The sequence below is a fragment of the Pseudomonas sp. B22(2017) genome (genome assembly GCF_002113105.1).
Taxonomy (GTDB): Bacteria; Pseudomonadota; Gammaproteobacteria; order Pseudomonadales; family Pseudomonadaceae; genus Aquipseudomonas; species Aquipseudomonas asiatica.
On the sequence record NZ_NEJN01000017.1, the window covers coordinates 57,672 to 113,510 of the forward strand.

At 60.5% G+C, this 55,839-nt stretch carries 49 protein-coding genes, 9 tRNA genes and 3 pseudogenes (1 of these 61 cut by a window edge); 15 read left to right on the forward strand and 46 right to left on the reverse strand.

Going from position 1 to position 55,839, the window contains the following annotated elements; all coding sequences use genetic code 11:
- On the forward strand, positions 1-748 hold the 3' portion of the coding sequence (locus CAG18_RS24205) for a PAS domain S-box protein (protein WP_015269429.1). Its footprint begins 2,549 nt before the window's first position; 748 of the gene's 3,297 nt are visible here — the last part of the coding sequence; its start codon lies beyond the left edge, outside the window; its stop codon occupies positions 746-748.
- Positions 749-848: 100 nt separating this feature from the next.
- On the opposite strand, the gene CAG18_RS24210 is transcribed toward CAG18_RS24205, so the two are convergent.
- The 14 genes from CAG18_RS24210 to gltX all read right to left on the reverse strand — a co-directional run bounded on the left by CAG18_RS24210 (position 849) and on the right by gltX (position 7,377).
- Positions 849-1,292, reverse strand: coding sequence for an Hsp20 family protein (locus CAG18_RS24210; RefSeq protein ID WP_061552349.1), 444 nt, complete (start codon positions 1,290-1,292; stop codon positions 849-851).
- A gap of 172 nt (positions 1,293-1,464) precedes the next feature.
- On the reverse strand, positions 1,465-2,436 hold the full coding sequence (locus CAG18_RS24215; RefSeq protein ID WP_085721713.1) for a tRNA-dihydrouridine synthase: 972 nt from the start codon (positions 2,434-2,436) through the stop codon (positions 1,465-1,467).
- A gap of 51 nt (positions 2,437-2,487) precedes the next feature.
- Complete coding sequence (locus CAG18_RS24220; protein ID WP_015269427.1) at positions 2,488-2,922, reverse strand: thioesterase family protein; 435 nt, start codon at positions 2,920-2,922, stop codon at positions 2,488-2,490.
- A 140-nt stretch (positions 2,923-3,062) separates the two neighbouring features.
- Entirely contained in the window at positions 3,063-3,944 is an 882-nt protein-coding gene (locus CAG18_RS24225; protein WP_015269426.1) for an alpha/beta fold hydrolase, read from the reverse strand.
- A 15-nt stretch (positions 3,945-3,959) separates the two neighbouring features.
- The gene (locus CAG18_RS24230; protein WP_013971594.1) at positions 3,960-4,499 is read right to left on the reverse strand and encodes a TetR/AcrR family transcriptional regulator; all 540 of its coding nucleotides are present in this window, start codon (positions 4,497-4,499) and stop codon (positions 3,960-3,962) included.
- 173 nt (positions 4,500-4,672) lie between these two features.
- Positions 4,673-4,748: transfer RNA gene (locus tag CAG18_RS24235), tRNA-Glu, on the reverse strand.
- 42 nt (positions 4,749-4,790) lie between these two features.
- A tRNA-Ala gene (locus CAG18_RS24240) sits at positions 4,791-4,866 on the reverse strand.
- A 60-nt stretch (positions 4,867-4,926) separates the two neighbouring features.
- Positions 4,927-5,002 (reverse strand) — tRNA-Glu (locus CAG18_RS24245).
- A gap of 42 nt (positions 5,003-5,044) precedes the next feature.
- Positions 5,045-5,120: transfer RNA gene (locus CAG18_RS24250), tRNA-Ala, on the reverse strand.
- A 60-nt stretch (positions 5,121-5,180) separates the two neighbouring features.
- Positions 5,181-5,256 (reverse strand) — tRNA-Glu (locus CAG18_RS24255).
- Between the two features lie 41 nt (positions 5,257-5,297).
- A tRNA-Ala gene (locus tag CAG18_RS24260) sits at positions 5,298-5,373 on the reverse strand.
- Positions 5,374-5,426: 53 nt separating this feature from the next.
- Positions 5,427-5,502, reverse strand: a tRNA-Glu gene (locus CAG18_RS24265).
- Positions 5,503-5,574: 72 nt separating this feature from the next.
- Positions 5,575-5,650 (reverse strand) — tRNA-Ala (locus CAG18_RS24270).
- Positions 5,651-5,895: 245 nt separating this feature from the next.
- Positions 5,896-7,377 (reverse strand): glutamate--tRNA ligase, encoded by a 1,482-nt coding sequence (gene gltX / locus CAG18_RS24275; protein ID WP_015269425.1) that lies wholly within the window; start codon positions 7,375-7,377, stop codon positions 5,896-5,898.
- 143 nt (positions 7,378-7,520) lie between these two features.
- Between gltX and CAG18_RS24280 the strand changes: the two genes are divergently transcribed.
- Positions 7,521-8,576, forward strand: coding sequence for an HlyD family secretion protein (locus CAG18_RS24280; RefSeq protein ID WP_085721714.1), 1,056 nt, complete (start codon positions 7,521-7,523; stop codon positions 8,574-8,576).
- A gap of 49 nt (positions 8,577-8,625) precedes the next feature.
- Positions 8,626-10,116, forward strand: coding sequence for an MDR family MFS transporter (locus CAG18_RS24285; protein WP_170976291.1), 1,491 nt, complete (start codon positions 8,626-8,628; stop codon positions 10,114-10,116).
- Positions 10,117-10,161: 45 nt separating this feature from the next.
- Here the strand turns inward: CAG18_RS24285 and uvrB are convergent, their stop codons facing one another.
- Positions 10,162-12,177, reverse strand: a complete 2,016-nt coding sequence (gene uvrB, locus CAG18_RS24290; RefSeq protein ID WP_039615454.1) for an excinuclease ABC subunit UvrB — start codon at positions 12,175-12,177, stop codon at positions 10,162-10,164.
- A gap of 288 nt (positions 12,178-12,465) precedes the next feature.
- On the opposite strand from uvrB, the gene CAG18_RS24295 reads away from it, so the two are divergent.
- The 3 genes from CAG18_RS24295 (at position 12,466) to CAG18_RS24305 (ending at position 15,201) form a co-directional block, all read left to right on the forward strand.
- Entirely contained in the window at positions 12,466-13,662 is a 1,197-nt protein-coding gene (locus CAG18_RS24295; protein ID WP_085721715.1) for an amino acid aminotransferase, read from the forward strand.
- 62 nt (positions 13,663-13,724) lie between these two features.
- Positions 13,725-13,800: transfer RNA gene (locus CAG18_RS24300), tRNA-Asn, on the forward strand.
- A gap of 114 nt (positions 13,801-13,914) precedes the next feature.
- The gene (locus CAG18_RS24305) at positions 13,915-15,201 is read left to right on the forward strand and encodes a cytosine deaminase (protein ID WP_085721716.1); all 1,287 of its coding nucleotides are present in this window, start codon (positions 13,915-13,917) and stop codon (positions 15,199-15,201) included.
- Here CAG18_RS24305 and CAG18_RS24310 read toward each other — a convergent pair.
- From CAG18_RS24310 to CAG18_RS24345, 8 genes and pseudogenes are all read right to left on the reverse strand, one after another.
- A complete protein-coding gene (locus CAG18_RS24310) occupies positions 15,174-15,590 on the reverse strand; it encodes a cupin domain-containing protein (RefSeq protein ID WP_075044140.1) in 417 nt (138 codons plus the stop codon). The two genes, CAG18_RS24305 and CAG18_RS24310, sit on opposite strands and share 28 nt — an antisense overlap.
- A gap of 207 nt (positions 15,591-15,797) precedes the next feature.
- Positions 15,798-16,358 (reverse strand): DUF1285 domain-containing protein, encoded by a 561-nt coding sequence (locus CAG18_RS24315; RefSeq protein ID WP_023661447.1) that lies wholly within the window; start codon positions 16,356-16,358, stop codon positions 15,798-15,800.
- 10 nt (positions 16,359-16,368) lie between these two features.
- Complete coding sequence (locus CAG18_RS24320) at positions 16,369-16,974, reverse strand: DUF4823 domain-containing protein (RefSeq protein WP_013971585.1); 606 nt, start codon at positions 16,972-16,974, stop codon at positions 16,369-16,371.
- Positions 16,975-17,040: 66 nt separating this feature from the next.
- Entirely contained in the window at positions 17,041-18,009 is a 969-nt protein-coding gene (locus CAG18_RS24325; protein WP_085721717.1) for a GTP 3',8-cyclase MoaA, read from the reverse strand.
- A 209-nt stretch (positions 18,010-18,218) separates the two neighbouring features.
- A complete protein-coding gene (locus CAG18_RS24330) occupies positions 18,219-18,854 on the reverse strand; it encodes a TetR/AcrR family transcriptional regulator (protein ID WP_003260720.1) in 636 nt (211 codons plus the stop codon).
- Positions 18,855-19,265: 411 nt separating this feature from the next.
- Positions 19,266-20,048, reverse strand: a complete 783-nt coding sequence (locus CAG18_RS24335; RefSeq protein WP_013971582.1) for a TatD family hydrolase — start codon at positions 20,046-20,048, stop codon at positions 19,266-19,268.
- 30 nt (positions 20,049-20,078) lie between these two features.
- Positions 20,079-21,065, reverse strand: a complete 987-nt coding sequence (locus CAG18_RS24340; RefSeq protein ID WP_085721718.1) for a DNA polymerase III subunit delta' — start codon at positions 21,063-21,065, stop codon at positions 20,079-20,081.
- Positions 21,058-21,396: pseudogene (locus CAG18_RS24345) on the reverse strand (dTMP kinase); the annotation flags it as partial. The pseudogene CAG18_RS24345 and the gene CAG18_RS24340, both read right to left, overlap by 8 nt.
- A gap of 120 nt (positions 21,397-21,516) precedes the next feature.
- Here CAG18_RS24345 and CAG18_RS24350 point away from each other — a divergent pair.
- From CAG18_RS24350 to CAG18_RS24360, 3 genes are all read left to right on the forward strand, one after another.
- Positions 21,517-22,350, forward strand: coding sequence for a deoxynucleotide monophosphate kinase (locus CAG18_RS24350; protein ID WP_085721720.1), 834 nt, complete (start codon positions 21,517-21,519; stop codon positions 22,348-22,350).
- Positions 22,351-22,716: 366 nt separating this feature from the next.
- The gene (locus CAG18_RS24355; protein WP_158090336.1) at positions 22,717-23,061 is read left to right on the forward strand and encodes a hypothetical protein; all 345 of its coding nucleotides are present in this window, start codon (positions 22,717-22,719) and stop codon (positions 23,059-23,061) included.
- A 350-nt stretch (positions 23,062-23,411) separates the two neighbouring features.
- Positions 23,412-24,305 (forward strand): hypothetical protein, encoded by an 894-nt coding sequence (locus CAG18_RS24360; RefSeq protein ID WP_085721721.1) that lies wholly within the window; start codon positions 23,412-23,414, stop codon positions 24,303-24,305.
- A gap of 445 nt (positions 24,306-24,750) precedes the next feature.
- Here the strand turns inward: CAG18_RS24360 and CAG18_RS24365 are convergent, their stop codons facing one another.
- Entirely contained in the window at positions 24,751-25,740 is a 990-nt protein-coding gene (locus tag CAG18_RS24365; RefSeq protein ID WP_085721722.1) for a protein NO VEIN domain-containing protein, read from the reverse strand.
- A 1,301-nt stretch (positions 25,741-27,041) separates the two neighbouring features.
- Here CAG18_RS24365 and CAG18_RS24370 point away from each other — a divergent pair.
- The 3 genes and pseudogenes from CAG18_RS24370 (at position 27,042) to CAG18_RS24380 (ending at position 31,310) form a co-directional block, all read left to right on the forward strand.
- The gene (locus CAG18_RS24370) at positions 27,042-29,150 is read left to right on the forward strand and encodes a hypothetical protein (protein WP_085721723.1); all 2,109 of its coding nucleotides are present in this window, start codon (positions 27,042-27,044) and stop codon (positions 29,148-29,150) included.
- Positions 29,151-29,337: 187 nt separating this feature from the next.
- A pseudogene (locus CAG18_RS24375) lies at positions 29,338-30,028 on the forward strand (Ldh family oxidoreductase); the annotation flags it as partial.
- 205 nt (positions 30,029-30,233) lie between these two features.
- The gene (locus CAG18_RS24380; protein WP_085721724.1) at positions 30,234-31,310 is read left to right on the forward strand and encodes a hypothetical protein; all 1,077 of its coding nucleotides are present in this window, start codon (positions 30,234-30,236) and stop codon (positions 31,308-31,310) included.
- 574 nt (positions 31,311-31,884) lie between these two features.
- On the opposite strand, the gene CAG18_RS24385 is transcribed toward CAG18_RS24380, so the two are convergent.
- Together CAG18_RS24385 and CAG18_RS24390 are read right to left on the reverse strand one after the other, a co-directional pair.
- Complete coding sequence (locus CAG18_RS24385) at positions 31,885-33,306, reverse strand: protein kinase (protein ID WP_158090337.1); 1,422 nt, start codon at positions 33,304-33,306, stop codon at positions 31,885-31,887.
- Between the two features lie 189 nt (positions 33,307-33,495).
- Positions 33,496-33,972: a hypothetical protein gene (locus CAG18_RS24390; protein WP_085721726.1), complete on the reverse strand. Its 477-nt coding sequence runs from the start codon at positions 33,970-33,972 to the stop codon at positions 33,496-33,498.
- Positions 33,973-34,611: 639 nt separating this feature from the next.
- Here CAG18_RS24390 and CAG18_RS24395 point away from each other — a divergent pair.
- Complete coding sequence (locus tag CAG18_RS24395) at positions 34,612-35,400, forward strand: hypothetical protein (protein ID WP_085721727.1); 789 nt, start codon at positions 34,612-34,614, stop codon at positions 35,398-35,400.
- Between the two features lie 349 nt (positions 35,401-35,749).
- Here the strand turns inward: CAG18_RS24395 and tmk are convergent.
- The 10 genes and pseudogenes from tmk to CAG18_RS24445 all read right to left on the reverse strand — a co-directional run.
- A pseudogene (gene tmk, locus CAG18_RS24400) lies at positions 35,750-36,043 on the reverse strand (dTMP kinase); the annotation flags it as partial.
- Between the two features lie 9 nt (positions 36,044-36,052).
- Positions 36,053-37,255, reverse strand: coding sequence for an endolytic transglycosylase MltG (gene mltG, locus CAG18_RS24405; protein WP_085721728.1), 1,203 nt, complete (start codon positions 37,253-37,255; stop codon positions 36,053-36,055).
- Positions 37,256-37,259: 4 nt separating this feature from the next.
- Positions 37,260-38,075: an aminodeoxychorismate lyase gene (gene pabC, locus CAG18_RS24410; protein ID WP_085721729.1), complete on the reverse strand. Its 816-nt coding sequence runs from the start codon at positions 38,073-38,075 to the stop codon at positions 37,260-37,262.
- A complete protein-coding gene (gene fabF / locus CAG18_RS24415; protein WP_015269411.1) occupies positions 38,075-39,319 on the reverse strand; it encodes a beta-ketoacyl-ACP synthase II in 1,245 nt (414 codons plus the stop codon). Before fabF ends, pabC begins: the two co-directional genes overlap by 1 nt.
- Before the next feature lie 188 nt (positions 39,320-39,507).
- Entirely contained in the window at positions 39,508-39,744 is a 237-nt protein-coding gene (acpP, locus tag CAG18_RS24420; protein WP_013971576.1) for an acyl carrier protein, read from the reverse strand.
- Between the two features lie 203 nt (positions 39,745-39,947).
- Positions 39,948-40,688 (reverse strand): 3-oxoacyl-ACP reductase FabG, encoded by a 741-nt coding sequence (gene fabG, locus CAG18_RS24425; RefSeq protein ID WP_085721730.1) that lies wholly within the window; start codon positions 40,686-40,688, stop codon positions 39,948-39,950.
- Positions 40,689-40,703: 15 nt separating this feature from the next.
- Positions 40,704-41,642, reverse strand: coding sequence for an ACP S-malonyltransferase (gene fabD, locus CAG18_RS24430; RefSeq protein ID WP_082044744.1), 939 nt, complete (start codon positions 41,640-41,642; stop codon positions 40,704-40,706).
- A gap of 252 nt (positions 41,643-41,894) precedes the next feature.
- Positions 41,895-42,905 (reverse strand): phosphate acyltransferase PlsX, encoded by a 1,011-nt coding sequence (gene plsX / locus CAG18_RS24435; protein WP_085721731.1) that lies wholly within the window; start codon positions 42,903-42,905, stop codon positions 41,895-41,897.
- 3 nt (positions 42,906-42,908) lie between these two features.
- Positions 42,909-43,091: a 50S ribosomal protein L32 gene (gene rpmF / locus CAG18_RS24440; protein ID WP_003247154.1), complete on the reverse strand. Its 183-nt coding sequence runs from the start codon at positions 43,089-43,091 to the stop codon at positions 42,909-42,911.
- A 13-nt stretch (positions 43,092-43,104) separates the two neighbouring features.
- Positions 43,105-43,632 carry a YceD family protein gene (locus CAG18_RS24445; protein ID WP_012313431.1) on the reverse strand — a complete coding sequence of 176 codons (528 nt, stop codon included), beginning with the start codon at positions 43,630-43,632 and terminating at the stop codon, positions 43,105-43,107.
- A 96-nt stretch (positions 43,633-43,728) separates the two neighbouring features.
- On the opposite strand from CAG18_RS24445, the gene CAG18_RS24450 reads away from it, so the two are divergent.
- The gene (locus tag CAG18_RS24450; protein WP_085721732.1) at positions 43,729-44,307 is read left to right on the forward strand and encodes a nucleoside triphosphate pyrophosphatase; all 579 of its coding nucleotides are present in this window, start codon (positions 43,729-43,731) and stop codon (positions 44,305-44,307) included.
- Between the two features lie 38 nt (positions 44,308-44,345).
- Here the strand turns inward: CAG18_RS24450 and sppA are convergent, their stop codons facing one another.
- The 3 genes from sppA to rluC are packed head-to-tail and all read right to left on the reverse strand — an operon-like array spanning position 44,346 to position 46,979.
- Positions 44,346-45,338 carry a signal peptide peptidase SppA gene (sppA, locus tag CAG18_RS24455; protein WP_015269407.1) on the reverse strand — a complete coding sequence of 331 codons (993 nt, stop codon included), beginning with the start codon at positions 45,336-45,338 and terminating at the stop codon, positions 44,346-44,348.
- A gap of 6 nt (positions 45,339-45,344) precedes the next feature.
- Positions 45,345-46,019: an HAD family hydrolase gene (locus tag CAG18_RS24460; RefSeq protein WP_015269406.1), complete on the reverse strand. Its 675-nt coding sequence runs from the start codon at positions 46,017-46,019 to the stop codon at positions 45,345-45,347.
- Between the two features lie 3 nt (positions 46,020-46,022).
- Positions 46,023-46,979: a 23S rRNA pseudouridine(955/2504/2580) synthase RluC gene (gene rluC, locus CAG18_RS24465; protein ID WP_013971570.1), complete on the reverse strand. Its 957-nt coding sequence runs from the start codon at positions 46,977-46,979 to the stop codon at positions 46,023-46,025.
- Between the two features lie 798 nt (positions 46,980-47,777).
- Between rluC and rne the strand changes: the two genes are divergently transcribed.
- Positions 47,778-51,011, forward strand: a complete 3,234-nt coding sequence (gene rne, locus CAG18_RS24475) for a ribonuclease E (protein WP_178075744.1) — start codon at positions 47,778-47,780, stop codon at positions 51,009-51,011.
- Between the two features lie 185 nt (positions 51,012-51,196).
- Here the strand turns inward: rne and murB are convergent, their stop codons facing one another.
- The 7 genes from murB to CAG18_RS24510 are packed head-to-tail and all read right to left on the reverse strand — an operon-like array spanning position 51,197 to position 55,735.
- The gene (gene murB, locus CAG18_RS24480) at positions 51,197-52,216 is read right to left on the reverse strand and encodes a UDP-N-acetylmuramate dehydrogenase (protein WP_085721734.1); all 1,020 of its coding nucleotides are present in this window, start codon (positions 52,214-52,216) and stop codon (positions 51,197-51,199) included.
- Positions 52,213-52,677, reverse strand: a complete 465-nt coding sequence (locus CAG18_RS24485) for a low molecular weight protein-tyrosine-phosphatase (RefSeq protein WP_015269403.1) — start codon at positions 52,675-52,677, stop codon at positions 52,213-52,215. Before CAG18_RS24485 ends, murB begins: the two co-directional genes overlap by 4 nt.
- Positions 52,677-53,441 (reverse strand): 3-deoxy-manno-octulosonate cytidylyltransferase, encoded by a 765-nt coding sequence (gene kdsB, locus CAG18_RS24490; protein WP_015269402.1) that lies wholly within the window; start codon positions 53,439-53,441, stop codon positions 52,677-52,679. The genes CAG18_RS24485 and kdsB overlap by 1 nt, the downstream gene beginning before the upstream one ends.
- The gene (locus CAG18_RS24495; protein WP_011532874.1) at positions 53,438-53,623 is read right to left on the reverse strand and encodes a Trm112 family protein; all 186 of its coding nucleotides are present in this window, start codon (positions 53,621-53,623) and stop codon (positions 53,438-53,440) included. The genes kdsB and CAG18_RS24495 overlap by 4 nt, the downstream gene beginning before the upstream one ends.
- Before the next feature lie 44 nt (positions 53,624-53,667).
- Complete coding sequence (lpxK, locus tag CAG18_RS24500) at positions 53,668-54,669, reverse strand: tetraacyldisaccharide 4'-kinase (RefSeq protein WP_015269401.1); 1,002 nt, start codon at positions 54,667-54,669, stop codon at positions 53,668-53,670.
- A complete protein-coding gene (locus CAG18_RS24505; RefSeq protein WP_013971564.1) occupies positions 54,669-55,103 on the reverse strand; it encodes a biopolymer transporter ExbD in 435 nt (144 codons plus the stop codon). Before CAG18_RS24505 ends, lpxK begins: the two co-directional genes overlap by 1 nt.
- Positions 55,100-55,735 carry a MotA/TolQ/ExbB proton channel family protein gene (locus tag CAG18_RS24510; protein WP_051099753.1) on the reverse strand — a complete coding sequence of 212 codons (636 nt, stop codon included), beginning with the start codon at positions 55,733-55,735 and terminating at the stop codon, positions 55,100-55,102. Before CAG18_RS24510 ends, CAG18_RS24505 begins: the two co-directional genes overlap by 4 nt.
- Positions 55,736-55,839: the final 104 nt, after the last annotated feature.

Sequence of the window (55,839 nt, forward strand, 5' to 3'; positions counted from 1 at the left end):
CCGCGGCGAGTTGGCGCTGCACTTCCAGCCACAGGTGGATGCGCGCGACAACCGCATCGTCGGTGCCGAGGTGCTGCTGCGCTGGCATCATCCGCAACTGGGTCAGCAGCCACCGGCGCAATTCATTCAGGTGCTGGAAGAAAGCGGCCTGATCCTGGAGGTTGGCAGCTGGATACTCGACGAAGCGTGCGATGCCTGCGCACGCATGCTCGGCGACGGGCTGATCGACGCCGATGATTTCAGCTTGTGCGTGAACATCAGCCCACGGCAGTTCCGCCAGAACGACTTTGTCGGGCGGGTGCTGCGCAGCCTGGACGATTACCGCCTGCCACGGCAAATGCTGACGCTGGAAATTACCGAAGGCATCGTCATCCAGAACCTGGAGGACACCATCAGTAAGATGCGCGAGCTGAAGCGCTACGGGGTGAGCTTTGCCATGGATGACTTCGGCACCGGTTATTCCTCGCTGACCTACCTGAAACGCCTGCCAGTGGACGCGCTGAAGATCGACCAGACCTTCGTGCGCGATGCGCCGGAAGACCCCAACGACGCCGAAATCGTCCGCGCTATCGTCGCCATGGCTCGCAGCCTGGAGTTGACGGTGATTGCCGAAGGGGTGGAACTGACCGAACAACTGGAGTTTCTGGAACGGCTGGGGTGCCACCTGTACCAGGGGTACTTGCACAGCCGGCCGCTGCCGTTGCCGGAGTTCCGGCAGATGTTGCTGGAGGCGCCGGCGGATTACTGAAACCGCTCCCACAGTGATCGCGCCAGCTTCTGGATGTTGTGCAAGACAGCCGCCACAAAAAAGGGCACCCCTAGGGGTGCCCTTTTTCACATCTACACGATCAGTTCAGCGCTGGCTTGTCGCCGTTGATCGGAATGCGCTTGGCCTTGGCCTCTTCAGGCACGATGCGCAGCAGGTCGATGCTGAGCAGGCCATTGGCCAGGCCGGCGGCCTTGACTTCAATATGGTCGGCCAGGCGGAACGACAGTTTGAAGGCGCGCTGCGCGATACCCTGATGCAGGTAGGTCACTTCAGCAGGGCCATTGTCGCGCTTGCTACCGGTCACGGTCAGGACACCTTTTTCAACCTGCAGGTCGAGGTCCTCTTCCTGGAAACCGGCTGCAGCAACCACGATACGGTAGTGGTCATCGCCATGCTTTTCCACATTGTAGGGCGGGTAGCTGCTACCGGCCTCGTTACGTGCCGCGGATTCGAACAGGTCGTTGAAACGGTCGAAACCAACGGAATGGCGGAACAGTGGAGCGAGAGAGAAAGCGGTAGTCATGGTCATGAACTCCTGAGATTCAGCAAGTAAGTCATTACGCGACCCGACTTCGGCATCGCGTACTCAAGAGATATGGCCGGGGGAAATGCTTTCAAGGGGGGAGCAGAAAAAATCTGGATTCCTGCACTGGATTTGATGGCCTCTTCGCGGGCACGCCCGCGAAAGGGCCGGATCAGGCAACACAAGCCTCCAAGGAAACCGCCTCAACCCCCAGCAACCGGCTGATCCGCGCACAGTCATCTTCCCGCCGCAATTCGGCAAACAGCACAACCGCTTCGGGATAACTGCGGGTCAGCATCGCCAGCCACTGCTTCATCCGCCCCGGTGCATAGCGCGGCGACAACTTGGCCTGGGCCTGACGCCAGAACTCGCGAAGCAACGGCAGCAGGTCGTCCCAGCTCATCGGCTGGTACTCCCGCCCGTCACGCGCCGCGGCAATCTGCAGCCCAAGATCGGGGCGCGAAACCAGCCCACGGCCCAGCATGATATCTTCGGCGCCACTGACCTCACGACAGCGCCGCCAGTCATCCACGGTCCAGATCTCGCCGTTGGCGAACACTGGCACCTTGACCACATCCTGCACCCGCGCCACCCACTCCCAGTGGGCCGGGGGCTTGTAGCCCTCGACCTTCGTCCGCGCATGCACCACCAGGTGCGCCGAACCGCCTTCGGCCAGCGCCATGGCACACTCCAGCGCGCCATCGGGGCTGTCGAAACCCAGGCGCATCTTCGAGGTGACCGGGATATGTGCCGGCACGGTACGGCGCACTTCACGCACAATGGCGTGCAGCAGCTCCGGCTCCTTGAGCAGCACCGCTCCACCGCGCGACTTGTTCACGGTCTTGGCCGGGCAACCGAAGTTCAGGTCTATCACCGGCGCGCCCAACTGGCAGGCCAGCGCGGCGTTTTCCGCCAGGCACACAGGGTCCGACCCCAACAACTGCACGCGCATTGGTACCCCTGCAGCGGTCCGTGCGCCATTGCGCAACTCGGGCGCCAGCTTGTCGAACGAGGAAGGCGGCAGCAGGCGGTCGCACACGCGAATGAACTCGGTGACGCACCAGTCGATACCGCCCACGCGGGTCAGCACGTCGCGCAGGATGTTGTCGACCAGCCCCTCCATGGGGGCCAGGGCAATTTGCATGTCGGGGTCTCGGCGGAAAAAGCCGGCAGTTTAACAAAAATTGCCGGTGTTTCAGGCGCCGATCAGCGCCGGGCCGTAACCGTCGAGGAACTCCGCCGGCATGCGCTTGGGCTTGCCGCTGGACAGCTCGATGCAGGCAAAGGTGGTCTGGGCGCGCAGCAAAGTCACGCCGTCGCGCGGGCGCTTGAGCTGGAAGCGCCGGGTCATGCGCAGGCGCTGGTCCCAGTCGATGATCCAGGTGGCCAGTTGCAACTCGTCATCCTCGTAGGCAGCAGCCAGGTAGTCGATTTCGTGGCGCACCACCGCCATGGCCCGGTCCAGCCGGCGATATTCGGCCAGGTCCAGGCCCAGGCGCTGGGAATGGCGCCAGGCGCAGCGCTCCAGCCAGGTGACGTAGACCGCGTTGTTGGCGTGGCCGAGGCCGTCGATATCCTCGCTACCGACGCGCAGGTCGATGACGAAGGGTGTTGCCAAGTCCCAGCTCATGTTCGCTTCCTTGGAGCAAAAGTGGATTTAGCAGGGACCGCCGAGGGAAAGTCCAGCCCTTCTGCACTTGCCTGCGGGGCTACGCGGTCCCTGTAGGAGCGGCCTTGTGTCGCGATGGGGCGCGCAGCGGCCCCAAAATCTCAGTCCCGACACAGATTGCCGGGGCTGCTGCGCAGCCCATCGCGACACAAGGCCGCTCCTACAGGCACCGCGCCAGCCCGGGCCAGCAGCTCCAGCACCGCTTCACTCAGGCGCGGATCGGACAGCACGCGTTGGTGGCCACCCGCCTCCAGCAGCATCAGGCGGCTATCGAACCAGGCCTTGTGGATAACCCGGGCCTCATCGGCTGCGACCAAGGCATCATCGGCGGCATGCACCACCAGCCCGGGTAACTCCAACTGGTAACCCGTCACATCCAGCCGCGCAATCTGCATGCCCACATCCCGCTCCACCTGGCGAATGAATGCAGCCCGCGCCCGCGCCGGCAGACCCAGACGATGGGCAAAGCCACGCAGTACGCCCAATAGCCGCGCCGGGGCAGCGATGCTTACCGCTGCCTCGGTACGCAGCCCCATCTGCAAGGCCAGCAATACACTGGCGCCGCCCATGGAATGGCCAATAACCGCGCGCAGCGGCGGCAGCTCGGCGGCAGCTTCCAGCAGCGCTCGGGCAAACAACACCACATTTGCCTGTTCGCCAGGCGAACGGCCATGCCCCGGCCCCTCCAGCGACACCACCGTGTGCCCCGCCTGGACCAAGGTTTCGATCAACGCGGCAAACTGGGTCGGGCGCCCCTCCCAGCCGTGCATCATCAGCACGGTCGGCCCCTTGCCCCAGCGCAAGGCCGACAAGCCGAAGCGCAAAGTGATGCGCTCGGCGCTGGCCAGCACGGGCAACTCCCAATCCCGTGGCGGCAGGTTGCGAGGAGTCATGAAGGCACGGCGCATCTTGCCCGCGACATGCTCGGGGGCCAGGCGGCCCAAGGTGCCATTGACACCACGAATCCAGCTCAGGGTAGTCATCGCCATGCTCCAGGCTCAAAGCACCGCCGATTTGGCGGCGCGCAGAATACGATCGGACAGTTCGCTGGTGCCCAGGGCACGGGCAAGCGCCAGGCCACCAACCATCAGGGCCAGGTCGGCCAATGCCTTGTCGGCGTCCTCGGGGCGGTCGACCATGGCGGCAGCCATCAACTCGATGTGCTCGGCCAGAACCTCGCGGAAGGCCTCTGGCAGGCGCTGCATCTCGCCCAGCGAATTGGGCAGCGGGCAGGCATGCACTTCGGCATCACGGTGCTTGCGCGACAGATAGAACGCACTGGCCAGCGCCCGCCGCCCGGCGCCATCGAGGCTGGGGTCGATCTGCGCGAGCAAGGCGCGGCGCTCGCCCAGCAACTGGCGGAACGCTTCGAGCATCAACTCGTCCTTGCTGTCGAAGTGGGCGTAGAAACCACCGACGGTCAGGCCTGCCGCACCCATGACCTGGCTGACGCTGGGCTCGGCCGGGCCGTGCTGGATCAGCGCACTTCGCGCCGCCTCGAGAATGCGCTCGCGGGTTCTGCTCTTCTTGTCGCTCATCAGGCCACTCGCCAACAAAAATATGATGATCGAAATATTATTCGCATAATATTTTTTGGCAAGCAGAATCTGCAGCCGCCTGTCGGTCGCGAAATTTTGATTAGGGGAGAAAAACAAAAGGCCCATTCAATAATCGAATGAGCCTTCAAAGTCCCGCAAAACGCGGGTAAACGTGGCGTCCCCTAGGGGACTCGAACCCCTGTTACCGCCGTGAAAGGGCGGTGTCCTAGGCCACTAGACGAAGGGGACGTAACCTTCGTGCCGATCCGCTTACGCGAACCGCGGCAGAAATGGTGGAGCTAAGCGGGATCGAACCGCTGACCTCCTGCATGCCATGCAGGCGCTCTCCCAGCTGAGCTATAGCCCCGAAACAAAAGGCTCATCAGTAATCGACGAGCCTTTAAAGCCCTGCAAAACGCAGGAAAAGTGGCGTCCCCTAGGGGACTCGAACCCCTGTTACCGCCGTGAAAGGGCGGTGTCCTAGGCCACTAGACGAAGGGGACGTAACCTTCGTGCCGATCCGCTTACGCGAACCGCGGCAGAAATGGTGGAGCTAAGCGGGATCGAACCGCTGACCTCCTGCATGCCATGCAGGCGCTCTCCCAGCTGAGCTATAGCCCCGAAACAAAAGGCTCATCAGTAATCGACGAGCCTTTAAAGCCCTGCAAAACGCAGGAAAAGTGGCGTCCCCTAGGGGACTCGAACCCCTGTTACCGCCGTGAAAGGGCGGTGTCCTAGGCCACTAGACGAAGGGGACGTAACCTTCGTGCCGATCCGCTTTCGCGAACCGCGGCAAATTGGTGGAGCTAAGCGGGATCGAACCGCTGACCTCCTGCATGCCATGCAGGCGCTCTCCCAGCTGAGCTATAGCCCCGGATTTCTAGCCTCTCGGCCCAGCGACATCCTGAAACATCGCTTGTGCAAAACTGGCGTCCCCTAGGGGACTCGAACCCCTGTTACCGCCGTGAAAGGGCGGTGTCCTAGGCCACTAGACGAAGGGGACGAACCTTCTTACCTTCAAGACCCGGTTGCTGGACCCGGTCTTGCCCGACAGCCTTGGCTGCCAGGCGGAATTTGGTGGAGCTAAGCGGGATCGAACCGCTGACCTCCTGCATGCCATGCAGGCGCTCTCCCAGCTGAGCTATAGCCCCACAATGTCGCTTTGAACCGAAGCGCTGGCTGGGTGCCTGGCGTTTCGTTTTCGTTCATCGCTGTGGACGGGGCGCATATTAAGATCGGATTGCAGGGCTGTCAAACGAATTTTTCAAAATATTCAAAAAAATTTTCACAGATAACAATCACTTACCGCCCTCCCCTTGCCAAAACTGAACACCGAGCCCCGTGGGAGCGGGTTTACCCGCTCCCACAAGTTCGGCTTATGGCCTCGGGACCACTGTCAGGCGATAGAGGCCAGCAGCTTTTCCCACTCTTTGTTTTCTTTCTTCGACACACCACCCAGCAGGTCCAGGGCCTGGCGCAGGCGGTAGCGGGTCAGGTCCGGGCCAAGGATTTCCATCGCGTCCAGCACCGAAACCGAGCTGGCCTGGCCGGTAATGGCGGCAAACATCAGCGGCATGGCATCACGCAGCTTCAGCTCCAGCGCCTCGACCACCGCCTGGATGCAACCGGTGATGCGCTCTTTTTCCCACTGACGCAGGCTTTCGAGCTTCCACAGGATCAGCTGGATCACCTGGCGTACCTGGTCGGCCGACAGCTTCTTGCTTTCGAACAGCTTGGCGTCCAGCTTCAGCGCGCCTTCGAAGAAGAACCCGCCCAGCGGGGCAACCTGGCTGAAGGTTTCCACCCGGCCTTGCACGTGCGGGGCGATCTTCATCATGTAGTCGCTGTTGAACGCCCACTTCTGCAGGCGCGCGGCGAACTCCTCGACCGACAGTTCGCGCAGCCACTGGCCGTTCAGCCAGGACAGCTTCTCGATGTCGAAGATCGGGCCGCCCAGCGAGATACGCGACAGGTCGAAGTGCTCGACCATCTCGGCCAGCGAGAACTTCTCGCGCTCGTCCGGCATCGACCAGCCCATGCGGCCCAGGTAGTTGAGCATCGCCTCGGGCATGAAGCCCATGCGCTCGTAGAAAGTCACCGAGGTCGGGTTCTTGCGCTTGGACAGCTTGGACTTGTCCGGGTTACGCAGCAGCGGCATGTAGCACAGCTTGGGCTGTTCCCAGCCGAAGTATTCGTACAGTTTGATCAGCTTGGGTGCCGATGGCAGCCACTCTTCGCCGCGCAGCACGTGGGTGATGCCCATCAGATGGTCGTCGACCACGTTGGCCAGGAAGTACGTCGGCAGGCCGTCGTTCTTCATCAGCACCTGCATGTCCATGCGGTCCCACGGGATCTCGACATCGCCACGCAGCATGTCCGGTACCACGCACACGCCTTCGCTCGGCACTTTCATGCGGATCACGTGCGGCTCGCCAGCGTCCAGGCGGCGCTGCACTTCCTCGGCGCTCAGCAGCAGCGCGCGGCCGTCGTAGCGCGGGGTTTCGCCACGGGCTTGCTGCTCTGCGCGCATTTGCTCCAGCTCTTCGGCGGTGCAGAAGCAGTAGAAGGCATGGCCGGCGTCAACCAGCTCCTTGGCGTACCTGGCGTAGATTTCGCCACGCTCGCTCTGCCGGTAAGGGCCGTGCGGGCCGCCGACGTCCGGGCCTTCGTTCCATTCGATGCCGAGCCAGCGCAGGGCATCGAAGATCTGCTGCTCCGACTCGCGCGTGGAGCGCAGCTGGTCGGTGTCTTCGATGCGCAGGATGAACTCACCGCCGTGCTGCTTGGCAAAGCAGTAGTTGAACAGGGCGATGTAGGCAGTGCCGACATGGGGGTCGCCGGTAGGCGATGGCGCGATACGCGTGCGTACGGTGGTCATGGAGAGTCTCGAACGAAAGATGAAACAAAGGCGGGATGTTAGCAGGAGGCAGGCACCGGGCTCCAGCAATGGCGCGAACGTCACTTGTCGACCGGCCATGTGCCGCTGTTAAATTTATTTACATTTCTGGAACGATAGTCCTCATGCCTGCTCAACTCAAACGCCGCCTGCTGGTCTTCTTCACCTTGGTGGCCGTCATCGCCCTCACCTTCCTGAGCCACTGGTACTTCAAGGGCCGCTTCTACGAAAGCACCGACAACGCCTACGTACAGGGCGAGATCACCCGCATTTCCAGCCAGTTGGGCGCACGCATCGACGAGGTGCGGGTCGAGGACAACCAGCACGTCAGGAAAGGCGACCTGCTGGTGCGCCTGGAGGCCGCCGACTTCGAACTGGCCGTGCAACGCGCCCGCGCCACCCTGGCCACCCGCGAAGCCGAGCAGGTGCAGGCGCAAAGCCGCCTGACCCAGCAAGCCAGCCTGATCGCCGCCGGCCAGGCCCAGGTGGCGGCCAACCAGGCCACTTTCGACCGCTCGCGCCTGGACCTGAGCCGTGCCGAGAAGCTGCGCAAACCAGGTTTCGTATCGGAAGAACGGGTCACCACCCTGTCCGCGGACAGCCATGTCGCCGGCTCGCAGGTCGACAAGGCCCGTGCCGACCTGCAAAGCCAGCGCCAGCAAGTCAACGCACTGACCGCCGAACTCAAGCGCCTCGACGCGCAGATCGCCAACGCCCGCGCCGACCTGGCACAAGCCGAACTGAACCTGACCCGCTGTGAAATCCGTGCACCAATCAGCGGCAGCATCGGCCAGCGCAACGCGCGCAATGGCCAGGTGGTACAGGCCGGTGCCTACCTGCTGTCGATCGTGCCGGACGAAGACATCTGGGTGCAGGCCAACTTCAAGGAAACCCAGATCGGCCGCATGCAGCCCGGCCAGCGTGCCGAGCTGCTGTTCGACAGCTACCCCGACACACCGATAGAAGGCCGGGTCGACAGCCTTTTCGCCGCCTCCGGCGCGCAGTTCAGCCTGCTACCGCCCGACAACGCCACCGGCAACTTCACCAAGGTGGTGCAGCGTATTCCGGTCAAGCTGACCTTCCGCGCTGACAACCCGCTGCACGGGCGCATCCGCCCTGGCATGTCGGTGACCGCCACCGTCGACCTGCGCAGCGAAGACGAAGGCCACAATGGCCGGTGACCAGCTGCTCAGGCCAACCGCGGAGCCGACACGGCGGGACTGGATCGCGGTGATGAGCGTGATGCTCGGCGCCTTCATGGCGGTGCTGGACATCCAGATCACCAACTCGTCGCTCAAGGACATCCAGGGCGCACTGTCGGCGACGCTGGAGGAAGGCTCGTGGATTTCCACCTCTTACCTGGTCGCGGAAATCATCATGATCCCGCTCACCGCCTGGCTGGTGCAGCTGCTGTCGGCGCGGCGCCTGGCCGTGTGGGTGTCCAGCGGTTTCCTATTGTCGTCGCTGTTATGTTCGATGGCCTGGAACCTGGAGAGCATGATCCTGTTCCGCGCCCTGCAGGGTTTTACCGGCGGTGCGCTGATCCCGCTGGCCTTCACCCTGACCCTGATCAAGCTGCCCGAACACCACCGCGCCAAGGGCATGGCCATGTTCGCCATGACCGCCACCTTCGCCCCCTCCATCGGCCCCACCTTGGGCGGCTGGCTGACCGAGAACTGGGGCTGGGAGTACATTTTCTACATCAATATCCCACCGGGCCTGGTGATGATCGCCGGCCTGCTGTACGGGCTGGAAAAGAAGGACGCGCACTGGGAGCTGCTGAAAAGCACCGATTACGCCGGCATCGTCACCCTGGGCCTGGGGCTTGGCTGCCTGCAGGTGTTCCTGGAGGAAGGCCACCGCAAGGACTGGCTGGAATCGCAGCTGATCGTCGGCCTGGGCAGCACCGCCCTGGTCAGCCTGATCACCTTCGTCATCCTGCAGTTTTCCAAGCCACACCCGCTGATCAACCTGCGCATCCTCGGCAACCGCAACTTTGGCCTGTCGAGCATCGCCAGCCTTGGCATGGGGGTGGGCTTGTACGGGTCGATCTACCTGCTGCCGCTGTACCTGGCGCAGGTGCAGGGCTACAACGCCTTGCAGATCGGCGAGGTGATCATGTGGATGGGTATCCCGCAGCTGTTCCTGATCCCGTTGGTGCCGCAACTGATGAAAGTGGTGTCGCCCAAGGTGTTGTGTGCCCTGGGGTTCTGCCTGTTCGGCGCCGCCAGTTTCGGCTCGGGGGTGCTCAATCCGGATTTTGCAGGGCCGCAGTTCAACCATATCCAGATCATCCGTGCCATCGGCCAGCCAATGATCATGGTGACCATTTCGCTGATCGCCACGGCGTATATACAGCCGCAGGATGCGGGTTCGGCGTCGAGCCTGTTCAATATCCTGCGTAACCTGGGCGGTGCGATCGGCATTGCGCTGCTGGCCACCCTGCTGGATGCACGGACCAAGGTGTATTTCGATTACCTGAGGGAGGCGGTGGTGCCGAGCAACCCGCAGGTGGCGGAACGGTTGGCGCAACTGGCGGAGCGGCTGGGCAATGACAATGCGGCGCTGGGCAAGTTGAGCGAGATCACTCACCAGCAGGCGTTGATCATGGCCTATAACGATGCGTTCCACTTTGTGGGGATCGGGTTAGCGGTGAGCATGGTGGCGGTGTTGTTGACCCGCAAGTTGCCGGAGGGGCTGAAAGCGGGAGAAGCACATTGAGGCTATTTCAAACTGTATGCGCTCCCACAAGGCCCGCGCCAGGCTTCAGCTGGTAATCAACCGCTCGCGCAGCTGTGCAATCTCGTCGCGCAATTGCGCCGCGGCCTCGAACTCCAGGTCGCGGGCGAACTGCATCATCTTCTCTTCCAGTTGCTTGATGCGTTTGGTGATCTCGCCCGGCGTGCGCAGCTCGGCCTCGTAACGGGCGCTCTCCTCCGCTGCCTTGGCCATGCCCTTGCGCTTCTTGCTGCGCGCGCCGGGCACGGTGGCGCCTTCCATGATATCGGTGATGTCCTTGACCACACCTTTGGGCACGATGCCATTGGCCAGGTTGAATGCGATCTGCTTCTCGCGACGACGCTCGGTTTCGTCGATGGCGCGCTGCATGGAACCGGTGATGTTGTCGGCATACAGGATGGCCCGGCCATTGAGGTTACGCGCAGCACGGCCGATGGTCTGGATCAGTGAGCGCTCGGAGCGCAGGAAACCTTCCTTGTCGGCATCGAGGATCGCCACCAGCGACACCTCGGGCATATCCAGGCCCTCACGCAGCAGGTTGATGCCCACCAGCACGTCGAAGGTACCCAGGCGCAGGTCGCGGATGATCTCCACCCGCTCGACGGTGTCGATGTCCGAGTGCAGGTAACGCACCCGCACGTCGTGGTCGGCCAGGTAGTCGGTGAGGTCTTCGGCCATGCGCTTGGTCAGCGTGGTGGCCAGCACCCGCTCGCCCTGTGCCACGCGCTTGCGGATTTCCGACAGCAGGTCATCCACCTGGGTAAGCGCCGGGCGTACTTCCACCTGAGGGTCGACCAGGCCGGTGGGGCGCACCACCTGCTCTACCACGCGCCCGGCGTGCTCGGCCTCATAGGGGCCCGGGGTGGCGGATACGAAGATGGTCTGCGGGCTGACGTCCTCCCACTCGTCGAAACGCATCGGCCGGTTGTCCAGCGCCGAAGGCAGGCGGAAGCCGTACTCGACCAGGGTTTCCTTGCGCGAGCGGTCGCCCTTGTACATGGCGCCGACCTGCGGAACGCTGACGTGGGATTCGTCGATCACCAGCAGCGCATCGGGCGGCAGGTAGTCGTACAGGGTGGGCGGCGGCGCCCCGGCCGGGCGCCCGGACAGGTAGCGCGAGTAGTTCTCGATGCCGTTGCAGTAGCCCAGCTCCAGGATCATCTCCAGATCGAAGCGGGTGCGTTGCTCCAGGCGCTGGGCCTCGACCAGCTTGTTGGCCTTCTGCAGGTATTCCAGGCGGTCCTTGAGCTCTTCCTTGATGCCTTCCACCGCCTCCAGCAGGGTTTCCCGCGGGGTGACGTAGTGGCTCTTGGGGTAGAAGGTGAAACGCGGCAGCTTGCGAAAGACCTCGCCAGTCAGCGGGTCGAAGGCGGCGATGTTCTCCACCTCGTCATCGAACAGTTCGATGCGGATGGCCTCGAGGTCCGATTCGGCCGGGAAGATGTCGATCACATCGCCGCGCACGCGGAAGGTGGCGCGGGCAAAGTCCATCTCGTTGCGGGTGTATTGCAGGTCGGCCAGGCGGCGCAGCAACGCGCGCTGGTCGAGCTTGTCGCCACGGTCCACGTGCAGGACCATTTTCAGGTAGGTCTCGGGGCTGCCCAGGCCGTAGATGCACGACACAGTGGTGACGATGATCGCGTCACGCCGCTCCAGCAATGCCTTGGTCGCCGACAGGCGCATCTGCTCGATGTGGTCGTTGATCGAAGCGTCCTTCTCGATGAAGGTGTCGGACGACGGTACGTAGGCTTCAGGCTGGTAGTAGTCGTAGTAGGAAACGAAGTACTCCACCGCATTGTTGGGGAAGAACGCCTTGAATTCGCCATACAGCTGCGCGGCCAGGGTCTTGTTCGGCGCCAGCACCAGGGTCGGGCGCTGCACCTGCTGAATGACGTTGGCGATGCTGAAGGTCTTGCCCGAGCCGGTCACCCCGAGCAGCGTCTGGTGCGACAGCCCCGCCTCGATGCCTTCGACCATCTGGCGGATGGCCTCGGGCTGGTCGCCGGCCGGCTGGAAACGGGTGACGAGCTGGAACTCGGACATGACGGACCTCGCGGTGTTGCAGCAACTGTAAATTTAGCCAGTAGTCTATACCCAAATGCGCCCGCCGGGGGGCGCTTTCAAGGCACAGCTGTGAGCGCTTGTTACGGTGGACCCGGCAATTAGACCAATGGTCGAAAAATATTTGCGCAAATGACCGGAAAAGCGATGCCGGACTGTCGCGGTGACCGGTCGGTATCACTATACTGACTCCCCGTTTGTGCACCGCTTCAGTGCATTCGGGCTGGAGCGTGTACGTCCTATCACACTCCAATCAGAGCCAAGGTAACAATGAGCCTGTTTTCCGCTGTCGAGCTGGCACCCCGCGACCCTATTCTGGGCCTCAACGAAGCATTCAACGCCGACCCACGTACCGACAAGGTCAACCTGGGCGTGGGCGTGTACTGCAATGAGGAAGGCCGCATTCCGCTGCTGCGCGCCGTGATCGAAGCCGAGACCCAGCGTGCCGCCCAGCACGCCTCGCGCGGCTACCTGCCGATCGACGGCATCGCCACCTACGACCAGGCTGTACAAAAGCTGCTGTTCGGCGCCGAGTCGCCACTGCTGGCCGCCGGCCGCGTGGTTACCGTGCAAGCCGTTGGCGGTACCGGCGCGCTGAAGATTGGTGCCGACTTCCTCAAGCGTGTGTCGCCTGACGCCGTGGTTGCCATCAGCGACCCGAGCTGGGAAAACCACCGCGCGCTGTTCGAATCGGCCGGCTTCCCGGTGCAGAACTACCGCTACTACGACGCGCCGACCAACGACGTCAACCGCGCCGGCATGCTCGAAGACCTGAACAACCTGCCGTCCGGCTCGATCGTGGTGCTGCACGCCTGCTGCCACAACCCGACTGGCGTCGACCTGAGCCTGGACGACTGGAAGAACGTCCTGGAAGTGGTCAAGGCCAAGGGCCACGTGCCGTTCCTCGACATGGCCTACCAGGGCTTCGGTGACGGCATCGCCGAAGACGCCTTCGCCGTGCGCCTGTTCGCCGAGTCGGGCCTGGAGTTCTTCGTGTCCAGCTCGTTCTCCAAGTCGTTCTCGCTGTACGGCGAGCGCGTCGGTGCGCTGTCGATCGTCACCGCCTCCAAGGACGAGAGCACCCGCGTGCTGTCGCAGGTCAAGCGCGTGATCCGCACCACCTACTCCAACCCGCCGACCCACGGTGCAACCATCGTTGCCACCGTGCTGAACAGCGCCGAACTGCGCCAGATGTGGGAAACCGAGCTGGCCGAAATGCGCGAGCGCATCCACGGCATGCGCAAGCAGATGGTTTCGCTGCTGGCCGAATATGGCGCCAACCGCGACTTCAGCTTCGTTGGCCGCCAGGTTGGCATGTTCTCGTACTCGGGCCTGACCGTCGAACAGGTCGCCCGCCTGAAGAACGAGTTCGGCATCTATGCGCTGGACACCGGCCGCATCGCCGTGGCCGCGCTGAACAAGAGCAACATCCACGTAGTGACCAAAGCTATCGTGCAGGTACTGTAACTCATTGTTTTGCCTAGGGGTGGCTTGACTTCCCCTGGGCAATCAGTAAGATACGCACAGATTCCGCGATAGCTCAGTCGGTAGAGCAAATGACTGTTAATCATTGGGTCCCTGGTTCGAGTCCAGGTCGCGGAGCCAAACATTGAAAACCTCCAGATGCGCAAGCACTGGAGGTTTTTTGTTGCACTTATCCCCTCATGCCAGCGCACGGCTGCTGTATCGTCCGAGATCCCTCGACGAACACAGGCAAGCATGAAAGCCAACGACTTCACCCAGAACGCTCAGCAAGCGGTAGCAATCGCCGCCAACCAGGCCCTTTTGGCAAGCCGACAAGCAACGTTCGCCGTGGGTGGCTGCATCATCGAAAATGCCACTGGCAAGGTACTGGTCGCCCTGCACAACCGCGTGCTGGAGCCTTCTGCAAGCCAGGCGCAACCCGCATTCAGGCTTCACGACCCAACGGGGCATGGTGAGCGCCGGCTGGTCGACTGGTATTTCGACAACCAGCAGCGCCTTGCCCTACCGCCCACGCATGAATTGACCGTCATCACCACGCTCGACCCCTGCGCCATGTGCGCAGGCGCCCTGCTGACTGCCGGCTTCAATGTTGCGGTAAGTGCGCTCGACACCTTTGCCGGCATCAATCATGACGGCCGCTTCGAATTCCCCGGCCTGCCGGCCGCACTTCGTCTGCGCGCGCAAGCCACGTGGGGCTACTATGCTGTCGGCAGCCCTTTTGATCGCGACTATGTCGGGCCGACGCAAGGGCCGATCTACGCTGGCGAACGCATCGACGCCGCAACGATGTGCCTTACCCGTTCGTTGTTCGAGGCCAGCGTGAACCATGTGCACGACGAAAGCAGCAACGCCGGCCTGCCGCCATCTGCCCTGAAAGACCCGATCGCCCTACCCAGCCGGAGCTTGGTACGCCAGGCCCTGGCGGGCTTGAGCCCATGGAGCCTGCGCATCAACAGTGCAGACCCTCGCCTGCCCGGCATCGAACTGGCCGAGCCATTGGTCGACACAGCTCTCGCGGCAGATACGTGCAACGCCGTAGCCTTGCTGGACCCATTCGGCAATCTGCTGGCCTGCCTGGGCGGTGACGAAACGCGCTCCCCCATTCGCACTGCGTTCATGGAGACCACTCGCAGCTACGCCGCGTTACGCTGGAACCTGATGAATCATGACGACCCACAGGTCCGCGACGAAGCACACCAGCATCTCACCCACCCCCGTTACTGCACATTCGTCCTGCTCCGTTTTCCGGACCCGGCCGGCAGCGAGGCGGTCATGACCCTTGGCGCCTATGGCTCCACCCTGGAACGGCACACCGCGCCGTCCTTCCCCACAAGCCTGCAATATGTGTTGCTGCCAACAGGCTGCACTGCCAAGGACGTTGCTCGACTGGCGCAAAATCTGCCGCCGTTCTACACCAGCAACGCGCAGGTCGCGCCTTGCCAGGTACTGGACCCGAACCTGATGCAGGAAGTGACAACCCGGCTGGGGCAGGCTCAGCGCTCCGAGCCTGCTGCTGGATAGGGCAATGTGACCGCACTGCCTTCATCCACCAGGCTCCAGACCAGCAACTTGGCTGACTGCTTCTGACTGGCGTTGCGTGACACGCTGTGCACGGTACCCGGGGCTTCGTACCAGTATTCACCGGCCTTGTAGGTTTTCTCCGGCTCGTTATCGAGCTTCGATACCACTGCCCCTTCCAGCACGTAGGCCATCACTGCGCCCGGGTGCTGATGCGCGGGTGATGCCTGGCCGGGGGCGTAGCTGACGGTGAGCATCACGGCGCTCTTGCCGGGGGCGTTCGAGGGTTGTTGCTGCTGCAGGACCTTGACCTGGTCGGCAGCGTCGCCGTGCGCCCAGGCAGGGGTCTGGGCGGCGAACAGGGCGAAAAGGATGATGCTGAAGGGTTTCATGGGGGGCTTCTCCTGGATGGCAATTGCCTGCAGGTTAGGCCTGTGGGGCAGAGAGACAAATGACCAATTCGGGGAAAAACCAAGAGGCCGATTATTGCCTGTGCCGACCTCTTCGCGGGCTTGCCCGCTCCCACACCCTTGAAGCCTGTAGAAAACCCTGTGGGAGCGGGCGAGCCCGCGAAAAGGCCGGTGCAGGCACCAGATATCTCAGCTGCTACGCCCGATCGGATAGAACTCACCGTGGCTCCAGACCCCAAGCCACTCTTCCCCGTCGATCTCACGCGGCACCGCCAGCTCTACCAACTGGTAGAACACATTGCGATGAATCAGCGCCTCGAGGTTGCTGCGCATCAGCACATACGGCGATGGCTCCTGCGTGACCGGGTCGATCACCACGCGCAGCGGGTTGGCCGGCCCGGCTTCGACCTGGTCCTCGACATTACTGGTGAAGCGCAGCACCTGCTGCTCACCCTCACCCTCCACGTCCAGCGCCACGGCCACGAACGGCGCATCGTCGACGCGGATGCCCACCTTCTCTACCGGGGTAATCAGGAAGTAATCATCGCCATCGCGGCGGATGATGGTGGAAAACAGCCGCACCATCGGCTTGCGACCGATCGGCGTACCCAGGTAGTACCAGGTGCCATCACGGGCGATGCGCATGTCGATGTCACCGCAGAAATCCGGGTTCCACAGATGCACCGGCGGCAGGCCCTTGGCCTTGGGAATCTGCGCCAGAAGATCATTGGCCTTGCCGGAATCGCTCATCACGCTTGCCTCATTCACTCACACCCAGAAGGCTACGAGCGTACTCGCGCATTGGCGCGCCAAGCAAATCCTCCGGGGTTTTATCGTGGAACGTCAACAAACCGCCACGGCTCTTGATACGCGCAGTGTCGATCAGGTAGCGGGTGCTGGTTTCGATGAGCATCATCTGCACCACGCCGGTGTCCCAGCCCAGCCGGTCGACCGCTTGTTCATCATACCACTCGTCGCCATTGCCGATGCGGTCGTCGGTGCGCGCGAAGCGGGTGTACAGCACGTAGTCGGCACCCACCGAACGGGCCTGGGCGATGGCCTCTTCCAGGCCCAATGGCCCTTGGGCACGCCGTACCAGCGGGAAATATTCGACGAAGCTCTTGTAGGCCTGCTCGGCCACCGCGTTCTGCCGCGGCACCGGTCCCTTGCCCGGAGGCACGAACGCGCCCTGGCCGATGAAGATGAACGAATCGGGCTGCAGGCGGATCGACAGGGTGCGACGGGTATCGCTGTGGTCCAGCAGACCGGCATCGCTCATGTGGTAACGGACGCCCTCGCCCATATCGCTGACATTCATGCAACCGCCCAACGCCATCAGCGCCAGCAGCAAAACCAGGCTACGCATCTTTCCTCCAGTGGCCGGCGACGAAAAACCGGCGAATAGCTGGCGGATGCAGCTTTTGCGCCAGCTTCAGCCGCCAATCACCTTCATCACCATCACATCGCCGGAAAACGCCAGGTCCTGTTTGTCTGCCAAGGCCTTTACCAGCAAGCGCTGCAGCGCCGGCAGCGCCTGATGGCGCGGTTTTTCCAGAAGGTCGCCGACGAAATGGCGATTGCCCGACGACAGGCAGCCATGCAGCCAGCCCGTGGAGGACAGGCGCAGCCGCGAGCAGGTGCGGCAGAATGGTACGCTTTCGTTGGCGATCACGCCGAAGTGGCCTCTGCCGGGCACCTGATAACGCAAGGCAGTGGCGTCCAGCGGCGCATCGACCTGAACGTAGGCATGCTTGCCAGCAATCAGTGCGAGCAGTTGGTCGAGGCCGACGAACTGCTGCAGGAAGACGTTTTGGTCACGGGCCAGGTGGCCCATGCGCATGAGCTCGATGAAGCGCAGTTCGAAGCCGCGCTCAAGGCAATAATCCAGCAGCGGCAGCACCTGATCGAGGTTGTGCCCGCGCATCGGCACCATGTTCACCTTGATCTGCATGCCCATGGCGCTGGCCCGCTCCATGCCCGCCAGCACGCTGACCAAGTCGCCACCCCGGGCAATACGGCGGAACGCCTGAGGGTCGAGGGTGTCGAGGGAAACGTTCAATCGGCGGATACCTGCCGCCTGCAACTGGGGCAACTTGCGCGCCAGCAACTGGCCATTGGTAGTCATCGAGATATCGTCAAGGTCGAGCTTGGCCACGGCGGCCAGGAAAGCATCCAGGCGCGGACTGACCAATGGCTCACCGCCGGTGATGCGCAAGCGTTCGATGCCGGCGGCTTCGATCAGGTAGGTCACGCCACGAGCCAGGGCCTCCGCCGACAGTTCGTCCTGTGCTGCCACCAGGCGCTTGCCGTCTGGCACGCAGTAGGTGCAGGCATAGTTACAGGCAGCCGTCAGGCTGACGCGCAGGTTGCGAAAACGCCTGCCTTGACGATCGACGATCATGAATGACTCCGGCATGGATGATGGGGGCTGGCAAAACCTGACTCATAAATCAGGTTTTTGCAAGCCCTGCACATCGCCGAAATAGGTAGGAGCAGCCTTGTGCTGCGAAAGGGCTAGTACAGCCATGCAGATGTGTGCTGGCTGCACCGGCCCTTTCGCAGCACAAGGCTGCTCCTACAGGTACTGCGTATTGCCTGAACGCGGATGCTTCAGTTCGAAGGTTCCGGGTCGCGCTTGCGCTTGTTGCCCATGCGCACGCCAATGTCCATCAGAAACTGGAAGAAGCCTTCCTGGTCCTCCAGCACATTGCTCCAGAACGGCGAGTGGTAAAGCGCCACGGCGCCGTGCACCAGCGCCCAGGCGGCGCAATAGTGGAAATACGGCGGCACGTCTTCGAGCTTGCCTTCGCTGATACGGCCCTTGATCAGCTGGGTCAGGCGGTCGAAGTTGGAGGCACGGATGCTGTGCAGCTGTTCGACCATTTCCGGTACCTGGTTGCCCTTGACCACCTTTTCTTCCAGGCGGTCGAACAGCCGGTAACGCTGCGGATCGCGCATGCGGAACTCGAAGTAGGCTCGCGACAGGGCTTCCTTGTCGCGATCGACGTCGGCCGAATGCAACAGCGCGTTCAGGTCGCGCTCGTAGTCGAGCATCAGGCGCAGGTAGATCTCCGCCTTGGACTTGAAGTGCTTGTAGATCGTGCCTTTGCCGATGCCCACGGCGTCGGCGATCATCTCGACGGTGACGCTGTCTTCTCCCTGTTCGAGAAAAAGCTTGAGCGCGGTGTCGAGGATTTCCTGTTCGCGACGGCGAAACTCACGGACCTTACGAGGTTCTTTCTGCATAGGAAGGACTGGATGACAATCGAAGCGGTTTATTATGCCTAACTTGCAAGAAATTGCACGGATCATCCAAGCATGTCTGTGTTTCACGATGCTTATGGCCATGCGCTGCGGGAGGAATGAAACGTGGGCGTATTCCAAATTTGTTTAAAAATCGATCAATATGCACTGGCACTGCGCCAAAGCTGACTAATACTTGAAGTGTTGGCGCGGCGCATCCCCCCCAAGTGGCGCGCCGATAAAGGTGCTCAGGGACCGCGTACCTTTGTTTTACTCCTAATGGTCTTAACCCGGATTCCCCCCCCAGAACCCGGGTTTTTTTTGGGTGTTTCGAGGGGAAATGAAGCCGGGGGTTCAGGTTTGGGGTTGGTGGGGATTGCATGAGGAACACCAGGCGCCCGCCAACCCTTCGAGTCAGGCCACCCGCGCCAACGGGAACAAGCGCTTGAAGTTGGCAGTGGTCTGTTCGGCCAACTGCTCATAACTGGCCCCGCGCAACGAAGCCACGTACTCGGCCACCTCACGCACATACTGCGGCAAATTCGGCTTGCCGCGATACGGAATCGGCGCCAGGTACGGCGAATCCGTTTCCACCAGCAAACGATCGACCGGCACCTGCCGCGCCACTTCACGCAGGGCATCGGCATTGCGGAAGGTAACGATGCCAGACAACGAAATGTAATACCCCAGGTCCAGCGCCGCCTTGGCCATGTCCCAGTCTTCGGTGAAGCAGTGCAGCACGCCGGCCTGCGGCAGGTTGGCCTCGCGCAGCAGCGCCAGGGTATCGGCACGCGCCGCACGGGTATGCACGATCACCGGCTTGCCGGTCTGCCGCGAGGCCTCCAGGTGCAGGCGGAACGAGGCTTGCTGCAACTCGGCTGCTTCCGGCTCGTAGTGGTAATCCAGCCCGGTTTCACCAATCGCCACCACATGCGGGTGAGCCAGCTCGCGCAGCAGCCATTCCAGCGCCGGCGTTTCGCCCGGCGCCAGGTCCAGCGGGTGCACGCCCACCGAGCAATCGACATCGGCGTAACGCTCGCTCAGCGCCTTCACCGCACCAGCATTCTCGGCACTGACGCCAATACACAGGAAATGCCCGACCCCGCGCTCACGCGCCGCCTGCAGGGCAGCATCGAGGGAGCCCTGATGGGCGCTCAGGTCAAGACGGTCGAGGTGGCAATGGGAATCTACGAGCATGGGATAACGACACACATGAAAAAATGAAAATCAGCGGGCGCCCGGCAACTGCAGCCAGTGGGCCAGCAGCGATTCAAGCAGCAGGGCGCGGTTGAGGTTGGCCTTGCCCAGCACCTTCTGGCGCTGCTCCAGGATCCATGCCTGCACCTCCAGCACCTTGGTCTGGCGGCTCTTCTGCGCCAGGTACTGCACCACCTTGCGCATATCGGCCAAGCCTAGCCCTTCCTCGTCCTGGGTCAATTGGTAGCGCAGGATCAGGTGCGCCCAATCGCAGAACCAGTCGAACAGCAGCAACAGCGGTACACCGTTCCAGGCATCGGCCAGCTGACTGGGCGATTGCTGCTGCTTGAGCAGCTTCTTCACCCCGTCGGTGACCAGCGCACGCTGCTCTCGCACGCCTTGCGCCTGCAAGCTGACCGCCATCAGCGGCGAACCGGCAGCCAGGGTCAGCAACTCGTCGCGCTCGGTCTCGTCACTGTCGGGCAGCGCACCGGCCAGCCAGGCTTGGCTCTGGGCCAGGCTGGGCTGCGGGCAGGCGACCTGCTGGCAACGGCTCTTGATGGTCGGCAACAGGCGGCTGGGCTGGTGGGTGACCAGCAGCAACACGGTGTCGCCGGAGGGCTCTTCGAGGCTCTTGAGCAGGGCGTTGGAGGCGTTGACGTTCATCGCCTCCACCGGCTCGATCAGTACCACCTTGCGCCCACCCAGCTGCGCGGTCTGCACCACGAAGGCCACCAGCTCGCGTACCTGATCTACCTTGATAGGCTTGTCAGCTTCTTCGGGCTCGAGTACGAAGTTGTCCGGGTGGCTGCCGGCCTTGAGCAGCAGACAGGACTTGCACGCGCCACAGGCCTCCAGGCCCTGGGGCTGCTGGCACAGCAGGCGGGCCATCAGGCGCTCGGCCAAGGCCCGCTTGCCGATACCCTGCGGCCCATGCAGCAGGTAGGCGTGAGCGTGCTGGCTGCGGCCGGCCAGTTGCTGCCAGAGGGCCTGCTGCCAGGGATAGGCCTCAGCCACGGCAACGCTCCACGATGCCTGGTAGCAACGCATCGATGGAGCGCTGCACGGCCTCCAGAGGCTGGGCGGCATCCAGCAGGGTATAGCGCTGTGGTTCGCGGCCGGCGCGCTGCAGGTAGGCCTGGCGCACTGCTTCGAAGAACGCCTGGCCTTCCTGCTCGAAACGGTCCAGGCGGCCGCGGGCGGCGGCACGGGCCAGGCCCACTTCGACCGGCAGATCGAAGACCAGAGTCAGGTCCGGGCGCAGGTCGCCCTGGACGAATTGCTCCAGGATGGCGATACGCTCGACTGGCAAACCACGCCCGCCGCCCTGGTAGGCGTATGTCGCATCTTGTTTCGGAACGTCTAAGGATGTAAACGTCATGATATGTTTCGGAAAGCCTTTATATGTAAACCTCGAATTTCTCCCCTGAAAGCCTTTAGAATCAAGCTTTTGCCCGGAGAGAATCCAGTGAGAAAAATCATCGGCCTCGCAGCGAAAGCGAGATCAGGAAAGGACACAGGTGCCGCTTTCCTGATGGAGCATCCGGAGGTAGCCAGCTATGCCCTGGCGAATCCGCTGAAGGCTGGATGTCAGTCTCTGTTCGGGTTATCGAATTCTCAAACTTGGGATGATACCGCAAAGGAGGTGCGGCTGGAGGCGTGGGGTATGTCTCCCCGTGAATTCTTCCAGCGCGTTGGCACTGAGTGGATGCGTGACAGCCACGACCCCCTCCACTGGTTGAAGCGTGCCGACCGTGCGATCAACCACCCTCCTCTGCCGCCTCGTCAGCTTACAGAAGCAGAAGCAAACGCCCCTGAAACGCCGTTCATGCGTGCTGCTCAAGAGATCTTTGGCTTCAGCGATGAGCAGATCTGGTCCGAGGCCAAGACCGAAACCGACAGCTTCTGGGGCATTTCCCCAGAGGCCGCGATCGCCCTCATAAAGAAGCTGGCCATCCAGGACTTCCCTGACTTCACCGCCAGACGCGAGCGCCACGTGAGGGAAACCTACTCGGAAAAACCTACTCGCTTCGAACTCAACCTCGACGGCAAAGAGGTCATTATCATCAAGGATATTCGCTTCGAGAATGAAGCCAAGTACATCCGAGATTTGGGTGGGGAGATCTGGCATATCGTCCGAGACGACGCGGCCAAGATCAAAGTCCACTCATCGGAGGCGGGCATTGCCGTTTCGAGCGACGACATTGTTATTCACAACAACGGGACCCTTGCAGATTATCGTCAGAGAATTGAGGAGGCCTGGGCTTCGTTGAAAGCTCGCAGCGCCACAGGGTATGAGTAAAGGACGGCGGGAGTGCAGCTCTCACTGCACTCCTGCAACGCAAAGCCCGCTCTGACCGGCCTCGACAACGGATTTCCTGCCAGTCCCGCCTGATCTGCAAAGGCATTCGCTTCGGAGGAGCATGCTACCTACCTACCTACCTACCTACCTACCTACCTACAGTTGCTTGCCTGCCAACCTATCGCGCTGACCCCGCAAGCGCCCGTAATTGATGTGCCAATGAAAGTATTCCACATCCCTGGTCACGAGTTGCCCCTCTGGAGCTGTGCTAACCAGAGGCGGCCGACGTGGAGCGGTGCTCGACACCACGTGAAAGAGGGCGAACGGTGCTACTCGATCAAGAATTGCCTGTTCTGCGAGCAATGCATGATCCACGAAGAGTCCCTGAAGGTTCATTTCGATGACATTCGACCTGAGGAGTGGACCCCGAGCTACGCAGGCGCCAGTTCGCGAGTCGACTTCCTGCTCAAGGAAGAACAAATCATCATCGAAGTGAAAAAAACGAGGGAAAGCCTCAAAGCCAGACACATTGGCGAGCAGTTGATTGTCGACATCGCACGCTACCGGGCACACCCCAATTGCAAGAGGCTGCTCTGCTTTGTGTACGACCCAGAAGGGTGGGTCAACAACCCTTGGGGCCTCGAAAACGATCTGAACCGCAAAGAAGAAGGCTTTGAAGTTAAAGTCATCATCGTGCCCAAGGGGCACTAGGTGCGCCGGCCCCTACCCCTCTCCAGCCGGGCTAGTCCTCCACTTGGGGTATTGGCTTTGGGTCGAAAGCGGCCAGTCGTGAACGACTTCTTTCGACCCAAAGCGGACGCTTGTGAAGGGCAGCAATCGGCCAGGAGCGGACAGTCTGAACGGCTGCCGTCTGCCCATAGCGGCCTTGGACAATGGACAGATAACGTTCATAACCAGTTACCTAGAAACGGCTCCTTAGACACACATCGCATACCAAAACGGCCAGAAATAGCGTACTCTGACTGCTTATTTATGGCAGGGTGGTAGATTAACTTACCCGTCGGCCTACTCAAGGAATAGTAACAAGTGGACGGATTCACATGAATGATTTTTTGGCTGCTCTCCAGTTCCAGAATCTTTGTTTGATCAAGGATGCAATAAGCAGAACGATTGATGCCCAAGAGGAGGTATCCCCTGAGCAACTATCTAATTATCTATTTAGAAGAGAGGTTGGAGACAGAGACAAAGCTGTTATATCCGCACATCTCACTACGATAGAAGGCCAGCTTGAAAAAATTCTGAACCTTGAAAATAATTACTATAAACAACAAGGCTTGTTTTTAGAGTATTCAAAAGGGATCACGCGATTCAACGAGCTTACCAAGAGCATTCCAGTTGAAGGCGGCACCCTAGCGGACAACATGATCATTGGTCAGCATTTTTATCAATCTGCCCGCTCGGCCTACATTAAAGCCCCCGTACTTTATCAGGGAAATTTAGATATTTCCATGATCCCAATAAAGCTAAGGCTCGCAATTGAGGTTTACTTCAAAAACCTGATAGGTTTTTCAAGCGCAAAGTCCACTTACTTAAATGGAAAAAGAAAAGGCAGAGAGTTTAACTTTCCGCTTCAAATATCTGATCTGCTGTCATTTTTCTCTCATGCTGAATATAAAAAATATGCAGACCTCCCGGTTTCAATATCAATTCTAAAAGACATTAATTTCTGGTCTAATAAATTGATTCATACTGGATTCATAAGCTATCCGTGGCAGAGCATTGCAGCTGTCGAACTGCTTAAACCACTTTTTAAGACTGAGCTTGATGATGGGCGATGGAATATTGAAGGATTCAATTATCTTAATTTGAACTATACCCAGGAAGCGCTAGCCGAAGACCTCGGTAAGCATTTATCAAATCAAAAGGCCGCCGTGGTAGTTAATCTTTTCAAAAGAGGCGGCAGTCCGGTAGAAGGTTCTTATTATAAGTCTTGAGATGAATTCATTGAGCCCAAGCACCTTGAAACCTGGTAGTGAAAAATTGGCGAGCACAGTCCGATACTTAGGGCCAAGGTCGATGACAATTTAGCGATGGCGGCAAAAACCGAGGCCTTAAAACCAGTTCATTGCGGCTCTCGATGCTCATCTCGACTAAAACACGACCGCCAAGGCGATTTATCAGTACATGTGGCCAGACGTGATGCCTGCATCAACCTCAATGCCATAGATGCTTCCCAGTGATTGCTAGTGGTCATTTCGGTATGTCACCACCGGCAGCTTTGGGTCGAAAGCAGCCTGCCAGCTTGGTGATGTCCTCACTTGAGCAGCAGGGCGCCGTCGCCCTTGCTGACAGCAATCGCTAAAGAACAGAGCGCCTTGGAACGGTCGGTAGTCGGTTAAAGCAGCGACAATCCAAGTAATGGATATAATGAACGTCTGATCAATCAATCGTGAGCCGAGCAGCGGTTAGCTCTTTGATCTTCAATACTCTCCCATCTTCAGTGAGCCAACAATGACTGCCGCCTTTGCTCAGCTCGGAATTGTAATAAAAAACATGAGAGCGAGCTGAGGAGTCTAGGGCATTCGTGACGATGTAGACTACGTAAGACCTGCGATGCTCGGCGGCGAGCATTTGCTTGTATTCGTTGGGAGTTAGTTCAGCGCATAGATCGCTTCCTGACAGTCCTTTGACCTCAACTTTTAGATCTACGTCATTACTAGAGACCGTAAGGTCCCAGCCCATATTGTCTTTTTCTACCGATTTTACAACCCGACTCCCACCCTGCACAGACTCGTAATATTTGATGGCATGACGTACTGCCGCCAGCTCCACGAGTTTCCTCATCTCGGGATCTTGTTGCCTAGGAGAATTCACCTGCTTCTTCGACGCCATCTGGGAGAGGCTCCCACCTGCGTCCAAATACGACCTCACCTTAGCCACATACTCTGGATTTCCATACCAGACTGGGCTTTGCCCGAGGTTACCCTTAACTTTCGCTGTAGGTACTTTAAGAACACGCTGGTCTGGTGCCAATAAGGTCGCGCCAGCAGTAGGCGCTTCAATCTGATACCCAACGACGTCGCCACTTGATCGCTTGATCTCGAAATGGCCTGACTCAGGGTAAACCACAGCACTTCTGTACCAGCCAACCACGTACGTGACTTGATCCCTAGGACTCCTGGCAACCCAGATCACGGTCACGCCTTCGACTTTGTCATCGTTTCTGGCAGCACCAAGCCTCCTCAAATCTATTCGAGCAGACCGGGGGATATAGCCATACAACCTTTTGCGCGTAGGCTGGAAATTCCACGCTTCATGGCCGTAAGCATGTGTCTTTAACCATCCATGTCCACCAATGGTTGGATCGTTATCTGGGCCTTGGTAAGACACCATCCAGCCAATATTTACAAAGACAATCGGAGCATCCATTTTAGAATCTCTTCTTAGCGTCAGTGGCAGACCCCCTTTCGAGTGAGCTGCGACAGTGGTGCGGCCAAATACTCAAGTGAAACGAAACTCCTAGCCGCTTTCAGTGCGTTGATTTCTAAAGTTTTTTTAATGGAACTGGTCGATTTCTACCAATAATTTGATACGCGCCAGTCAAGGAGTCAGTTTACACAAACTATCGCGCTGCTGAACTCAGATCTGAAGAATGGCGCCAGCTTTCGCAGATGATCGATTGACCCCTTGCCGAGACCAAGTATGCGTCAACCACGATGTCCGGAGTGGCCCAACTGGTAATCACGACACTGCCCCCACTCGGATTCAGAGCCCCATCTGCAACCTATACTCTCCGCCCTAGCTCATTCCCCGCGTTTCCGGAAGACTTCCAATTAAGGCTCCAATGCTGCGCCAGTGCGGCCACTCTCGTCATGAGCCACCGTAACAAGGAATCGATGGAATCTAAGAGGGGTAAGCGAGTAGACGGACTTCATATCAGATGTGGTAATCAATTTACTCGCGCATCGTGTAGGCGCTTCTGCGCAGACGTTGCTGACTGGCGGCCGTCTCACGGGATGGAGAGGTTCCGCATGGGCGTGGCGGTTGCCATTGGAGCTTCGTATTGCCCGCCCCTCTTGCGGGTGCCATTGCGTGGTTCATCTATCTTCAGCGGTCGATAATGGCCGTCCGCTTTGGGTCGAAAACAGACGGTCATGACTGACCGCAATCGACCCAAAGCCGCCCCTCGGAGAGGGCCGACGGTCTGCTTGAGCTGAACTTCGACGGTGAGCTTATCGGCCAGCGCAACTGTAACCATTAGTCATAAGTGTCTTAGCCATCTCCAACATTTTCGGCTGGCAGTAGTTCCCATCGTTTTTCGCATACCATGTAGCGCCAACTGTCCCATCACTTTCTTGGCCAACGACACATCGCAGATCCTGCGATTCCTTACCCTTGGCTACCCAGATAGGGAAGAAATCCTGGAAAACCTTGAGCGTGCCTTACCAGGCTTCGACTTCGTGACCGCGTTCCCACGCGCGGACCAAGCTGCCCATGCCCACAACGACTGATTACCATGAGCCCTCAGACCTTGAGGGTGCCGTTGGAAGGCATCCGAGGAAGGCGCACTGTTGAGCCTCGGTAAGCACCCAACGCATCACCATCTTGATATCAAGAAGTCTCGAGTGCAGCTATCTGCTGAAGGCGGCCCTTCGCGCTGCTTGCGGTCTCTGAGTAGAATCCCTTCCTCCAACCAATCTGCACCAGCCGCGAGTGAAAGGGAGAACGCTTTGAGCGTGAAGATTTGCTTAGACAATGAACTGTCAGTTGCCTGCATCCCGCTGGCAGATTGGGCTCCGCCGCTGGTCGAACAGCTGGAACGCTACTTTGAGGTTCGCGATTGCGTACTTCAGCTGGACTACGCCCATTTATCTGCTGAGATCACCAGCGATATGTCCAACTGGCTATGGAGTTCGTTATCAGATCGTGAGAGCTTTGCGATCAAATTCGAGCACGCTGCACAGCAGGGCCCTATAGCACTGACCCTCACCGTCCTCGGGCACGGGGCCATCGGGATCAAAGGTTCATCTTCTATATTGGATATACGTGCTTATGAGGCAGCCGGAGAGGACTTCAGGAATGACGTGCTTCAGGGCTCCCCCAGAGCGTTGCGCGAAACCGTCATGGCGGAGATCTCACCCTCTGCGATATGGGTGAGTTGGCTACTCGACGGCCTTTCATCCTACCGGTCTCGCTTTCTGGATGATCGGGAAATTATGGCGGCGCTGGTGGCCAATACGTCCAAGGATGATTGCGCTAAGGGTCTCCAACTAGTCGCTCCCCGTCACGGTCAGAACAGATGGGCCTTCGAGCAGTTGGTCGAGAAGCATTGGCAGTATGTGTGCGATCACCTGGAAAAATATGTCGGCGATTCAAGCAGCGAGGTCGCTGATCTCGTTTTCTCGCTGTATGCGAACTCATCAAAGGTTCAGGAATCTCGGTGGGCGTGCGAGCGGGTGCTTGATCGAGCGGACTCGACGAACTTTTCTCGGCTGATTCAGCACTGCCGTAAGCTCGTAGCGGATGATGTGCGAAAGTTGCTCCTGCATTGGCAGGCCCGTTCGAAGGCAGTGAAAAAAGACGATTTCAAGGACAACGTTGCCAAAGCCTGTTCGACGCTAGCTACATTGTTGGGAGAAAACATACCCTCGGATATTGCGCTTGCCGCGGCCTGGCACGAGTTCGGGATCCCAGCACGATCCGGTCAGCAACGCGTGGCCGTAAGCCTCAAAGAATTGCCATCCGGGACATGGAGCAGAGATTCGCTTTGGAGCCAACTAGGCCCATCCGCACGCGAGGCCTGGCGGCAGGATCTTCTCGACCAAGTTAGGGGGGAGCCAGAACTGGCCCAGGGGCTTCTCGCATTCGCCTGCCTTTGGCTTGAGCAGGCGGCGTTCGTTGAAGTTGAGCCAATACTTCTGCAATTGTTGGATGACGAGGAGCATCTGGCTTTTTCGAATCGCCTCGCTAGCGCTGGGCCAAGGCATGTGCAGCTGAGGGCCATGGGGCTGGTGCGGTCAAGTCGGGGAGCACTAAATCTGGAGGCGCCGGTAAGCCAGAGTGAGAGTTCCACTGCGATGCCCAGCGTCGGCGCACGAACATGGCTGGGTGACCCGTCTGTGGAGCGTGTAATCCATAGCGCGCTCAGCCAGGTCGAGGAGGAGTTTTGCCGCGAGTATCCTGCGGTTTGGGGGGAGGATGAGGAGGCCCATACGGCACGCCTACTGGCTCTGACGCGTGAGGCAGTGAGCAACGCGAGCGACCAGTTGCACCAGCTCTCAATGACGACGCGGGGTAAGTATCCAAGCCTGTCTGTGAGTTTGCGTCAGCCCAGCAAGCGAGAGGAAGGGGCCTGCACTGCCGCCGGGGCTCCTCTAGGGGCTGATGTACTGTTCCTGACACGGATCGTGGACGAGGGCAAAACGGTGATCCAGCGCGCCACTCTTGTACAGGTGAAAAAGCGTAGCGGCACTGGCTCGGGAAAGGGCTTCAGTTCGACGATAGGCATCAACCTCGGGCAATGCGAGGATATGCTAACGCAGTCAGAGCACTCTTATTATCTGTTCGCGACGCCGGCCTCGCCGCGCCCCACACTTTGGGTTGCTCCCGCCCGGCTCGTTAGGAACCTGACCCAGCTACATACGAGCAAAGCCTCGGTCGTGGCGATTCAGGTACGGGATGCAAGTTGCTCTTATGCGGACTTTTTCCTGTACGACCTAGTCGGTCTGTGGGCTGGCGACGAACATGAGCGTATCGTCGCGATCGCCAATGGCGATCCTCGGCTTGGGCGAACGCCTCGCCACATCGTCGAAATCGAGGTGCGACGCCAATCGGATTGATGGGCCCACAGTTGACCATACTTCCGGTATTTTCCGCCTCGCGCTTTATTGGCCCCAAGGGGGCTCGGTTTTGGAAATCAGCATTTGTCGCAATCTGTGGATACGAACTGATCGGAGGCAAGCACGTAATGCGGATGGAAAGACGGCAATGAGTGAGCAAGTGCGGCGACTCAACTTGGATCCCATGGGGCTGCCTATCCTCGTTAGCGAGGCGCGAAGCAATGGCATAGCAGCTCTGGTGATTACCAGCTGCAACCAGTTTTCTGCATTGTGGCCTGAGGTTGAAGCATTGACCAATCAGGGATTGGCGGCGTAGCGGTAACACCTGCACACAGCGGGGTTGCGCCTGCCTGGGGCGTGAAGCCCGTCTTTGGACCAATCCCATTGCGTTTGGTTGGCCAAGGCCTAGCGGAGCACATTTTGCATTTGACTTTGCTACCAGCGCTATCGCGCGCGGCGACATCAAGCTGCACCGCCGATCAGGGCAGCCATTGCCGCTAGGTTGTGCAGTGGACAGTACAGGGATACCGACATCCGATCCTGTGTCAGCGCTCTCGGGAGCCATGGTGACCTTCGGCGGGCATAAAGGCTCTGCGTCGGCGGCGATGGTCGAGTTGCTGGCCGGCGCGCTGATCAACGATATGACCAGCATGCAATCGATGGCTTAGGCGCAACTCCATGTTATGGAGAGTTGGTAATTGCCTTTGATCCGCAGCTTTTCTCGGATGGGAATGCCCAGGAGGGTGCGGAACGTGCTGAGCCGCTGTTTGCAGCCATCATTGTACAGGGGGCTCGTTTGCCATCGCAGCGCCGCCATGATGGCCGTGAAAAGAGTAGGAACATGGAGTTTCCTGCCTCGTCCGCTGTATGATGACATCCTTCACTTCTTGATCGCTAACGAAGGATTTAGAGAGGATAGGGATCGCTTGGTGCTATGTTATTTTACGTCGCTCATGCGTGCCACAATTTTATCCCGCGTCACTTCAGATTATCACCCCTTCAGCGATCGGCACTTATAGATTCAGTGCTTTTTATGTGCTTGGACCTGAGGGTAAAATTAGAATATGGTGTTAAAGAGGAATGATGAGACTTCATAAAGTTCTACTTCAGATTTTGCTGCTGGTAAGCGTTGCGCTTCCCGTTATAATTCTCGCCCAGTACAGACTCCATATGAGCGGAGAAATATCATACGATCGGGAAGATTGGGGGGTGTTTGGCTCAGTATTGGGTGGCGCATTTACCTTGGTTGGCGGCCTCGCTACATCATTCACATTGCTGTTTTTGTATGATCAGCAGAAGAAAAATTCTGAGGTTGTTCAGAAGCAGCTAAGTTCGCTGACTTTTGAGCAGTATGTTCAGCATCTTTTGCACTTCAAGGCAGTTATGCAGTCTGCGGGGGCGCGTAATCGTATAGTTTTTAGGGATCTTGATAGGCTTTATCAAGTCGTATTTCCGGCTAATCGACCAACCTTTTGTACATTTGATATAGATTATAGTTTTTTAGGTCAGGAGAGTGTCGCAAGGAGGCTTAAGCGGATGCTCGGTGATTGCGCAAGTCATACAATAAATTCTGCTGTGCAAACTGAGGCTGCCAACGCGGTTGGTGCGATTTATCAAATAAAAAAATATTTGGATATAGACTTTGATAGTAATTTTCCTGGGAGTGGGAAGCTCTTAGTAGATGGTAAGAGAACAGGGCTCTTTCTAGATAAGCTTGAGTTTCAGGTTAAGTCAATTGAAAGCATTGTAGATGAATTGCTATTTTTTGGTGGCGGTGAGCGGGTTTTGTTCACTAGTGCAGTACAGGACTGGGTAAGGCCGACGCGCAAGCTAATTACATTGGCAGCTACCTCTCAGTCGGGAAATTTTAAGGTTGAGTATTCAGACGGCATCATCGGCATGATAAAGCTCTATGAGTTGACTAAGTCAGATTCCGTAGTTCCAGGGTTGAGTAAAAATATTGAGGAGCTTTACCTCAGTGACAGATTTGTTGACCTGCTTCAGCCAGTTTTTGTTAAAACCAAAGGCGCGATTTTTGCAAAGGCATTGGTAGAAACGCCCGATTATTTTTTGTTTGCCAACCATCCAGAGGTTGAGGCGATTCGAATGGCGTTGGTTGAATATTTTGATGTTGACTATCGATATTTTACTGTTAGGTGATATTTTTTGAATCGAGTGGGGCTTTAAGTTTGAGTGGTCGACTCTATTTCATGACTTGGCTCCTGCTGAGTATGAATTCTCTGGCCGGAGGTTAGAGATTAACGCTTCGCGTTTGCTGTTGACTAGTCGAGGTAAATTGAGCGGGTTAGTACGCTGAACATATGGTTGTAGTAGTGAGTCAAGGAAGTTCTGTTAGCTAACTGGGCGCAGGAATATTTAGATGGCTGCTGTCCCTACAGATGTGCTCCGCGCATCTGAAGTGGCAGGGTAACCGGCAACAAGATGCCCAGATTTTCGATATAGGTAGCCGGCGCCCGTGAGCGGATCACCGCTGTCTAAGAAGTTAGTCAGCCGGGTACTGGATCCGTTTGATCAGGAAACTCCTCCCGTAGTGACTCATGGGCGATAGCTCACCGGAGCTGAGTGTGCGAGGCGTTGGCCTAGCGCATTAACACCCCTCTCCGAACTTTATCCGGCCATGGCCCATTATGCCTGCTTGCACCTTTCTTGACGGCTGCCTGGCTTCAAGCTAGGTCGATGGGAAATCGCTTGATATCAAAAGAAGCTACGGCCATTAGCTCTCTGCATTACGGTGGATGTATGCTCTGAACTCATCGGAAGACATTGTGTTATGTCTACCGTCGTATGTGTCCGGTACGCGGTTATAAACAGATGACGTGCTGAAAATTACAAAGGACCCACCAGACAGCCGGGTGACGCGTCTTGCGGTGTGGCTCAATTCTTCGCCAGCGTGCTCATTCTGAAACCAATCATCCAGCGGTGCATATACCCCAGGGAAAACTTCGGTCAACTCCTCTGAAGTCTTCAAGTACCCAACAGCTTGGCCTTCCAAGGCAGGATAAATAGGCCGCAATTCTAGCCTGAAATAGTTCCATTCAGGCTGCCCTGGATATGACTCAAAAAGCAGGCGCTCAGGACAACATATTTCATACATGCGCTCGCTGACTTTTAACTGAATCATATCAGCTTCAGGAGCGAGATCGGCCTCCAAGAGAGTCATGCCACCCCCAGTCGGATAAAACATATGATTCAGGCTTGAATTGGATGCGGCGACATTTAACACGGCGCAGATTTGCCGGCGGTCACTCCATTGGGCTCTAGCCGGCGCCCCTAAGGGGAATATCTTTTCAGCTACCTCTCTCCACTCATGCCCGTTACGGGTGTCGAAGTCATCATTAATATCTCGCCACTCCTCCAGTGTTGTGATGAAGTGCTCAAGTGTAGGTCGGGCAGTTGGTTCGTGGTCGGTGCACGCACTTAAGAGGTCATCAAGCGGGGTCAGATAGTAGTTGGACAGGTAATTGCGAAGCCCGATGGAGGTTCGCGGATCATACTGACCATCAAACCCTAGCTCTTTACCCGTAAGCACTATCCACAGAGACTTAGCCAACGAATAGATATCTGCCAGCCGCCCGTCGGCTTCAGAGGGTGTCCTTCTCATTTCAGGTGCCATGGTAAATTTCGCGCCGACATCTCTTCGCTCGGGAGTGATACCTTCGGCATCCGGGATCTTCACAAGACCAAAATCCGACAAACAGACCTGAGCGTCCAACACCAAAAAGTTGGCAGGCTTGATATCTCGGTGAGAAATACCCTTGTTATGAAGCTGGCTTAGGGTTCTGGCCAGCCCCTGGAAATCGCGTGCGACATCGAAAGGTTGCTTGTCCTGAACAAGATCCATGTAGGGCGTTGCAAGGGGCATCACATACCAAGGACGTTCTTTTTTGGGGTTTTGTGGTATGTAACTATCGAGAAGAGGGACAATTCCTTCCGGGAGACCAAAGCCTTTCAATACCTCGATTTCTCGACAAAAACGCAGGTATGGTTCGTCGATACCGCCACGGATAAGGATTTTGATCGCCCGGGATTCGCCGATGTCATTGGTGACGCTCCATACCTCTCCATTTCCTCCCCTACCGAGTTGCTCAGTAAGCGTCCAACGACCAAATGCGTTGCCCTGTTCAAAATTGCTCAAAATATTCTCCTCGCAGAATGAGGCTACTGACGCACAACGGGTCTGTGGCGAACCGGCAGCGTGGTAGCGGCGCTGTAAAGCGCAATCGCGTACAAATGCGGCGTTTACCGGGTGGGTTGACGAGCTTGGCTTGGTCTCCGGTCGCAGCAATATAATTTGGTTATGAAGCTCTGGCCGATTCGCACAAGATTAGCGCACTAGAATTTCAAGCCGGTGACCATCGCTGCCGGCTTCCATTTTCACCATGGTGCATACGAGCGAATGGGGGAATCCGAGACTTACCTGCAACGCCTCCTGAATAACCTTCTCCAATTGCGCCGGACTGCACGAGCGCAGGCTTTCAGCCACGCCGGCATTAGGAGAAATAACAGTCGCATTATTGGTATTGAGTTGGCGTGTTTTTTGCTTGCAATAGTCAATGAGCTTTTCGCAGTTTATTTTTCTGCCATACCCGTTTTTTCGCCACCGATCGAGCCCAGCCGGAGAAACGTCTGCGATTTCGCAGATCTTTTCTCGCGTTAGACCATTCTCCTTGCGCAAGACCTCAACAAGGTCTCCCATGCCGAGCACAATTTCACCAACAGTGGTCTTGCCCGGAAAGCGGCGACTGTATTCGTCCTGGGTGAGGACTTCGAGCTTAGTGAGAGCGTTTAGAAGTTTTTTCATGGCAAAGCACCTGTTTTGCGTACAGGTTGTCATACTAGTACGACGCACTAGTGATAGTCAAGTGCTAGTAGCTGCGGTCACTTTGGTGCCTAAAATTCGCTTGCACTGTGCGAGGGATGGCCGCCCCTCCAGTAGCGGTTGTTGATGGGTATCAGCTCTCTGTGTTGGCCAGCTGCTTTTGGCAGATTCCTGCCCTTCGCGAGAGACCGCTTAGGGTCGATAGCGGTCGGTGACAACGGCCTACTCTGGGCCTCTCTTGCAGGGCATCGCTTGAGCTACGTGTTTCTTGACCAGCGCAGGCTGCGCACCCCCTGGATAGATCCCGCTCCAAGAGCGGATCCAGCCTCTCCTATTGCATCAAAATCGAAGGGCAAGATATTTGGCAGGGTGTGGCTGAACACGCTTCCCGGAAATGGGTGTAAATGGGTGTGAAAATGGATCGTAGCGCCCGGCCAACTCGTCTGTGACTACGCCGGACGCCCCCCACACAGCTCGGCCGACTCGTATTTCGCATCGATGTCTCTGCAATGACCCGCCTGGGGCCAACATCGCTACTATCCGCGCCATACGCATCAGAGTCTGTCACGGCTGACTGCATAGCTTGAACTGCACCGACGTCAGCTCTGCTAAGGGGGAAGGATGAAGAAAGATGGTAAGGCTGTCAGCCTGCTGAAAAAAGGCTCCGGTATCGCAGGTGCCAGTGTCAGCTCTGTGGTATCCGCGCTCATTGCCGGCACTGTGGCCGGGCTACCAGGCTCGGCAGCCGGGGCCGCAGCTGCTAAAGCATGCGAGATCGTCATTGAAGACATTGCTGACCGGATGCTGTCGACGCGAGAGCAACACAAGGTAGGCGGCGTTGCAGCACTGGCCATCGACGGGATACGTGAGCGGCTGTTATGGGAGAACCCTCGTGATGACGGTTTCTTCGAGAGGAAGGAAGACGATCAACCCTCCCCAGGAGAGGAATTGTTCGAAGGCGTCCTACTGGCCGCCAAGCAGGAGCACGAGCGGAAGAAACTGGAGTACATAGCCCGCTTCTTCACCAACCTGGTCTTCAAGCCCGACTTCCAGCCAGCAGAGGCCAATCACCTGCTCGCAATCGCCGAGACCCTCACCTATCAGCAGTTCTGCATCCTTGCGGTGGTTGCGAATCGGGAGAAGTTCTCTCTGCGCGAAGACGCTTGGCCAGAACGAGGGGTGGTTCCAACGGACAAACTCGACCTGGCCCATCAGGCGTTCTACCTCTATCAGAGGCAACTTCTTTCCCACATCGATCCTCAGCAGGGACAGGCAGGCTTCGTGTATGACATAGCCTACATACTTCCTATACACGGCTACCTGTCACCGACAGGCAAGAGGATCGTGGAGATCCTGGGCCTGCGAGACATTCCCTGTGAGGAGCTGGAAGAGGTCGCGGGTGGCTTGTGAGAACCCTTGCTTGGGTGACCGACTAGCTGGGAGGGTGGATCCCCAACGCAGCTTTACTGCTGGGTTGGCCATAGCAGCCAGGAGATGCTCGTTGGCACGGGTTTACATTTTCGAGAAAAACAGAGAAGGCGGATCATGCCGTTTTCGCTGAAAGCGGTTTACATATCGGCAAATCACTAGACGAACAGCTTTAGGGTTTACATTTTCGAGCAGAAATCTGAATAGATTCGGGGGATCGGTGTCTGAGAGTTGCTAGACATCCTTATTTTACTGGATCGCAGGCCTAGGCCATAAAAAACTGTTGCTGAGACCTCGGTTTCCACCAGTAGTGGTTCCGAAATAGTCAAGCGGTAAACCTGTCACACAAGACTACGGCCCCGCGGGCCAGCGCCGGCCGGATCACCTGCGCCAGGTGCTGGGCACGCGCAGCGAACACCAGCAACAGCTCGGTGTCGGCCGCCATGCTTTCATCGCTGGGCGCCAGCAGCAGCTCACGCACCTTTTCGGCCAGCGGCGTGCCGCCGGGCTCACGGGTCAGCACTACGTCCAGGCCCTGCTCGCACAGGCGCGCAGCCAGGTAGTCGCGGTTGGTGCTCTTGCCCGCACCTTCCGGGCCTTCCAAAGTAATAAACAAGCCGCTCACAGGCAGTCCTTAATGTTGTTCGTCAGGCATCGGCCGTTCGGCCGCTTGCGCGCCGCCGGCAGGGGCGTCCTGCACAGGCGGCTGGTCGGGCGCTGGCTGCGCGGTAGACTCGTCGGCAGGGGCTTCGGGTTGTTCGGCCTCGTCGGTACCTGATTGTGGTTGTGGCTCTGGCTGCGATTGCGGCGCGGGGCTGGAGCGGTAGTCCGCACGGCGCTTGAGCTGGAACTCGCGCACCGCCGAGTTGTGGTCGTCGAGGTCGTCGGAAAACACGTGGCTGCCATCGCCACGGGCAACGAAGTACAGGCTGGTGCCATCGGACGGGTTGAGCGCCGCGTGAATCGCTTCGCGACCGACCATGGCGATCGGGGTCGGCGGCAGGCCGGTGATGGTGTAGGTGTTGTAGGGCGTCGGCTCGCGCAGGTCGGCGCGGGTGATCTTGCCGTTGTAGCGCTCGCCCATGCCGTAGATCACCGTCGGGTCGGTCTGCAGCATCATGCCCAGGCGCAGGCGCCGCACGAAAACGCCGGCGATCTGCCCGCGCTCCTGGGGAATGCCGGTCTCCTTCTCTACCAGCGAAGCCATGATCAGCGCCTGGTACGGGTCGCGGTATGGCAGGTCGGTGGTGCGCTCGGCCCACTCCTTGGCCAACACTTCGTCCAGGCGCATATAGGCCTGCTGCAGCAACTCGACGTCGGTCATGCCGCGCACGAAGCGATAGGTGTCCGGGAAGAAGCGCCCTTCAGGGAACACCCCGGTATGGCCGAGCTTGTCCATCACTTCCGAATCGGACAGCCCGTCCAGGGTGTGCTTGATCTTTTCATGCTTGGCCACGGCCGCGCGCACCTGGCGGAAGGTCCAGCCTTCGACCAGGGTGAGGTTGTACTGCACCACGTCGGCTCGACGCCAGGCATCGAACAGCTGCTCCACGGTCATGCCGGGGGTCAGGCGATACTCACCGGTGTGCAGAGGGGTGCCGGCCATGTTGAAACGCCAGTACAGGCGCAACCAGACGGCGTCGTCGAGCAACCCTTCGTTCTGCATGCGATAGAACATGCGGTTGGGGGTGGTGCCATTGGGCACGTCCAGCAGGCGCTCCTGCGTCACGTGCAGAGGCTGCTCCAGGACCGAGTTGACTTTCCAGGCCGACCAGCCCACGGCAAGGCCGGCGAGGATCAAGCCCATTTCCAGCAGCAGCAGGAATTTACGTCTCACGAATTCAGGTTTCCAGTAACGTACGGGCAACGGCCTGCAGTTTACGGGTGAGCGGGCCCGGCGACCAGTTTAGCTCGGCAACGCCTCGCACGGGCCAGACACCGTAGACGCTGTTGCAGACAAATACTTCATCTGCCTGCTCCAGAGCGTCGAACGGCAGGTCGCAGACCTGCACCGGGATGCCCTGCAGCGCTGCCTGTTCCAGCAACGCGCCCCGCATCACGCCAGCGACACCACAGCGGCTGAGGTCAGCCGTGAACAGCACGCCATCGCGCACCAGGAACAGATTGCTGTACACACCTTCGATCACCCTGCCCTGCCCATCACGCATCAGGCCTTCGGCATGTTGGCTGTCCTGCCATTCGGCACGGGCCAGCACCTGCTCCAGGCGGTTGAGGTGTTTGAGGCCGGCCAGCAGCGGTTGTTCCCCAAGCCGGGTCTGGCACGGAAACAGTTGCACGCCCTGCTCGGCATTGTCGACAGGATAGCTGGGCAACGGGCTGCCCTGCAGAATACGCCGCGGCGCGGCACCGGCAACCGGTGCGTAACCGCGCTGGCTGTCACCACGAGTAAGGATGAGTTTGGCTACGCCATCACCGAGCTGGCTGGCATAGCGCAGGAGTTCGTCGCGTACCAGCGCCAGGTCGGTACTGATCGCCAGGCGCTGGCAACCCAGCGCCAGGCGTGCGAGGTGGCCGTCCAGCAAGCTGGGCCGGCCGTCGCGCACGGCGATGGTCTCGAATAGCCCATCGCCGTAGGCCAGGCCGCGGTTCTGCAGGTTGACTGCAGCCGCCGGCTGGCCATCGATCCAGCTTTGCATCAACCGGCGAACCGGCGGAATACCAGCGAACCGTTGGTACCGCCAAAGCCGAACGAGTTGGACAGCACCACATCGATCGGCATGCTGCGCGCCTGGTGCGGCACGAAGTCGAGGTCGCAGCCTTCGTCCGGCTCGTCCAGGTTGATGGTGGGCGGAGCCATCTGGCTGTTGATTGCCAGTACGCTGAAGATCGCTTCTACGGCACCGGCGGCGCCCAGCAGGTGGCCGGTCATCGACTTGGTCGAGCTGACCGCCAGCTTGTAGGCATGCTCACCGAACACGCGCTTGATCGCCGCCACTTCGGCCACGTCGCCAGCAGGGGTCGAGGTGCCATGGGCGTTGATGTAGCTGACCTCTTCCGGCTGGATGCCGGCATCGCGCAAGGCGTTGGCCATGCAACGGGCAGCACCTTCACCAGTGTCGGGCGGCGAAGTCATGTGGTAAGCGTCACCGCTCATGCCGAACCCGACCAGTTCGGCATAGATGGTCGCGCCGCGGGCCTTGGCATGCTCCAGTTCTTCGAGTACCAAGGCACCAGCACCGTCGGACAGCACGAAGCCGTCACGGCCCTTGTCCCACGGGCGGCTGGCCCGGGTCGGCTCGTCGTTGCGAGTGGACAGTGCGCGGGAGGCGCCGAAGCCGCCCATGCCCAGGCCGCAGGCAGCCATTTCGGCACCGCCGGCGATCATCACGTCGGCTTCACCGTAGGCGATGTTGCGCGCAGCCATGCCGATGCAGTGGGTACCAGTGGTGCACGCGGTGGCGATGGCGTAATTCGGCCCTTGAAGCCCCAGGTGGATCGACAGGAAGCCGGAGATCATGTTGATGATCGAGCCAGGCACGAAGAAAGGCGAAATACGACGCGGCCCCGAGTCGTGCAGGGTGCGGCTGGTTTCTTCGATATTGGTCAGGCCGCCGATACCCGAGCCCATGGCCACGCCAATACGCTGGCGGTTGGCGTCGGTGACTTCCAGGCCGGCATTACGCACTGCCTGGAACCCGGCCGCCAGGCCGTACTGGATGAACAGGTCGAGCTTGCGGGCCTCTTTGGCCGACAGGTATTGCTCGACCTCGAAGCCTTTCACCGAGCCGCCAAAACGGGTGGAGTAGGCAGACAGATCCGTGTGTTCGATCGGACCGATGCCACTGCGGCCAGCCAGAATGCCCTGCCAGGTGCTCGGTACATCAGTACCCAGTGGCGACAGCATACCCATACCGGTGACCACGACGCGTCTACGCGACACAGTACTCTCCTTTTCTAATGACAGAGTTTCTTGCCATTGCATTCAAGCGATGGAATGAAATGGCAACAAGCTCTTGATACCCGGTGAACGAGACCATCCTGCAAAACGCAGGGTGCTCGCAAAGAAAAAACCGCACGCCGGCAAAGGCAGTGCGGTTTTTCCCGACAAGAAGCGTCGACTACAGCGTCTTAGGCCTGGTGGGCTTTGACGTAGTCTACAGCAGCTTGAACGGTAGTGATCTTCTCGGCTTCTTCGTCAGGGATTTCGGTCTCGAATTCCTCTTCCAGAGCCATCACCAGCTCAACGGTGTCAAGCGAATCGGCACCCAGGTCATCGACGAAGGACTTCTCGAGAGTCACTTCCTCTTCCTTGACGCCCAGTTGCTCGGCGACGATTTTCTTGACGCGTTCTTCGATGGTGCTCATACCTAGTTTTCACTCCTAATGGACATATGTCAGGCAGCTGGCCGGTGGCTAATTTTATAGAAAGACGTTCGCTTTTCAAGCTAAACACGCCTTCACACCAACCCCCACACCCACTGCCTGGAATCTGGTTGCAGCTTTATAACGGATTTTAGGCTCGCAGTATGACTCTTTTTTTACGAAATCCGTCACATTGAGTTGCAGTGTTACATGTACATCCCGCCGTTGACCGGCACGGTAGCGCCGGTTACGTAGGCTGCGCCGTCGGATGCCAGGAACGAAACAACCTTGGCAATTTCGTCGGCCTGGCCCAGGCGGCCCAGCGGGATCTGGGTCTGCAGCGCTTCACGCTGCGCTTCTGGCAGCTCGCGGGTCATGTCGGTGTCGATGAAGCCCGGGGTCACCGAGTTGACGGTGATGCCACGCGAGCCCACTTCACGCGCCAGGGCGCGGCTAAAGCCTTCCAGGCCGGCCTTGGCGGCCGCGTAGTTGGCCTGGCCGGCGTTGCCCATGGCACCGACGACCGAGCCGATGCTGATGATACGGCCCCAACGTGCCTTGGTCATGCCACGCAGCACGCCCTTGGACAGACGGTAGAGGCTGTTCAGGTTGGTATCGATCACGTCGAACCACTCGTCCTCCTTCATGCGCAGCATGAGGTTGTCACGGGTGATACCGGCGTTGTTGACCAGGATGGCCGGCGCGCCGAACTGCTCGCCGATGGCGGCCAGCACAGCTTCAACCGATTCGGCGCTGGTCACGTTCAGCTCCATGCCGGTACCGGTGATGCCGTGCTCTTTCAGCGTGGCAGCAATGCGCTCGGCGCCGGAAGCCGAAGTGGCGGTGCCGATCACGGTCGCGCCCTGGCGGCCCAGCTCGAGGGCGATGGCCTGGCCAATGCCACGGCTGGCGCCGGTGACCAGTGCAACTTTACCTTGCAGGCTCATGCAAGCTTCTCCAAATCAGGCCAGTGCCGCGCGGGTGGCGGCGACGGCGTCAGGGGTATTGAGGTTGTAGGTGGTCACGCCATCGGCGCAACGCTTGTTCAGGCCGGCCAGGACCTTGCCCGGGCCGCACTCGACCAGGTTGACCGCACCGTTAGCGGCCAGGGTCTGCACGCATTCGACCCAGCGCACTGGCTGGTACAGCTGCGCCAGCAGGTCGTGCTTGAGGGCATTAAGGTCAGCGGCAACGGCAGCGGTGACGTTCTGCACCACGGGAATTTGCGGGGCGTGCCACTCGATGGCGTTGACCGACTCGGCAAAGCGCTCGGCAGCCGGCTTCATCAGCGCGCAGTGCGACGGCACGCTGACCGCCAGCGGCAGGGCGCGCTTGGCACCCTTTGCCTTGCACAGCTCGATGGCGCGATCGACGGCGGCCTTGTTGCCGGCGATGACCACTTGGCCTGGCGAGTTGAAGTTGACAGCGCTGACCACCTGGTCTTCGGCCGCTTCGGCGCAGATCTCCACGACCACGGCGTCGTCCAGGCCGAGAATGGCGGCCATGGCGCCATGGCCGGCGGGCACGGCTTCCTGCATCAGCTGGCCACGGCGCTCGACCAGACGTACGGCATCTTTCAGGCTCAGGCTACCGGCGGCAACCAGGGCGCTGTATTCACCCAGGCTGTGACCGGAGACGAAGGCCGGCTTGGCACCACCCTCCTCCAGCCACAGGCGCCACAGCGCGATGGAGGCGGTGAGAATGGCCGGCTGGGTCTTGTCGGTCTGGTTGAGTTGCTCTTCCGGGCCTTCCTGGACCAGCTTCCACAGGTCGTAACCGAGTGCCTCGGACGCTTCCTTGAAGGTTTCGATGATCACTGGCTTCTCGGCGCCGAGCTCGGCGAGCATGCCCAGCGACTGGGAACCTTGACCGGGAAAGACGAATGCGAGAGATGCAGACATTGAACAAGCCCTTATGATCTTGTCGTCGGATAGGGTGCGCCGGACATTAGCCAGACGCGGAATCTGAAAACTTGGATGGAGACGCGGACCAAGCGGTCACATTTAAGCACTTCAGCGGCGATATGCCTAAGGTCTTTATTCCTTCAGCACCGGCCTCTTCGCGGGTAAACCCGCTCCCACATGGACACCACAGACCTGAAGGTTATGGGGCACCTGTGGGAGCGGGTTTACCCGCGAAGAGGCCGGCACAGGCTACAACAGCAAATCTTCCAGCCGCCCATGCAAGCGCTGCGGCAGGTTTTCCTGGATCTCGATCAACGCCCGCTGGATGGCACTCTGGAAGCCCTGCACCCCCGCCGAGCCATGGCTCTTGATGACGATGCCCTGCAACCCCAGGAAACTCGCGCCATTGTGCCGCGCCGGTGCCAGGTCGGCCTGCAGGCGTTTGAGCAACGGCATGGCTACAGCCCCGGCTGCCCGCGACAACACGCCACCCTTGAACAACTGCTCGATGCGCGCACCGATCATCGTCGCCAGCCCCTCGCTCGACTTGAGCAGGATGTTGCCGACGAACCCGTCGCACACCACCACATCGGCTTCGCCGCGATACAACCCGTCACCTTCGACGAAGCCTATGTAGTTGAGCCCGCGGGCGCTCTGCAACAGGCTGGCCGCCAGCTTGACCTGCTGGTTGCCCTTGATGTCCTCGGTACCGATGTTCAGCAGCGCCACGCGCGGCCGCTGCACACCCAGGGCCTGGGCCGCCACCGAGCCCATCACGGCGAACTGGTAGAGGTTCTCGGCGCTGCAGTCGACGTTGGCGCCAAGGTCGAGCAACTGGCAGTAACCGGCCTGGGTCGGGATCGCCGCCACCATGGCCGGCCGGTCGATACCTGGCAGTGTCTTGAGCACGAAACGCGAGAGCGCCATCAGCGCCCCGGTATTGCCGGCGCTGACGCAGGCCTGGGCCTTGCCGTCGCGCACCAGTTCGAGGGCGATGCGCATCGACGAATCCGGCTTGCCGCGCAGCGCCTGGGATGGCCGCTCGTCCATACCGATTACCTCGCTGGCGACCACGATTTGCAGGCGCGCGCGATCCGCAGCCGCAAGGCCGCTGACAAGATCTTCGAGGAGAGAGGGTTGACCGACGAGGGTCAGGTGCAGCGAGGGGGTAGCCGAAAGGCAGGCAATGCTAGCCTGGACAATGCTGCGGGGACCGAAGTCCCCGCCCATTGCGTCGATCGCGATGATCTGAGCGGACAAGGATTACTCGTCAGCGCCCTTGTCGACCACTTTGCGACCACGGTATACGCCTTCTGGCGAAACGTGGTGACGCAGGTGTACTTCACCGGTGGTTTTCTCTACCGACAGCGCGTTTTCCGACAGGGCGTCGTGCGAACGGCGCATGTCACGGGCAGAGCGGGATTTTTTGTTCTGCTGAACAGCCATAATTGATTAACTCCTAAACGTTTGGGTCACGCTTTAACTGCGCCAAAACACTGAACGGGTTGGACCGCGATACCTCGTCCTTGCTCGATTCGGGCTCGTCTGCGCCCGCCGGCTGCTGGCATTCTTCCGGATGATGAGCAGGCACGATTGGCAAGGCGAGCAGAAGCTCCTCCTCGATCAATGCCTGCAGATCCAAAGGATCTTCGCCCAGTTCCAGCACGTCATAGCCTTTCGGCAACGACTGGGTATTCGCACCCTCCTTCACCACGGCGTATGTACATTCGCTGTGGATCGGCAGGGTGACCAGCTCAAGACAACGCTGGCAAACCATCTTGACCTCGACGTCCAGCTCGCTGTGGATAACCACCACGTGCTGTTCATCTCGTTCAAAATCGAACTTCGCCTGCACCGTACCGACATTGTCGGAAAGCGGGTCGCAGAGTCTTTCCAAATCAGCGAGCTGCAGCGAACCGTTAAGGGTTACGCCACGATCGGCTAATTTGCGCGGGTCAACGTGAGGTGGAATCGGGTCATTCAACATAGGCGCAGCATTCTAGGGATGCCCCCCGCCCCTGTCAAAGGAAATTCGGCGGCATCGTGCGTGATAGAATTTGTTCAACCGATTCAGGAGTCTACCATGCTTCCTCTGTTACTGGCTTCCAGCTCTGCCTACCGCCGCGAACTGCTTGCACGCCTGCGCCTGCCCTTCACCTGGGCAAGCCCCGATATAGACGAGCGACGCCTGGATGACGAACCGGCGGTGGAGCTGGTGCAGCGGCTGGCCAGGCAAAAAGCCGAGGCCCTGGCAGGCAGCCACCCCGGGCACCTGATCATTGGTTCGGACCAGGTTGCGGTGCTGGGCGAGCAGGTACTGGGCAAGCCGCACACCTTCGAGCGGGCTTGCGAGCAACTGCTGGAGTGCAGCGGGCAGCAGGTGAGCTTCCTGACCGGGCTGGCGCTGCTGAACAGCGCCACCGGGCACTGCCAGATGGACTGCGTGCCGTTTACCGTGACCCTGCGCAAACTGGACCGGGAGCGAGTGGAGCGCTATGTGGCGGCGGAACAGCCGCTGGACTGCGCCGGCAGCTTCAAGGCCGAGGGCCTGGGAGTGAGCCTGTTCCAGAGCACGCACGGGTGCGATGCGACCAGCCTGATCGGACTGCCGTTGATTAGACTGGTGGATATGTTGACCAAGGAAGGGGTGGTGATTCCCTGAGACTTTGAGGCCGCGCTGCGCCACCCCACAATCCCGGATCAGCGCAACTGCGGCCCCTGGAAGCCCATCCACATCGCCAAGCGTTCAGCCACGCTGGCGCCAACGCGCTTGGAGAAGCGATCGAGCGCCGATTCCTGCACGGTGAAGTCCACCAACTCCTTTTCACCCACGATCTCGCGCGCCACATAGCTGGCACTGCCCAACCCATCCACCAAGCCCAGCTCCTTGGCCTGCTCGCCCGACCAGACCAGGCCACTGAAGAGCTCCGGATGCTCCTTGTCCTTCAGGCGCTCACCCCGCCCCTGCTTGACCATGGCAATGAACTGCTGGTGCGTGGTATTCAGTACGCCCTGCCAGAACTCGGTCTCTTCCGGCTTCTGCGGCGAGAACGGATCGAGGAAGGCCTTGTGCTCGCCTGCAGTGTAGGTACGCCGCTCCACACCTAGCTTCTCCATGGTGCCGACAAAGCCGTAACCGGCCGCCGTCACACCAATCGAGCCCACCAGGCTGGCCTTGTCGGCATAGATCTCGTCCGCCGCACTGGCGATGTAGTAGGCACCGGAAGCGCCAAGGTCGGCGATGACCGCATACAGCTTGATGGCCGGATATTCAGCCCGCAGACGGCGAATTTCGTCATACACGTAACCCGACTGCACCGGGCTGCCTCCCGGGCTGTTGATGCGCATCACCACAGCCTTGGTCTTGCTGTCCTTGAACGCCTCGCGCAGGCTCTTAACGATATTGTCGGCGCTGGCTGGCTCCTGGTCGGCAATCACCCCGCGCACCTCGACCAGCGCGGTATGGCTGGCACTGCGCGACGCTGCATTGTCCATGTCCATCAACGGCGTGAACAGGATCAGGATGCCGAACAGGTAGACGAAGGTCAGCAACTTGAAGAAGATCCCCCAGCGTCGCGCCCGGCGCTGCTCCTGAACGCCCGCCAGCAGGGTCTTTTCCAGCAGCTTCCAGCTCTTGTGCTCTTCGCGCCCCTCGTCGGGTTCGGCCTCAGGGGCTTTCCATTCGTCTGCCATGCTTACCTACCTTGGAAATGGAATTGCGGAACCACCCAGCCACTCACGCAACTGGGAAAAATGATCGATGCACACCTGCGGACCAAACTCGGCCAGTGCCTGCAGCGACATGGCACCATAGCCCACGGCCACCGAATGCATGCCGGCATTGCTGGCCATCTGCAGATCGAATGCCGAATCGCCAACCATCAGCGCACGCCCTGCTTCGACACCGCAATGCCGGAGAATTTCCTCGAGCATCAGCGGGTGCGGCTTGCCGCGGGTCTCGTCGGCGGCGCGAGTGATGTCGAAGAACTGCTCCCAGCCATTGGCCTTGAGCACCCGGTCCAGCCCGCGACGCGCCTTGCCGGTGGCCACCGCCAGGCGGTAACCCTCGGCACGGAAGGCATCCAGCGACTCGACCACGCCCTCGAACAGCGGCGAGGGCTGCTGGTCCAGGGCCATGTAGATATCGGCATAGTGCTGACGAAAGCTTTCGACCTGAGCAGGCGCCAGGTGCGGGTACAGTGTGTGGATCGCCTCGCCCAGGGCCAGGCCGATGATGCCCTTGACCGCGTCCTCGCTGCTTTGCGCCTCACCGGCACGCTCGGCGGCGGCGTTCATGGCCTCGACGATACGCCCGATCGAGTCGGCCAGGGTGCCGTCCCAGTCGAAGATCAGTAGCTCATAGCCTTTTTTCATAGATCAGGACGCACTCAGACGTTCAACGGTTTTCGCCCAGACTTCATCCACCGGCGCCTCGAGCTTCAGCTCGCCTCCGTCCGGCAGCGGCACGGTCAGCGCATAGGCATGCAGGAACAGGCGTTTGCCGCCCAAGTCGCGAATTTCACGACTGAAGTCTTCGTCACCGTACTTGCTATCGCCAGCGATCATATGCCCGGCATGCAGGGTGTGCACACGGATCTGGTGAGTACGGCCAGTGATCGGGCGCGCCTCGACAATGGTGGCGAACTCGCCGAAGCGGCGCAGCACGCGGAACAGGGTCAGCGCCTCCTTGCCCTCGTCGTTCACCTCGACCATGCGCTCGCCGGAGCGCAGGTTGCTCTTGAGCAACGGCGCGCTGACCTGCTTCTTCGAGGTCGGCCAGTGGCCGCGCACCAGCGCCATGTAGCGCTTGTCGACACCGTCGCCACGCAATGCGGCGTGCAGGTGCCGCAGCATGCTGCGCTTCTTGGCGATCATCAACAGTCCGGAGGTGTCGCGGTCCAGGCGGTGCACCAGCTCCAGCTCCTTGGCGTCCGGGCGCAACTGGCGCAGCGCCTCGATCACGCCGAAGCTCAGGCCGCTGCCGCCATGCACGGCGATGCCGGCCGGCTTGTTCATCACGATCAGCGCCTTGTCTTCGTAGACAATGGCCGCTTCCAGGCGCTGCAACAGGCCCTGGGCCACCGGCGCGGGCTCGTCACGTTCCGGCAGGCGGACGGGCGGTACCCGCACGATGTCCCCGGCCTGGATCTTGTACTCCGGCTTGACGCGCCCCTTGTTGACCCGTACCTCACCCTTGCGCAGGATGCGGTACACCAAGGTCTTGGGCACGCCCTTGAGGGCCGTGATGAGGAAATTGTCGATGCGTTGGCCGGCAAGCTCCGGCGCGACTTCGATCAGCTGAACGCCGGAAGTCGGAGGGGTATTGGTCGTCATGGCGGGATCATAACAATTTTTTATGGAATTGAAGCACTTAATCATTGCTGCTATAGTCGCGAACGCCGCCAAAAGCGGCAGGCCAGCGGCACCAGGCTCCGAGCCGGTCCCTGACCAACGCAATTCTCCAGGACGCGAGGCCGTCCTACGGGGTTTTCGCCAGTTTACCGAATTGCCTGGAATCGCCACCAGCGCTGTGTAGAGAAGACCGAAAAAAAACGACAAGTGCGGTGTTTCACCTGCTTACCCGATTCTTTTCGCTGCACCTCTGCCCGCCCCGTCGCTTCCACGCAACGCCCGGCGAATGCTTCGGAAATACCTGCCTTGGACATGAATGGCGCCAGCGCAGTACCTGCGCTGGCGAAAAATGCAACCCGTTGCGGATTCAGCGCGCGGCAGCACCCGAATTATCAGGGATACGTGCAGGGTGGAGATGCACAGCCCTCGGACCGTGTAGCACCGCGTCCGGCCACCAGCCCACTGAGCGGCTGGCGAGCGGATAAGGTCCTGAACAGATGCCCCCGGGCGTCCACGGCTGACGGTTGATTCCTCCTCCTGACTGAGTGCACAAGGCCCGCTTGGTTGATTCGGATTCCAATTCGAAGCCACCGGGGCCTTGTTGGCACCGCAGCAAACAGGACGCGTCGTCGCGACAACGGCAGGCTGGGCAACCGGCTGGTGCCGAACGTCGCTCGACACGGGGGTGGCCCGGCCACCCTTTGCGCACCTTGGCACCGACCATGAGACGTCGTGTGTGCCGAACGCCGTTTCCGGCAGCCCGGAAACCGACGGTACAACATGAAAAGAATGCTGATTAACGCGACTCAACCCGAAGAGTTGCGTGTAGCCCTGGTGGACGGCCAACGTCTCTACGACCTGGACATCGAGTCCGGCGCGCGCGAGCAGAAAAAGGCCAACATCTACAAAGGCAAGATCACCCGCATCGAACCCAGCCTCGAAGCCGCCTTCGTCGACTTCGGCTCCGAACGTCACGGCTTCCTGCCGCTGAAAGAAATCTCCCGCGAATACTTCAAGAAAGCCCCCGAAGGGCGGGTCAACATCAAGGAAGTGCTGAGCGAAGGCCAGGAAGTCATCGTCCAGGTCGAGAAGGAAGAGCGTGGCAACAAAGGCGCCGCCCTCACCACCTTCATCAGCCTGGCCGGCCGCTACCTGGTGCTGATGCCGAACAACCCGCGTGCCGGTGGCATTTCCCGCCGCATCGAAGGCGAAGAGCGCAACGAACTGCGTGAAGCCCTGAACGGCCTGACCGTGCCGGGCGACATGGGCCTGATCGTGCGCACTGCCGGCCTTGGCCGCAGCAGCGAAGAAATGCAGTGGGACCTCGACTACCTGCTGCAACTGTGGACCGCCATCAAGGAAGCGTCCCAGGACCGCGCCGCGCCATTCCTGATCTACCAGGAAAGCAACGTCATCATCCGCGCCATCCGCGACTACCTGCGCCAGGACATCGGCGAAGTGCTGATCGACAGCATCGATGCCCAGGAAGAAGCCCTGACCTTCATCCGCCAGGTCATGCCGCAGTACGCCAGCAAGGTCAAGCTGTACGAAGACAGCGTGCCGCTGTTCAACCGCTTCCAGATCGAAAGCCAGATCGAGACCGCCTTCCAGCGCGTGGTCGACCTGCCGTCCGGCGGTTCGATCGTGATCGACCCGACCGAAGCCCTGGTGTCGATCGACATCAACTCGGCGCGCGCCACCAAAGGCAGCGACATCGAAGAAACCGCCCTGCAGACCAACCTGGAAGCGGCCGAGGAAATCGCCCGCCAGCTGCGCCTGCGTGACATCGGTGGCCTGATCGTCATCGACTTCATCGACATGACCCCGGCGAAAAACCAGCGCGCCGTCGAAGAACGTGTTCGCGAGTGCCTGGAAGCCGACCGCGCCCGCGTCCAGGTCGGCCGCATCTCGCGCTTCGGCCTGCTGGAAATGTCCCGTCAGCGCCTGCGCCCTTCGCTGGGCGAAAGCAGCGGCATCGTCTGCCCACGCTGCTCCGGCACCGGCATCATCCGTGACGTCGAATCGCTGTCGCTGGCCATCCTGCGCCTGATCGAAGAAGAAGCCCTGAAGGACCGCACCGCCGAAGTTCGCGCCCAGGTGCCGATCCCGGTGGCTGCCTTCCTGCTCAACGAGAAGCGCAACTCGATCACCAAGATCGAACTGCGCACCCGTGCGCGCATCATCATCCTGCCGAACGATCACCTGGAAACCCCTCACTTCGAAGTCCAGCGCCTGCGCGACGACAATCCGGAAGTGCTGAGCAACCAGTCCAGCTACGAGATCGCCGCCGCCGAAGCCGAAGAAGCGCCGCAGCCGACCGCCACCCGCACCCTGGTTCGCCAGGAAGCCGCAGTCAAGACCGCCCCGGCCCGCGCCAACGCGCCGGTACCGGCCACTGTCGAAGAACCGCAGCCTGCCGCACCGGTCGCCCCTGCCCCGGTCGCTCCGGAGCCAAGCCTGTTCAAGGGCCTGGTGAAGTCGCTGGTAAGCCTGTTCGCCGGCAAGGAAGAGCCTGCCGCAGCGCCGGTTGTCACTGCCGCCGAGAAGCCGGCCGCCGAGCGCAGCCCACGCAACGAAGAACGCCGCAACGGCCGTCAGCAGAGCCGCAACCGCAACGGCCGTCGCGACGAAGAGCGCAAGCCGCGTGAAGAGCGTGCCGAACGCGCACCTCGTGAAGAACGTGCCCCGCGCGAAGAGCGTGCACCGCGTGAAGAACGTGCCCCACGCCAGCCACGCGAAGACCGCCGTGGCAATCGTGGCGAAGAGCGTGTGCGCGAACTGCGTGAGCCACTGGACGCCACCCCTGCCGAGCGTGAAGAACGTCAGCCGCGCGAGGAACGTGTAGCCCGTGAAGAACGTGCCCCACGTGAAGAGCGTGCACCTCGCGAGGAACGCGCACCTCGTGAAGAACGTGCTCCACGTGAAGAACGCGCACCTCGTGAAGAGCGCGCACCTCGTGAAGAGCGTGCACCTCGTGAAGAGCGTGCACCTCGTGAAGAACGTGCACCTCGTGAAGAACGTGCTCCTCGTGAAGAGCGTGCACCTCGTGAAGAACGTGCTCCACGCGAAGAACGTGCCCCTCGCCCACCACGCGAAGAGCGTCAGCCACGCGTAGCCGAAGAAGCCGCCGAGCAGGCTGCCGAGCTGGCCGAAGAGCAACTGCCGAACGAAGAACTGCTGCAGGACGAACAGGAAGGCACCGATGGCGAGCGCCCGCGCCGCCGTTCCCGTGGCCAGCGTCGTCGCAGCAACCGTCGTGAGCGTCAGCGCAACGCCAACGGCGAGCTGATCGATGGCAGCGAGGAAGAAGGCAGCGAAGAGCAGCCACAACAGCACCAGGCCACCGAGCTGGGTGCCGAACTGGCCGCCGGCCTGGCCGTGACTGCCGCTGTCGCCAGCAGCAACATCAGTGCCGACGCCGAAGCCCAGGCCAACCAGCAGGCCGAGCTTGCCACCGCCGAAGTCGCCCAGCCGGTCGAGCAGGCTGAGAAGTTCGAGCAGGTAGAAGCTGCTGCCGAGGCTGAACAAGTGGCTGTGGCTCCTGTGGTCGAGCAGCCGGTCAGCGAGCCTGTGGCCGTGGCCGAGGCAACTGCCGAGCCAGTGGTCGAAGTCACTCCGCAGCCAGTGGTCGACGAAGCACCTGCTGCCGAACCGGTAGTGGTTGCCGAAGCACCGGTCGAAGCGCCTGCCGTCGAAGCCGGTGAAATCGAGCAGGCCCCGACCGTGGTCGAAGCCGCTCCGGTCGCCGAGCAACCTGCCCCGGTTGTCGAAGCCCAGCCAGAAGTGGTGGCCGAGCCTGCACCAGTGGCCGTCGAGCCTGCACCGGTCGAAGCCCCTGCGGTGGTGGAACCTGCCACTGTCATGCTGGCCAACGGCCGTGCGCCGAACGACCCGCGTGAAGTGCGTCGCCGCAAGCGTGAGGCCGAGGCTGCAGCCAAGGCCGCGCAGGAAGCTGCTGCTGCCGAGGAGCCAGCCCTGGAAGCCAGCGATGAGCAAAAGCCTCATCACGGTTGATAGCCAAGGCTGAATGAAAAAGCCCCGCCAGTGCGAACTGGCGGGGCTTTTTCTTGGCTGGGCGTTTTTCCTGTACCGGCCTCTTCGCGGGTAAACCCGCTCCCACAGGCCCCCACCACCCTCAAGCCCTATGACGTCCCTGTGGGAGCGGCTTCAGCCGCGAAAGGGCCAGCCCAGGCACTGAATCAGTAGAGGTTAGGCTCCATCTCCAGCTCGACCCCGAACCGCTCGAGGATATCGGCCTGGATCCGGCACGCCAGTGCATGCATCTGCGCCCCGCTCGCCTGGCCGTAGTTGACCAGCACCAGCGACTGCAAACGATGCACCCCGGCATCCCCCTCGCGGTGGCCCTTCCAGCCTGCCTGCTCAATCAACCAGCCTGCCGCCAGCTTCACCTGGCCATCGGCTTGGGGATAAGCCACTACCCCCGGGTACTGCGCACGAATACGCTCGACCAGTTCCGCCGAGACCACCGGGTTCTTGAAGAAGCTCCCGGCATTACCCAGCTCTGCCGGGTCTGGGAGCTTCTCGCGGCGAATGCTGCAGATCGCCTCGCTGATCGCCTGCGCGGTCGGCTCGGTCACGCCCTGCTCCGCCAGGCGCTGGCGCACCGGGCCGTAGTCCAGGTGAGCCTGTAGCGTACGGCTCAAGGCAAAGCGCACACGCAGGATCAACCAACGCCCAGGGTTGCGCTTGAACAGGCTGTCGCGATACCCGAAGGCACATTCAGCCAGGCCGAAGTCACGCAACTCGCCGGTCTCGCGGTCCAGGGCGGTCAAGCCGACAAATACGTCCTTGATCTCCACGCCATAGGCGCCCACGTTCTGCATCGGCGCGGCGCCCACGGTGCCGGGGATCAGGCTGAGGTTCTCCAGCCCGCAATAGCCCTGCGCCAGTGTCCACTGCACGAACGGGTGCCACGGCTCACCGGCCTCGGCCTCGACCACGATACGTTCGCCATCGTCGCCGAGCACGCGCCGACCACGGCTGGCCATATGCAGCACCAGCGCATCGATATCGCGGGTGAGCAGCAAGTTGCTGCCACCGCCAATCACCAGCACCGGCACGCCGCCTTGCTGCGCCTGGGCCAGCGCCAGGCGCACCTCCTGGTCATCATGTGCCTGGGTGAAATACCGCGCCTTCACGTCGATGCCAAAGGTGTTGTACGGCTTGAGCGATACCTGCTCCTGCCACTGCACTGTCATATCCGCCCCTTGATTTCCAGGACCAGCGCCTGGCACGCCGCTTCAACCAGGTCGAGCACCTGCTCGAAGCCGTCGGCGCCACCGTAGTACGGGTCCGGCACTTCATCCAGCGCTGCGCCATAACGGCGCAGGAACAGGTCGAGCTCCCCCACTGCCGTGTGCGGGCGCATCGCACGCAAGTGGCCAAGGTTGCTCTCGTCCATGGCCAGGATCAGGTCATATTCGGCAAAATGCGCCGCCTTGACCTGCTGGGCACGCTGCTGCGACAGGTCATAACCACGCGCCAGCGCTGCCTTGCAGGTGCGGCTGTCGGGCGCCTTGCCGACGTGCCAGTCGCCGGTGCCGGCCGAGGCCACATGCACCCGGTCTGCAAGCCCGGCAGCCTGCAATTGATGGCGCAGCACGCCTTCGGCGGTGGGCGAGCGACAGATATTGCCGAGGCAGACGAACAGGACGCGCATCAGGCCTCCAGCAAGCGCCGTACGCGCTCCAGGTCTTCAGGGGTATCCACGCCCACGGCAGGCGCCTCGATGGCGTCTTCGACGTGGATGCGCACGCCATGCCACAGGGCACGCAGCTGCTCCAGCGCTTCGGTCTGCTCGAGCCAGCATGGGCCCCAACTGACGAAGTCCTGCAGGAAGCCGACGCGGTAGGCGTACATGCCGATGTGGCGGCGATATGGCACGCCTTCTGGCAACAGGTTGCGATCCTTGGCAAAAGCATCGCGAGCCCAGGGCAGCGGCGCACGGCTGAAGGTCAGGGCCAGGCCGTTCTTGTCGCTGACCACCTTGACCGCATTGGGGTTGAACACGGTTTCCGGCTCATGGATCGGTTCGGCCAGGGTGGCGATGCCGGCTTCCGGATGCGCCGCCAGGTTGGCTGCCACCTGGTCGATGATCACCGGCGGGATCAGCGGCTCGTCGCCCTGCACATTGACCACGATGGCATCGGCAGACAGGCCTAGGTGTACGGCCACTTCGGCCAGGCGGTCGGTGCCGGACTCATGGTCGGCACGGGTCAGCAGCACTTCGGCGCCGAAGGCCTTGCAGGCCTCTACGATGCTGGCGTCGTCGGTGGCGATGACCACGCGGCTGGCGCCGCTCTTGCGGGCCTGTTCCCACACATGCTGCACCATCGGCTTGCCGGCGATCGACAGCAATGGCTTGCCCGGCAGGCGCGTGGAGCGCAGCCGGGCGGGGATCACCACGGTGAAATCCAGGCTCATTTGTCCAGACGCTCTTCATCGGTCAGGGTGCGTGCCTCGCTTTCCAGCATGACCGGGATGCCGTCGCGGATCGGGTAGGCCAGACCAGCACCCTTGCTGATCAGCTCGGTCTTGTCGGCACTGAGCTTGAGCGGGCCCTTGGTGATCGGGCAGGCCAGGATATCGAGCAGTTTGGTGTCCATTTGAGGCTTCCTTTAGGCCAGGTGGCCGGGAATTGAAAAAGGGCTCAGGGCTTGCGCAGCAAGCGTTGCAACTGGTTGTCGAACCAGGCGCTGAAAGCCGGCGTGGGCTGCGCCTCGACGGCCAGGTACCACCAGTCGTCAGCGGCGAAGGCCCGGCATTTCACCGCATCCTTTTCGGTCATGACCAGCGGCAGCGGCGGGCTGAAGGCCAGGCTCTGGGCGCTGAACTGCGCATGGTCGGCAAAGGGATGCGGTACCGGCTGCCAGTTTAGCCCCAGCAGGGTATTGAAGAAACGTTGCGGGTTGCCGATACCGGCCACCGCGTGCAGGCGTTGGCCTGCGGGAAAATGGTCAAGCGCACGGCGCTCGCCACTGCGCAGGTTCACCAGGGCGGACGGCTGCAGGCGGAAGCCGAAACCATCGGCGCGGTCTGCGCTGGCGCCGTTGAACAGCACTGCGTCAGCCTCGTGCAGGCGCTCGGCGGGCTCACGCAGTGGCCCCGCCGGCAGGCAGCGGCCATTGCCCAGGCCGCGTGCGGCATCGATCAGCACCAGCTCCAGGTCGCGCGCCAGGCGATAGTGCTGCATGCCGTCGTCACACAGGATCAGGTCGAGGGGTTCGCTGGCCAGCAATGCCTGCACGGCCCGGGAGCGGTCGGGGTCGATCATCAGCGGCACGCCGGTGCGCTGCACGATCAGCAGCGGTTCATCGCCGGCCTGCCCGGCCGCCTGATCGGGCTGCACGCGCCAGGGTAGCTGCGGCGGCTTGGCGCCATAGCCACGGCTGACCACGCCCACTTTCAACCCCTGCTTGCGGCAGTGCTCGATCAGCCAGAGGATCATCGGCGTCTTGCCGGTACCACCCACGGTAATGTTACCCACCACGATGACCGGCACCGGGGCCCGGTAGCTGGCACTTTCGCCACTGAGAAAACGCGCCCGCTTGCGCGTGACCACGCGGCGATACAGCGCCTCCAGCGGGCGCAGCAGCGCCAGGGCCGGGTGCCCGGCGTACCAGGCGGCGAGCAGGCGGTCGGCGAAGGCCATCAAGGTGTGCCCTGGGCCGCCTCGACGGTGGTCATGCGCAACTGGCTGAAACCGAGCTTGCCGGCGGCATCCATCGCAGTGACCACGGCCTGGTGCGGGGTCTTGCCGTCGGCGCTGATGGCCAGCGGCAGCTTGTTGTCGCCGCCCGACTCACGCTCGATCGCTTCGCTCAGGGTGGCCAGGTCGCTCTTTGGCAGCAAGTGGTTGTTCACCGAGTACACGCCTTCGGCGCTGATGGTGATTTCCACCAGCTTGCCCTGGTCGGGCGCCGCCGGCTCGGCGCTGGCAGCTTCAGGCAGCTCGACGCGCAGCTGGGTCTCGCGGGTGAAGGTGGTGGTGACCACGAAGAACAGCAGCAGGACGAACACCACGTCGATCAGCGACGCCAGGTTGATGTCGACGTTCTCCCGCTGGCGATTGCGCCGGAACTTCACGCCTTGCCTCCGGCCACTTCCACTTCGCGGTCGCCCTGGATCACCTCCACCAGCTTGATCGCTTCCTGCTCCATGCCCACCACCAACTCATCGATGCGGCGCTGCAGGAAGCGGTGGAAGAACACCGCCGGGATACCAACCATCAGGCCGGCCGCGGTGGTGACCAGGGCTTTGGAGATACCACCGGCCAACACCGCGGCGTTGGCGGTCATCTGCGAGCCCATGAAGGCGCTGAAGATGTCGATCATGCCCAGCACGGTGCCCAGCAGGCCCAACAGCGGAGCCATGGCGGCGATGGTGCCGAGGGTACTGATGTAGCGTTCCAGTTCGTGGATGACGCGCGAAGCGGCCTCCTCGATGCATTCCTTCATGATTTCGCGGCCATGGCGCGAGTTGGCCAGACCGGCGGCAAGGATTTCGCCCAGTGGCGAATCGGCGCGCAGGGCCTTGAGCTTGTCACTGGTCAGTTGCTTGTCCTTGATCCACATCCACACCTGACCCAGCAGGTGCGGCGGGGTGACGCGGCTGGCGCGCAGGGTCCACAGGCGCTCGACGACGATAGCCATGGCAGCGATGGAGCTCAGAATGATCGGCAGCATCATCCAACCACCGGACTTGACCAATTCCCACACAGTAAACGCCCCTTCGGAAAAAGGCCGCCACTCTACCATAGGCGCGCCGGGGGCTCATCTGCCGGAGGTCAGGGAATTGGGTTGTGTGGGGGTTGCGGAGGGGG

What these genes read in the sequence shown, in the direction of transcription:
- CAG18_RS24335 (WP_013971582.1), bottom strand. Translation starts at nt 20,048, where the DNA reads ATGCTCGTAGATTCCCATTGCCACCTCGACCGTCTTGACCTGAGCGCC.
- CAG18_RS24320 (WP_013971585.1), bottom strand. Translation starts at nt 16,974, where the DNA reads ATGCGTAGCCTGGTTTTGCTGCTGGCGCTGATGGCGTTGGGCGGTTGC.
- CAG18_RS24325 (WP_085721717.1), bottom strand. Translation starts at nt 18,009, where the DNA reads ATGATCGTCGATCGTCAAGGCAGGCGTTTTCGCAACCTGCGCGTCAGC.
- CAG18_RS24225 (WP_015269426.1), bottom strand. Translation starts at nt 3,944, where the DNA reads ATGACTACCCTGAGCTGGATTCGTGGTGTCAATGGCACCTTGGGCCGC.
- CAG18_RS24395 (WP_085721727.1), top strand. Translation starts at nt 34,612, where the DNA reads ATGAAGAAAGATGGTAAGGCTGTCAGCCTGCTGAAAAAAGGCTCCGGT.
- CAG18_RS24215 (WP_085721713.1), bottom strand. Translation starts at nt 2,436, where the DNA reads ATGCAAATTGCCCTGGCCCCCATGGAGGGGCTGGTCGACAACATCCTG.
- fabG (WP_085721730.1), bottom strand. Translation starts at nt 40,688, where the DNA reads ATGAGCCTGCAAGGTAAAGTTGCACTGGTCACCGGCGCCAGCCGTGGC.
- CAG18_RS24485 (WP_015269403.1), bottom strand. Translation starts at nt 52,677, where the DNA reads ATGCGCGTCCTGTTCGTCTGCCTCGGCAATATCTGTCGCTCGCCCACC.
- CAG18_RS24315 (WP_023661447.1), bottom strand. Translation starts at nt 16,358, where the DNA reads ATGAGCGATTCCGGCAAGGCCAATGATCTTCTGGCGCAGATTCCCAAG.
- murB (WP_085721734.1), bottom strand. Translation starts at nt 52,216, where the DNA reads ATGACAGTGCAGTGGCAGGAGCAGGTATCGCTCAAGCCGTACAACACC.
- kdsB (WP_015269402.1), bottom strand. Translation starts at nt 53,441, where the DNA reads ATGAGCCTGGATTTCACCGTGGTGATCCCCGCCCGGCTGCGCTCCACG.
- CAG18_RS24460 (WP_015269406.1), bottom strand. Translation starts at nt 46,019, where the DNA reads ATGAAAAAAGGCTATGAGCTACTGATCTTCGACTGGGACGGCACCCTG.
- CAG18_RS24445 (WP_012313431.1), bottom strand. Translation starts at nt 43,632, where the DNA reads ATGTTGAATGACCCGATTCCACCTCACGTTGACCCGCGCAAATTAGCC.
- CAG18_RS24210 (WP_061552349.1), bottom strand. Translation starts at nt 1,292, where the DNA reads ATGACTACCGCTTTCTCTCTCGCTCCACTGTTCCGCCATTCCGTTGGT.
- fabD (WP_082044744.1), bottom strand. Translation starts at nt 41,642, where the DNA reads ATGTCTGCATCTCTCGCATTCGTCTTTCCCGGTCAAGGTTCCCAGTCG.
- CAG18_RS24365 (WP_085721722.1), bottom strand. Translation starts at nt 25,740, where the DNA reads ATGGATGCTCCGATTGTCTTTGTAAATATTGGCTGGATGGTGTCTTAC.
- CAG18_RS24280 (WP_085721714.1), top strand. Translation starts at nt 7,521, where the DNA reads ATGCCTGCTCAACTCAAACGCCGCCTGCTGGTCTTCTTCACCTTGGTG.
- sppA (WP_015269407.1), bottom strand. Translation starts at nt 45,338, where the DNA reads ATGGCAGACGAATGGAAAGCCCCTGAGGCCGAACCCGACGAGGGGCGC.
- CAG18_RS24330 (WP_003260720.1), bottom strand. Translation starts at nt 18,854, where the DNA reads ATGCAGAAAGAACCTCGTAAGGTCCGTGAGTTTCGCCGTCGCGAACAG.
- CAG18_RS24390 (WP_085721726.1), bottom strand. Translation starts at nt 33,972, where the DNA reads ATGAAAAAACTTCTAAACGCTCTCACTAAGCTCGAAGTCCTCACCCAG.
- rluC (WP_013971570.1), bottom strand. Translation starts at nt 46,979, where the DNA reads ATGACGACCAATACCCCTCCGACTTCCGGCGTTCAGCTGATCGAAGTC.
- CAG18_RS24295 (WP_085721715.1), top strand. Translation starts at nt 12,466, where the DNA reads ATGAGCCTGTTTTCCGCTGTCGAGCTGGCACCCCGCGACCCTATTCTG.
- lpxK (WP_015269401.1), bottom strand. Translation starts at nt 54,669, where the DNA reads ATGGCCTTCGCCGACCGCCTGCTCGCCGCCTGGTACGCCGGGCACCCG.
- rpmF (WP_003247154.1), bottom strand. Translation starts at nt 43,091, where the DNA reads ATGGCTGTTCAGCAGAACAAAAAATCCCGCTCTGCCCGTGACATGCGC.
- CAG18_RS24305 (WP_085721716.1), top strand. Translation starts at nt 13,915, where the DNA reads ATGAAAGCCAACGACTTCACCCAGAACGCTCAGCAAGCGGTAGCAATC.
- acpP (WP_013971576.1), bottom strand. Translation starts at nt 39,744, where the DNA reads ATGAGCACCATCGAAGAACGCGTCAAGAAAATCGTCGCCGAGCAACTG.
- rne (WP_178075744.1), top strand. Translation starts at nt 47,778, where the DNA reads ATGAAAAGAATGCTGATTAACGCGACTCAACCCGAAGAGTTGCGTGTA.
- CAG18_RS24355 (WP_158090336.1), top strand. Translation starts at nt 22,717, where the DNA reads ATGATCCACGAAGAGTCCCTGAAGGTTCATTTCGATGACATTCGACCT.
- CAG18_RS24230 (WP_013971594.1), bottom strand. Translation starts at nt 4,499, where the DNA reads ATGAGCGACAAGAAGAGCAGAACCCGCGAGCGCATTCTCGAGGCGGCG.
- gltX (WP_015269425.1), bottom strand. Translation starts at nt 7,377, where the DNA reads ATGACCACCGTACGCACGCGTATCGCGCCATCGCCTACCGGCGACCCC.
- pabC (WP_085721729.1), bottom strand. Translation starts at nt 38,075, where the DNA reads ATGCAAAGCTGGATCGATGGCCAGCCGGCGGCTGCAGTCAACCTGCAG.
- CAG18_RS24360 (WP_085721721.1), top strand. Translation starts at nt 23,412, where the DNA reads ATGAATGATTTTTTGGCTGCTCTCCAGTTCCAGAATCTTTGTTTGATC.
- CAG18_RS24450 (WP_085721732.1), top strand. Translation starts at nt 43,729, where the DNA reads ATGCTTCCTCTGTTACTGGCTTCCAGCTCTGCCTACCGCCGCGAACTG.
- CAG18_RS24310 (WP_075044140.1), bottom strand. Translation starts at nt 15,590, where the DNA reads ATGAAACCCTTCAGCATCATCCTTTTCGCCCTGTTCGCCGCCCAGACC.
- uvrB (WP_039615454.1), bottom strand. Translation starts at nt 12,177, where the DNA reads ATGTCCGAGTTCCAGCTCGTCACCCGTTTCCAGCCGGCCGGCGACCAG.
- CAG18_RS24495 (WP_011532874.1), bottom strand. Translation starts at nt 53,623, where the DNA reads ATGGACACCAAACTGCTCGATATCCTGGCCTGCCCGATCACCAAGGGC.
- CAG18_RS24380 (WP_085721724.1), top strand. Translation starts at nt 30,234, where the DNA reads ATGAGACTTCATAAAGTTCTACTTCAGATTTTGCTGCTGGTAAGCGTT.
- CAG18_RS24220 (WP_015269427.1), bottom strand. Translation starts at nt 2,922, where the DNA reads ATGAGCTGGGACTTGGCAACACCCTTCGTCATCGACCTGCGCGTCGGT.